This is a genomic window from Streptomyces sp. NBC_01267, assembly GCF_036241575.1.
Lineage (GTDB): Bacteria > Actinomycetota > Actinomycetes > Streptomycetales > Streptomycetaceae > Streptomyces.
The window spans coordinates 7,772,530-7,830,200 of sequence record NZ_CP108455.1 but is presented as its reverse complement, the minus strand read 5'-3'; the positions used below and the strand labels follow the sequence as shown (position 1 = coordinate 7,830,200).

The 57,671-nt window shown below is 69.8% G+C and carries 27 protein-coding genes and 2 pseudogenes (2 of these 29 only partly in view); 5 read left to right on the top strand and 24 right to left on the bottom strand.

From position 1 onward, the window contains the following. On the top strand, positions 1-159 hold the final stretch of the coding sequence (locus OG709_RS34775; protein ID WP_329168983.1) for a phosphotransferase family protein. It extends 753 nt beyond the left edge of the window; only the last 159 of its 912 coding nucleotides appear in the window; its start codon lies beyond the left edge, outside the window; the stop codon is at positions 157-159. A 228-nt stretch (positions 160-387) separates the two neighbouring features. Here the strand turns inward: OG709_RS34775 and OG709_RS34770 are convergent, their stop codons facing one another. Continuing rightward, complete coding sequence (locus OG709_RS34770) at positions 388-4,611, bottom strand: S8 family serine peptidase (protein ID WP_329168982.1); 4,224 nt, start codon at positions 4,609-4,611, stop codon at positions 388-390. Positions 4,612-4,708: 97 nt separating this feature from the next. On the opposite strand from OG709_RS34770, the gene OG709_RS34765 reads away from it, so the two are divergent. Beyond that, on the top strand, positions 4,709-5,671 hold the full coding sequence (locus OG709_RS34765) for a helix-turn-helix domain-containing protein (protein WP_250301382.1): 963 nt from the start codon (positions 4,709-4,711) through the stop codon (positions 5,669-5,671). Positions 5,672-5,806: 135 nt separating this feature from the next. On the opposite strand, the pseudogene OG709_RS34760 reads toward OG709_RS34765, so the two are convergent. The 6 genes and pseudogenes from OG709_RS34760 to OG709_RS34735 all read right to left on the bottom strand — a co-directional run. Then, positions 5,807-6,175 (bottom strand): annotated as a pseudogene (locus tag OG709_RS34760) (transposase family protein); the annotation flags it as partial. Between the two features lie 237 nt (positions 6,176-6,412). After that, on the bottom strand, positions 6,413-6,835 hold the full coding sequence (locus tag OG709_RS34755) for a hypothetical protein (protein ID WP_250301383.1): 423 nt from the start codon (positions 6,833-6,835) through the stop codon (positions 6,413-6,415). Between the two features lie 196 nt (positions 6,836-7,031). Continuing rightward, the gene (locus tag OG709_RS34750) at positions 7,032-8,231 is read right to left on the bottom strand and encodes an ATP-grasp domain-containing protein (RefSeq protein ID WP_326693428.1); all 1,200 of its coding nucleotides are present in this window, start codon (positions 8,229-8,231) and stop codon (positions 7,032-7,034) included. Between the two features lie 592 nt (positions 8,232-8,823). Next, a complete protein-coding gene (gene folE / locus OG709_RS34745) occupies positions 8,824-9,354 on the bottom strand; it encodes a GTP cyclohydrolase I (RefSeq protein WP_250301385.1) in 531 nt (176 codons plus the stop codon). Positions 9,355-9,527: 173 nt separating this feature from the next. Continuing rightward, a complete protein-coding gene (locus OG709_RS34740) occupies positions 9,528-12,542 on the bottom strand; it encodes an AMP-binding protein (protein WP_329168980.1) in 3,015 nt (1,004 codons plus the stop codon). Beyond that, on the bottom strand, positions 12,542-12,754 hold the full coding sequence (locus OG709_RS34735) for a hypothetical protein (protein ID WP_250301387.1): 213 nt from the start codon (positions 12,752-12,754) through the stop codon (positions 12,542-12,544). Before OG709_RS34735 ends, OG709_RS34740 begins: the two co-directional genes overlap by 1 nt. Before the next feature lie 1,039 nt (positions 12,755-13,793). Here OG709_RS34735 and OG709_RS34730 point away from each other — a divergent pair. Then, positions 13,794-14,693: a GNAT family N-acetyltransferase gene (locus OG709_RS34730; protein WP_284348118.1), complete on the top strand. Its 900-nt coding sequence runs from the start codon at positions 13,794-13,796 to the stop codon at positions 14,691-14,693. 279 nt (positions 14,694-14,972) lie between these two features. On the opposite strand, the gene OG709_RS34725 is transcribed toward OG709_RS34730, so the two are convergent. From OG709_RS34725 to OG709_RS34665, 12 genes and pseudogenes are all read right to left on the bottom strand, one after another. Further along, on the bottom strand, positions 14,973-16,202 hold the full coding sequence (locus OG709_RS34725; RefSeq protein WP_266645266.1) for an MDR family MFS transporter: 1,230 nt from the start codon (positions 16,200-16,202) through the stop codon (positions 14,973-14,975). A gap of 182 nt (positions 16,203-16,384) precedes the next feature. Then, positions 16,385-16,531 carry a hypothetical protein gene (locus OG709_RS34720; RefSeq protein WP_329168977.1) on the bottom strand — a complete coding sequence of 49 codons (147 nt, stop codon included), beginning with the start codon at positions 16,529-16,531 and terminating at the stop codon, positions 16,385-16,387. 559 nt (positions 16,532-17,090) lie between these two features. Beyond that, positions 17,091-17,543, bottom strand: coding sequence for an SDR family oxidoreductase (locus tag OG709_RS34710; RefSeq protein ID WP_250301389.1), 453 nt, complete (start codon positions 17,541-17,543; stop codon positions 17,091-17,093). Between the two features lie 124 nt (positions 17,544-17,667). Beyond that, complete coding sequence (locus OG709_RS34705; RefSeq protein WP_250301390.1) at positions 17,668-17,901, bottom strand: MbtH family protein; 234 nt, start codon at positions 17,899-17,901, stop codon at positions 17,668-17,670. Positions 17,902-17,924: 23 nt separating this feature from the next. Then, positions 17,925-18,896: a TauD/TfdA family dioxygenase gene (locus OG709_RS34700; RefSeq protein WP_329168975.1), complete on the bottom strand. Its 972-nt coding sequence runs from the start codon at positions 18,894-18,896 to the stop codon at positions 17,925-17,927. Beyond that, positions 18,893-20,092, bottom strand: coding sequence for a non-ribosomal peptide synthetase (locus tag OG709_RS34695; RefSeq protein WP_329168973.1), 1,200 nt, complete (start codon positions 20,090-20,092; stop codon positions 18,893-18,895). Before OG709_RS34695 ends, OG709_RS34700 begins: the two co-directional genes overlap by 4 nt. A 46-nt stretch (positions 20,093-20,138) precedes the next feature. Next, positions 20,139-22,970, bottom strand: a pseudogene (locus OG709_RS36145) (amino acid adenylation domain-containing protein); the annotation flags it as partial. Positions 22,971-23,198: 228 nt separating this feature from the next. Next, on the bottom strand, positions 23,199-23,831 hold the full coding sequence (locus OG709_RS34685) for a hypothetical protein (protein WP_329168971.1): 633 nt from the start codon (positions 23,829-23,831) through the stop codon (positions 23,199-23,201). Positions 23,832-24,364: 533 nt separating this feature from the next. After that, complete coding sequence (locus tag OG709_RS34680; protein ID WP_326693436.1) at positions 24,365-24,739, bottom strand: nuclear transport factor 2 family protein; 375 nt, start codon at positions 24,737-24,739, stop codon at positions 24,365-24,367. Positions 24,740-24,855: 116 nt separating this feature from the next. Further along, a complete protein-coding gene (car, locus tag OG709_RS34675; protein WP_329168969.1) occupies positions 24,856-28,263 on the bottom strand; it encodes a carboxylic acid reductase in 3,408 nt (1,135 codons plus the stop codon). Positions 28,264-28,459: 196 nt separating this feature from the next. Next, on the bottom strand, positions 28,460-29,656 hold the full coding sequence (locus OG709_RS34670; RefSeq protein ID WP_329168968.1) for a cytochrome P450: 1,197 nt from the start codon (positions 29,654-29,656) through the stop codon (positions 28,460-28,462). A 67-nt stretch (positions 29,657-29,723) separates the two neighbouring features. Further along, positions 29,724-30,509, bottom strand: coding sequence for an SDR family oxidoreductase (locus OG709_RS34665; RefSeq protein WP_250301405.1), 786 nt, complete (start codon positions 30,507-30,509; stop codon positions 29,724-29,726). Positions 30,510-30,933: 424 nt separating this feature from the next. Here OG709_RS34665 and OG709_RS34660 point away from each other — a divergent pair, with 424 nt between their 5' ends. Beyond that, complete coding sequence (locus OG709_RS34660) at positions 30,934-32,022, top strand: NADH:flavin oxidoreductase (protein WP_266645284.1); 1,089 nt, start codon at positions 30,934-30,936, stop codon at positions 32,020-32,022. Between the two features lie 90 nt (positions 32,023-32,112). Here OG709_RS34660 and OG709_RS34655 read toward each other — a convergent pair whose 3' ends face one another. From OG709_RS34655 to OG709_RS34635, 5 genes are all read right to left on the bottom strand, one after another. After that, positions 32,113-33,039: a LysR family transcriptional regulator gene (locus OG709_RS34655; protein WP_250301407.1), complete on the bottom strand. Its 927-nt coding sequence runs from the start codon at positions 33,037-33,039 to the stop codon at positions 32,113-32,115. Between the two features lie 175 nt (positions 33,040-33,214). Further along, on the bottom strand, positions 33,215-53,329 hold the full coding sequence (locus OG709_RS34650; protein WP_329168965.1) for an SDR family NAD(P)-dependent oxidoreductase: 20,115 nt from the start codon (positions 53,327-53,329) through the stop codon (positions 33,215-33,217). Next, positions 53,326-55,371: an asparagine synthase (glutamine-hydrolyzing) gene (gene asnB / locus OG709_RS34645; protein ID WP_250301409.1), complete on the bottom strand. Its 2,046-nt coding sequence runs from the start codon at positions 55,369-55,371 to the stop codon at positions 53,326-53,328. Before asnB ends, OG709_RS34650 begins: the two co-directional genes overlap by 4 nt. Positions 55,372-55,386: 15 nt before the next feature. Further along, complete coding sequence (locus OG709_RS34640; RefSeq protein WP_250301410.1) at positions 55,387-55,662, bottom strand: acyl carrier protein; 276 nt, start codon at positions 55,660-55,662, stop codon at positions 55,387-55,389. Positions 55,663-55,665: 3 nt separating this feature from the next. Further along, entirely contained in the window at positions 55,666-56,541 is an 876-nt protein-coding gene (locus OG709_RS34635; protein ID WP_329168964.1) for an ACP S-malonyltransferase, read from the bottom strand. Between the two features lie 395 nt (positions 56,542-56,936). Here OG709_RS34635 and OG709_RS34630 point away from each other — a divergent pair, with 395 nt between their 5' ends. Next, positions 56,937-57,671 carry the beginning of a BTAD domain-containing putative transcriptional regulator gene (locus OG709_RS34630; protein WP_329168962.1) on the top strand. Its footprint extends 2,529 nt past the window's final position, so 735 of the gene's 3,264 nt are visible here — the first part of the coding sequence; it begins with the start codon at positions 56,937-56,939; its stop codon lies off the right edge, out of view.

Genomic DNA, 57,671 nt, shown 5'->3' with positions numbered 1-57,671 from the left:
CGGCTGTACTGGTGGGTGCGGGACGCGCTGGCGTTCTCGGAAGAAGTGCAGTCGGTGGGGCGGCCATGGCGGGAAGCCGGGAGGAAAGAGCTGACGACGCGCGTCGTGGAAGAGCGGCTGGACGCCTACGTCACCGCCCTGATGGACGCGCTCGGCTGAGCCGAGGTGGTCCGGGGCGTAGGGCACGGCGGCGAACCGCCAACGCCCGTGCCCTACCCCGATTCGCACCGCGGCATCGCCCGCTGTGACCACTCCCCACGATGGAGCCGGGAAGTGCGGGTGAGGCCCGGAGCGGCTGAGCGAAAGGATCGCTGATCTGCTGGTCGTGTCAACGCATGGACAGGGCGCCCCGACAGAGAAACCGTCCGGGCGCCCTGTCCGTAGCGATCAGTGGCGCAGGTTGAGACGGTGCACGCCGCCGTCGACGGTGCCGACGTAGAGTGTGCGGCCTTCGGGGCCTGCGGCCAGTTTGGTGGTGTCGGTGTTCTGCAGGCCGGTGGAGATGTTGTGCCAGCTCAGACCGTGGTCGGTGCTGCGCAGTACGCCACGGCCGCCTTGCAGGAGGCCGCTGGCCCCGGAACTGGTGGTGGCCGCGTAGAGCGTGTCCTTGACCCGCAGCAGATCGGAGACATGGATCGCGAGAGCGCCGGTGTCCGCGGTGCGGAAGGTCCGGCCGCCGTCGGTGCTGACGCGGACGTTCTCGCCACCGATGACGAGACGCCGTCCGTCGAGTTCGATCGCGGTCACCGGGCCTTCGGCGACCTTGGTGACCGTTACCCCGCCGTCGTCGGACCGGTAGAGACCGGCGGTGTTCCCGAGCCACAGGCGCAGCGGGTTCGCGGGGTCGCCCACGATGGTGTCGAAGGAACGCTCGTGGTAGAGGTTCTTCCACGTCGCGCCACCGTCGCTGGTGGCGAACAGCCCAGGTCCCTGGAGGCTTTGGAAGCTGACCACGACCCGGTCCGGATCGGCGGGGTGAACCAGGAGCGCCGTCGGCACCTCCGCCGAACTTCCCCTCTTCTCCCAGGTGGCACCGCCATCGCCGCTGCGCTCGACGGTGAACGCGCCGTACCCGGTGCGCCGTACCTTCCAGACCACCTTCGGGTCCTTGGCCGGCACGGAGAGCTGCGGGACGCCGACGCCCCTCTTGCCCTCGCCGCCCGACCGGCCCCATTCCGGGCTCGCGACGGGAAGGGCGGTGCGGTAGACCGCGCTCTCGGTGGCGGCGAGCAGCTGGCCGTCACTGACCGCGAGATCGTTGACGGTCAGTCCCTGGACGCCGATCCGTCGGTATCCGGTGCCGTCCGCGGCACCCCGGTAGAGACCGTCCTGCTCGCTGGAGACGGTGACGGAGCCGTCGGCCCAGCGGTCGTAGTCCATCGGCAGCGCCGCGCGCGACGGCACGGCGACCTCGGTCCACGTCTGCCCGTGGTCGCGGCTGAGACGGCCCTTGCCGGACACCGTGCTCAGGTACAGGTCGCCACCCGAGGCGGTCAGGTCGAGGCCGCCTTCAGCCATGGACAGCAAGGTGGTCCAGGTCTTCCCGCTGTCACGGGAGCCGACAACTCCCCTGCCCGGGACGTACACCGCCACGACCGAGGCGTCGGCGGCCATCCCGCCGACGGTTCCGCCGGACTCGTCGAGGAGCAGGCGTGCGTCGCCGGGGGTGCCCGAGCCGATGCCGGAGCGTACCCAGACGCCGTGACTGGTCGTCAGGTAGAGGGTGTCACCGGTGACGGCGGCGGCGGTGACGGTGCCGGTGACACCGGTCGGATACGTCGTCCAGTGGTCGCCCGCGTCCGTGCTGACCAGCAGTGCGTCCGAGGTGACCGCGACCAGGGTGCGGGTCCGTTCATCGGCGGCGAGCGCCGCGACGCGGGTGTCCGGGACGTCGAGTGTGCGCCAGGTGCGGCCGTTGTCATCGGTACGCAGGAGAGTGCCCCGGCGGCTGCCGTCGTGGACGCTGTTCACGGCGTACCACCAGCGGTCGGGATTTCCCGCGTCCACCACGAGCGGCCCCGTGCCGTCCGCGACCGGCAGCCGTCCCAACTGGCGCCAGGAGACGCCGTTGTCGGTGGTCAGCCAGGGAGCCGCCTTCTGGTACTGGGTGAGGACGGCCTGCTTCGGCCGGCTCCGCGAGAGGGCGACGGAACCAGCCTCACTGTTGGGGCCGACCGGCTGCCAGCGATCCCTGCGGCTGTCGACCGGGGTGACCTCGAAGGCGCCGGCGCCGGTGAGCCGCTGTCCGGTGCCGTCGGTGCCACGTACCGAGACCCGGTAGGCGCCGGCCACGCTGCCGGTCACCTCTGCCCGGTAGTAGCCGTTGGCGGGATCGAGGGTGGAAGCGTACTCGACGGCTTTGCCGCGCGGCGGGGTGACGGTGACGACCGGCGGTGCGGCCAGGTGGGTCGGCGGGGCGATGCGCACGGTCGAGTGACCGTCGCTCGGGTCGGGCGCGGCCTGGACGGCCAGATGCCGGACGGCGAGCAGATAGGGCACCCCGATCACCGGTCCCTGGTCGGGGGTCGCCGTGAGACGGCCGCTGATCCCGGTGTCGGCGGCCGGCCGGGCGACGCGCAGCGAGACCGTGACGGTCGCGGTCCTCCCGGGCGGTACGGTGACCCGCTTCGGCGAGACCGTGGCCGGTCCGTCGGTCCGCAGCGAGGTCGTGACCGGGCGCTTGCCGGAGTTCCGCAGCGTCACCTCAGCGATGCCGCCGACGTGACGCCGGGACAGATCGGCGAGCCCGAACGACACCGACGCCGGTGAGGCGCTGACCGTGGCCGAGGCGGCCGAGGCCACATCGAGCCGGCCCGATCCCTGTGTCGTGGGCCCGGTGCCGCTCAGCGGCTTCGCGGTTCCGATCAGCTCGGACCTGATCTCGGCGGGCGCCTGGTCGGGGTGCAGCTGGCGCAGCAGGGCCGCGGCGCCGGCGACGTGCGGGGCCGCCATCGACGTGCCCGACATGCGGTACTGGCCGGGCCCGTACAGCGACTTGGGAATGGTGGAGCGGATCTCCACGCCCGGCGCGACCAGGTCGGGTTTCAGGCCGAAGTCCGGTGCGGGGCCGCGTGAGGAGAACGAGGCGATCTGGTCGGTGGTGTCGGTGCCCCGTAGCGTCACCGACACCTTCCCGGCAGCGAGCCGGGTGCTCAGCTCCGTGTACTGGGTCGGGTCGATGCCCATGACCACCAGGTGGTCCATCCGCAGCGAGTCGCCGGAGGCGTCGATCCGCGCGGGCGATGCCGGAGCCTGGGCCACTCCCCGCTCGGGGTTCACCTCCGGCGGCCGGACCTCGCCCGGCGCTCCGGCGGCGAACACCGGGCCGTCGCTGGAGGGCAGCCCGGCCAGCACGGCGATCGCACCGCGCTTCTCCGCCTCCTGCGCCCACTCCACGGCGCTCGCCGTCAGGTACTGGGCATCGGCCGCGACGAGCATCTGCGCCCGTACGATCTTTCCACGTACGTCGCCGACCCGCTTCCAGTCCTCGGCGGTGCCCTCGCCGACATCGACGAGCGGCGCCGTGACGGGCTGCTCCGGCGGGTTCGCCGACAGGATCCCGCGGTAGCTCTGGATCAGCTCGGGTTTCCTGCCCGCCAGATAGGCGCTGGGCAGCCGGACATTGCTTGTCGACGCGCCGACCGAGACCACACCGTCGGCCGTGCCGGGGCTGCTGACCGTACCCGCGCCCGGTCCGTCGTTGCCGGCCGCGGCCACCACGACCACACCGGCTCGTACGGCCGCGGTCGCGGCACGGCCCAGCGGGTCGGTTCCGTCGCCGGGACCGCCGAGGCTCATGTTGATGACATCGGCGCGGTGCGGGTTGGCCGGATCGGAGGCCGCCTCGATTCCCGCGATGATGTCCGAGGTGTAGCCGGAGCCGTCGGCATCCATCACCTTGTAGGCCAGCAGATTCGCGTCGGGCGCCACGCCGGTGACGCCGCCCTTCTCGGCTGCCTTGCCGGCGATGATGCCGGCGACATGGGTTCCGTGGCCGTTGTCGTCCATCGGATCCTCGTCGTTGTTGACGAAGTCGTGCCCGCCAACGACCTTGTGCCCCTTGCCGAGTCCGCCGCCCAGGTCGGGGTGGCTGTAGTCCACGCCGCTGTCCAGGACCGCGACGGTGATCCCCTTGCCGGTGACGCGGATTCCGGCCGGGTCCTTGCGCTGCCAGACGCCGGGGGCTCCGATCAGCGGCACGCTCACGTCCGTCTTCGTCAGTACCCGGGTGTCGGGGCGGACGGCGGTGACGCCCGGCAGCGACGACAGCCGCCCCACCTCGGACGCGGGCACCGTCATTGCCACGGCGTCGACGAGCAGACCCAGTTTGCGGGTGGCCGAAGGGTGCAGCCCGGCGCTCTTCGCCGAGCCGAGGAACGTCTCCTGCCGCGCGTCGAGTGCGCGGAGGGCTGGACCGACGCCACGGGCGGCCTCGGCGGAGAGCAGCGATCCACCGGGTGCGGCGGTGACCGCGGGTTTCCCGGAGAGTTCGACGAGCACTCGTTGCGACGGGTCGGGCGTGGACGCGTCGGCGGCAGCCGGTATCGCCGCCAGCGTACTGGCGAGAACCACGGCGGCGAGGGCGGCATGACGCGATCTTCGTGACTTCATTGCCATGCGTAAAGGTCTTAGCGGTGAGGGCACTTGCCGCACAACTGATCTTCGTGGCCCATTGCTGTCGCTGGCACAACTGGGCCACCATCCGTCCATGACTCCCGAGACACCGCAACTCACGGCGGCAGGCATCGATCCGTTCGACGAGAGCGTCTACCGCGCCGTCCTGACCCGGCGGACGGCGGCGCCCGCCGAACTCACCGCGGATCTCGGCTGTTCGGCCGAGCGCGTCGTCAGGGCGCTGGACCGGCTCCGCGACCACGGGCTGGTCGGCCGGCTCGCCGGTTCCCGCCGCCGGTACGCCGCGATCGAGCCGGGCGCCGCTGTCGAGGCGCTGGTGCGGGCCAGAAGCAATGAGCTGGAGCGGGTCCGTTCGGCGGCCGACGAACTGTCCCGGCTCTTCGCCGCCGCGCGCACCGGCGCGACGTATGAGGACGAGGTGGAGATCACCACCGGCAGTGAGGCGCTCGGCCGCTGGTTCGTCCGCCTTCAACAGGAGGCCCACGAGGACGTGATGACGTTGGACCGGCCGCCGTACGCCCTGACCACCTCCAACCCGGTGGAGGCGTCGGCGCTCGGCCGCGGCGTACGGTACCGCGCGGTCTACGCTCCCGAGGCCTTGGAATGGCCGGGCGTCCTCGACGACATCCGCGAGCTGGTCCGGCACGGCGAACAGGCCCGCGTCATGCCCGGCCTGGGCATCAAACTCGCCATCGCCGACCGCAAGCTCGCCCTGATGCCGCTCTCCCTCGACCTCAACGGCGTCCGTGCTGCGGTGATCCGCCCGTCCACGCTGCTCGATGCCCTCACCAGCTACTGGGAAATGTGCTGGAAGCAGGCCCTGCCGCTCAACGCCCCCGCCGAGGATCCCCTCGGCGAGGAGGACCGACTCGTCCTCACCCTCCTGGTCAGCGGCCTCAAGGACGAGGCGATAGCCCGCCAGCTCGGCTGGTCCGTCCGCACCATGCGCCGCCGCATCAGCCGCCTGCACGACCTCCTCGGAGCCGCCAACCGCTTCCAGGCCGGAGTGATCGCGGCCCGCCGCGGCTGGTTGTGAGGCAGCACGCCGACAGCAGGTGGGGCGGCAATGAGTGTTGTGCGCTTTCTACGCGCGTTCCATGTGCCGGGCTCGTAGGCCGGCTTCGGGGACCTCGGGCGGGCTGATCTTGTTTCCCTTCCCTGGGCGGGGTCACCGCCTGGCCGGGGTCGCCGCCTGGGCGGGATGATCGCGGCGGAGCCCGAGGTAGCCGTCGTCCAGGAGGACTTCCGCGTCGCGGAAGTGCCGGAAACAGGTGCCGATACCTTCGTTGGCCTTCATCGTGTTCTGTTTCTTCTTGCCAGAGGCGAACTCACGGCGCTCGCCGCGGCAGCCGGGGCGCCGACGCACCTGGACCTCGGTGGCGTCCAACCGCAGCTCGATGCCCTCGGCCTGGGCGTACGCGAAACGCTTCCTGGCCCCGCCGCGAGCTTCGTGACGACGCCCCTCGACCACGGCCTGCCACTCTCCTGCCAACTCCTCAACCAGAGAGGCGAGATGCCTCCGGGAGACCCCGGTGAACACCTGATGTACGCGACTCTATGCCCGGATTGCCGTCGCTCGATGGGGTGTTGTTGCGGCATCGCTGCCGGTCAAGCGTTCGTGGCAGCGGTGCCACCATGCAGAACAACTGCCCGCAACTTCCCGCAACTTCCCGCAAAGAGGAACGATCGGACTCCGAAGGACGACATCGCAAAACAGGTGCTGCACCGCGCGGCCGTGGGCAGTGGGCGTGCCGGCTGTCCACGGCCGCCCTGCTGCTCAGCGGACGTGCACCGTCACCACGTCAGAGGCGTGCAAGCGCACGGGATTCTTGTCGTGCGTGCTGGTCAAGCCGTACAGCACCGCACGGAATCGCAGGTTGCCGCGGCGCGCGGAGGTGCCATGTGCAGTGACCCGCGCATCGCCCTCGACCGCGGCGCTGCAGGTCTCCTGGTGCCACCCCTCGCCGAAGCCGTTCTCCTCCAGGCACAGCTGATGCAAGTAGCCGGCGCTGTCGTCACCGCCGTGCGCCTTGACCGTGATGGTCTTGCCGACCTGGGCAGTGTGCGGCGCCGTGATCTCCACAGTGCCCTTGGCGAACGCCGGCGCCGCGGCCAGAGTCACTGAGGCCAGACCCAGCGCACCGATCACAGCCACCCGGCCGCCCCGCGCCTTCAACCCGGTCTTCTTCGTCCTGGTCATGGACTTCCCTTCCATGGATCTCTCCCACATGGTGAGACCCAACCCCTTCGCGAAGGCACCCGGTGCGCCTTGCTGACTACCCAGATGAGCTGGCCACCCCGCCCGTTGCACCCCGCTCGCTCCGTTACGAATCCACGACAAAAGGGAACCCACCAGCACGGCAACGTCAATGCCTGCGTACTGGACCTCGCATGGCTTACGCGCCCCAGGTGGTCCGCACCTCGGCGAGCGCCGTCTCTGCCGCCGCCACCGCCTCCTCCGCCGTGTCCGCGCAGGTGATGACATGGCCGATCCGGTCCAGATTGGAAGTCTTGGGCGTGTAGCGGCGTCCGACGACCCCGCGGAACTCCAGATCCTGGACACCGGGGACCTTCGTCGCCTCGTCGACCCCGCTGATCTCCTGGAGAACCCCCTCTCCCGGCAGACACCACATGCGAATTGACGCAGCGCGGCCGATCGGGGTGCGGGGTGCGGGGAGAGGCTCACCGAGCAGTCGCCGCACGTATGACTCGGCGAAGGAGAAGCCGGTGGTCAGCTCGATGAGGCGGGGAATGCGGTCGCCGGGGATACGCGCATTGACTTCGATGACCACCGGGCCGTTGGGGCCGTACCGCATCTCCATGTGGGCCGGGCCCCAGTTCAGACCGAGCTCTGCGGCAGCCCGTCCGGCAGCGTCCAGTACCACAGCCGCGAGATCGTCCTTCACCCTCGCCGGGAAGTCATGGCCCAGCTCGATGAAGCCGGGGCCCGGCACCAGGTGTTTCCCGGTGAGACCGATGACGGCGCCGTCCATGAACTCGACGCTGAACTCCGGCCCGTCCACGAAGTCCTCGATGAGGAGCCCCGCCACCCGGGGAGTGTCCCGGGTGGCCTCCTCTGCAAAGGCCGCCTTCGCGTGGGCCCGGACCTCGTCGTCACTGCGGCGGACCGCCACGAGGGCGCTGCCGGTGAGGTTGGTGGGCTTCGCCACCACCGGATAGCCCACCTCCCGCGCGGCGGCCACGGCCTCTTCCGGGTTGGTGGCGTACCGCCAATCGGGGCTCAGGTCCGCAGGCAGGGCACACCGTAGCGCGTGCTTGTCCCGGCAGGCCCGGGCCACCGACGGGGACGGCCCCGGCAGGCCCAGCCGCTCGGCCACGGCTGCGACGACGGCGCCCGAGTAATCGTCGGTGGTGCCGACCGCCCGCACATCGGGGAGGTCCGCGAGGACGGCGGTGACGGCGCTGGGATCCGTCGTGTCGCACGTGACGATGCGCAGGCCCAACTCCCGTGCGAACGCGTACGGGATCGCGTCGCGGCACACCAGGACAACCTCGTGGCCCGACTCCAGGGCGATCCGGGCACAGTCGGCGCCCGCCCCTGTATAGGAGGATTCGACGAAAACCAGCGTGCTCATGAATGGCCTTTCTCTTCGGTCTCGACTCTCGGTCCGGCCGCTGCAAGCCCGGCTGCGTTGTTCACTGCCTGACCGGCACCGCCCTCACCACTCCTGCGCGGTCGCCCCAGGGGCCCGGCACCCCGGGGAGAAGGCCCCCGCACTGCTTGGCCGGGTCTCGCCTCTGCCACACCGCGGGGTGTGGCAGAGGCGAGACCCGGCCGCCTGCGGGTCGGTCATGGTCTGCGGATGTGTGCGTGGACCACCGGAGGCACACACCGGCACGGAGTGTGCGGCCCTGTATACCCCCAGGTTCAGGAGAGCTGCGATACGGACCCGCGACAGCCCGTTCAGGTTCCGGAAGCGGCGCGGGGAAGACCTGGCCGACCAGCGCCCGGCCGCGCCGGGCGCTTCCGTATGACGGCCGGCACCTGGCACCGGCCGTCAGCTGATCGTCCAGGTCTTCCCCGCGGGCTACGTCACACGACGCCTGCCTGTTGGCCGGTCAACCGCCGACTCGGTCCCCAGGACCGGCCGGGCGGCAGACCGGCCGCCCGAGCGAAGGACGAACCTGTCGGCGCTGAGCACCAACGGGCGCCTACGCTCACCTGGTTCAGGAAACGCCGTACCGGGCCAGGACCTCGGGGTCGCCCGCGGCCCAGCTCGTGTCGGTCACCACGGTGTGGTCGGAGGGGCCCCGGCTGCACATGCACATGTGCCGGCCCGTCGACTTCACCAGCACGGCACGGGCGTCACCGGACCCCATTATCTCCTGCGCGATGTCCCGTACCAGATGCTCCTGGATCTGGAAACGGCGCGCGTACGCCGTCACCAGCCGAGGAAACTTGCCCAGCCCCAGGATGCGGCTGCCGGGCACGTACGCGATGTCGATCTTCCCGTAGAACGGCAGGAAGTGGTGGGCGCAGATGGAGAAGTAGTTGATGTCGTGGACGCGGACGACGCCCTGGTGCTCGTCGTCCACGAGGCAGGTCGTCTTGAGGATGGTGGACGGGTCGGTCTCGTATCCACTCAGTAATTCCTTGTAGCCACGAATGATGCGGTCCTCGCACTCGGGAGCGCGGAACCAGTCGAGAGCTCGTTTGTCCTCGGTGACGTTCTCCTGGAGCCAATCGGCGATGGTCATGGCGGATGCCTTTCTGTTCTGACGTGCGGCTCGGACGGGGACGATCGGTTCGAGAGCTCAGGTGACGGGCTTCACCTCCGGAAGGGGCGAGATGATCTCAGCGGGAGGGACGGAGGCCCCGCCGAGCGGGCAGGCCGGTGACGTTGTCCGCGTGGGCGTCAGTTCCCGGCCGGTCAGTGGGCTGTGGGGTGCTCCGGGGCCGGGTCGGCCGCCAGTCTGGTGAGCTCCGCGCGCAGTGCGGCGGCCAGCTCCCGGACTCGGTCGTGGTCGAAGTACTCGGTGGCGTGATGGAGATGGAAGTGGATCTCCGGACCGGTGACGACCGGATAGACCTCCAGCGGCCACATCCACAGTCGTTCGCCCCAGTCCAGCGCATTCGCGCGTACACCTGGCAGGTTCACCGCAGTTGAGTAGTCCGACTGCGGCGCGAAGATGACGGGGAACGTTCGGGGATGATGCGGGTCGAGGTCCGGGCGGTAGCGGCGCAGCAGCCAGAGAAAGGACGGCTGGGACTGCTGGAGCGCCGTGCCGATCTCGTCACCGACGGCACGGGCCGCCGCCGCCGGCGCTTCGGGCAGTGCTCCGTAGGGCAGCACGGTCGAGTCGGTGAAACATCCCAGGGTGCTGTTCAGGCACGGGTCGGGTCGCTTGGCGTTCGACAGCAGCAACTGCCCCTCCTGCTGGCCCGTCCATTCCTGGAGCGCCCGGATCAGAGCGGCGGCGATGGCGGAAGGCAGCGTGGTTCCGGCAGCGGCGCATGCCGCCCGCAGTGCCTGGGACTCCTCGCGGTCCAGGCTCCACGAGACGGTGCGCAGGGCGTGGTTCAGCTGGTTGTTCCCGGCTCCGGACCGCCAGGGGAGCCGCATCGCGGTCAGCTGCTGCAGGCGGTCGTACCAGTAACCGGATCGGTCCGGCCACTGGGATCGCTGCTCTGCCTCCCAGGCTGCGTAGGCCGAGAACTGCAGTGTCTCGCCCGGCTCTTCGCCCGCGTAGGCCGCGGAGATCTGCCGCAGATACTGCTCCTTCGTCCAACCGTCGGAGGCCAGGACGTGGTTGACGAGCACCAGTGCTGTCTCGTCGGGCCCGAGAGGGTAGATGCGTACGCGCATGAGGGGTTCGGTGCCGAAGGCAAAGGGCTGCACGGCGAGCCGTTCGGCGTCGGTCCGGCACCAGATGCGCGGATCGGCGTCCTTCGGGGGACGTACCACCTCGACTGCCGGGTGCGGCGTGACCGAGGACTGGCGTACCTGGGAGCCGGAGCCGGAGAAGGCCAGCCACTGGCCGTCGGCGCTGCGCAGTACGGTGTCGGCGGCCTCTGCCAGACGTGCGGTGTCCACCTGCCCGGTGAGTCGCGCCGCCCACAGGAACTGGAACCGCACGGGTTCGCTGTCGCATCCGATCCACTCCCAGAACCGCTCCTGTGCGCCGGTGAGCAACTGGGGGCCGACAGCCGGCACGGAGCCGAGCCGGGTCCTGGACCGGTGCGGAACCCCCTGGCCGCCAATGCGCGCGGCGATCCGGTACGGCGTCTGGAGGTCCAAGATGTCACGGAGTTCCAGGGTGGTACCGAACTCGTCCTCGATTCTGGTCAGCGCCTGGACGGCTTCGATGGACTGGCCGCCCGCGTCGGTGAAGGAGGAGTGTGCGCCGAGGCCCGGCGCGAGTGGCATGACCTCGCGCCAGATGCCCAGGAGGGTGCGCACCGACGGGTCCTGATCCGCCGTGTCGTCAGTAGTTCCTTCGCCGACGACCAGGGCGGGCAGGGCGTTCCGTTGCAGCTTTCCGGAGTGGGTCCTGGGTAGCTCCGCCACGGCTTTCCAGGCGCCGGGCCGAGGGCCTTCCAGATCTGTGGGCAGCTCGTGGGCGATGTCCTGCACCGGTCGGTCCGTCACCACATACGCGGCGAGGACGGCTGGACCGGCCGGAGGAGTCGCCACCTTGACCCCGGCGTCCCGCACGCCCGGTACCCGCCGGATCGCATCCTCGATGAGGCCGAGGTCGACGCGGATGCCGCGGAACTTGTACTCGCCGTCGATCCTGCCCTCGACGACCAGCCTGCCGTCGGGCAGTTGGTAACCGAGGTCACGGGTCCGGAAGATGCGCAGCGGATCCTCCTCCGCGAAGGGGTTCCGGACGAACCGCTCCCCGTTCAGGTCCGGCATGTTCCAGTAGCCGTTGGAGGCGTGCGGAGTACGGATCAACACCTCCCCCACCTCGTACGGGTCACACCTGCGGTCGCCGTCGGCCACCAGGACCTCGCACTCCGGGAGGGGCGGTCCCACAGCTACCTTGCCTTCGGAAACGACCTCTTTGATGAGGGTCAGATCAATGCGCTGGGCGCACTTGGCGAGCGTCGTCTCGGAGGGGCCGTAGAGGTTGTAGAGGGTGGCGCCGGTCCCGAAGCGGTCTGCCCAAGCATGCAGGTCGCCTTCGTACAGAGGCTCACCCGCCAGGAGGAGGGCGCGCAGCGAGGGCAGTTCGGTGCGCGAGTTCCCGGAGCACCATAGCCGGGCGAGCGTGGGAACGGCGTGCACCAGGGTCACCCCGGTACGGGCCAGCCAGTCCACCGCGGCTGATGAGCGTACGAGTCCGCTCCGGTCCGGGGGCACCGCGAGGCGGGCGCCCGCGACAAGTGGCACCAGCACCTCGCGCAGGACGGGGTCGAACGTCGGTGCGGTCAGCTGGGCGCAGATGTCGCCCTGTCCCGCCTGCAGTTCCTGGATCTCCCAGGCGACAAAGTGGTCCAGCCCGTGCAGGGTGCCCTGGATCCACTTGGAACGGCCGGTGCTGCCGGAGGTGGGCAGCAGGTAGGCGGTCCCGTCCGTGAGCCGGGTCGCACCGGCTTCCGCGCGGCCCACCACGGCCGGGCCTCCGGGCGCTGAGCAATGCACCGTCAGGCATGGTCGGGGGGCGTGCTGTGCCCATTCGGAAGCGGTCTGTGGCAGGAAGATTCCGCCCGAGCGCCAGATGCCGAGCATGACGGCAATCCATTGCCAGCCCTCGCAGTCACGCACCGCGACGACATCCCCCTGCCGCAGACCGGAGTCCGAGAGCTGCTCGGCAACGCGGCGGGTGAGTGCGCTGAACTCCCCCCGGGAAACGGTGTGTTCACCGAACTCGATGAGCGGGGTGCTGTCGTCGTACCAGTCATCGATCCCCGCGACCAGCGCGCTGACCCGGCCGCCCATCAGAGACCTCCCGCCATGCAGCCTTCCGGCGCGGTACGCGTGTACCCACCGCCGGTGACCTGCCTGCTTGCCTCGCCCTGCGCCGGCAGCCCGGTACCCGGCAGTCCTGCACCGTCGACGACGGTGCGGATGTCGCCGACGTTCCGTCCGGATCCGAGGGGGCGCGCCCCCTGTCCGCCCGAGAGCCGGACGGCGAGCGACCGGTCCCCCACTCCTGGCTCCGGAAGGGAACCGTCGCACCTGCCGAACGGGCGTTCCATTAAGAGCGGGAAGGCAAATGACTCAGGGTCAAGCCATCCATCAATATCTGCCGAAGCGGAATAGTTCAAAGTCGGTTCGTCACGCCGTGCACCGAATAATTTCCTCAGGCACATACATTCTCTCAACTCGACCGAGTGCGGACCTGTGTGATCTCGATGAGATCTCTTCCAAGCTCGCACAGAGAATGCGGTAAGTCCAACATGACGAACGCCACTCCACTTCACCCTTGCCCCCCTGGCGCGATCGCGCTACGCGCGCGTCCTTCTATTGTCACTGGTCACCGCATCCGGCTCCCCGCGCCCATGATTCGCCCGCCCACGGAAAGGACGACCTACGCCAACAGGCCACCTGGCGAGATATTCCAGCCACCCCGACTCATTCCTTTCGATGGCTCGAATTAATCGGCGGACTGCACGGTCTCGATTCTCAACCGGTCAGCACAGTCGCAACGAGCGCGCATTTCGCCGACTGAACTGGGGCACAGGCGGAATCACACCTGTCGGCGTCGGCGCGCGCCCGGCCGCAACCGGACCGGCCGGCGAACGAGCGCAGCACCGGCACGCGTGGCCTGTACCGACCCCCGCCCGAACGGAAGTTCGTCCGCGCAGTGCGTGCCCGTTCTGTGTGTGCATGGACAGCCCCATGGGAATTGCGGGCACTTACCGGGCACCGATTACTCGATTGAGACCTGCACGGCATCTCTGCAAATCAGATATTCCTTCGTGGTAAAGTCCACGGCCGACCCGTGGAAGACGGAACGTGAACATCGGCGGAACGGGTTCCGAAATCACGACGGCACTCAAGCGGGCAGCAGATTCCAGAGCATTCACGGCCCGGCGGTTCTTCAGCCGCACACCGGGCACTCCTTACTGGTTCCACTTGCCGTCCGCCCGTGTCATCACAGTGATATCCGGCCAGGACGGGGCATCCCTGAGCCATCCGATCCTACGAGTGACCGGAATCAACCAGCCGACAACGCAAGGAGAAACCATGTCCACAGAAGCCCGCGTCGTTCTGACGGTGGATCTCGCAGTACTGGCCCCCGGCGCCGACGGGTGGGACGTACTGCTGGTCGAACGAGGTACGGAACCCTACCGGGGAGTCTGGGCGTTGCCCGGTGGCAAGGTCGACCGCGACGAGTCGCCCGAGGCCGCCGCGTGCCGGGAACTCGCCGAGGAGGCCGGGCTGACGCTGGAGCGGTACGACCTGACGCCGCTGTCCTGGTACGCGGCTCCGGACCGCGACCCGCGTGGCCGGTATGTGAGTCTCGCCTACGCCTGCCTGTTGCCGGAGCGCCCCGCCGTCCGGGGCGGCAGTGACGCGGCGGAGGCACGCTGGTGGCCGCTTGCTCCTTCCGGGCTGCCTCAGCTCGCGTTCGACCACGGTACGGTCCTCAGCGCCGTACGCCGCATCACCCCGCGCGGCTGCCCCGGCCCTGTGGCACTACGCAGGCCCGTACCGACCGACATCTCCGCGATTGCCGGCCTGCACAACTGCGCGCCCGACGCGGTCGGCGCCCACGCCGGTCCCTGCGACAAAGACCTGGAAGACTTCTCCGCCCGCTACCTTCACGACGGGAGCGATGTCGTCATCGGCTCCCTCGGTGGCTTTCTCCTCGCCACCGGAGCCCTGCGCCCCGCTGCGGGCGACGACACCGGGAAAATCGAGTGGATGCGGGTCCATCCCCGGTGGCGGGGCCGGGGCTTCGGCGGTCTGGCACTGGAGTACCTGGAGCAACGCGGCACCGAACTCGGCTACCGCCGTCTGGTCCTGGAAACCACCGAGGACCAGCACGCCGCTCTCGCCCTCTGCCGGCGCAACGGCTACCACCAGACCGGCACGGCCACCGAGGCGAGCCTCTCGACACTGCTCTTCGAGAAGCAGTTGTAGCGGCCCCTGGAGCACTGGTGTCCGTGCCCACGGCGGCCGGTGCTCCAGGGGGCCGAGGGATAAACGTCGGGTGGGTGCGAGACGCAGTCGCAGATGACCCGTGACCCGGGCGGGCCGTAGCAGGCCCGCTCGTGGCCGGCCCTCGGCTTCCCCGGGGACATGTGCCTCGGCACCGGACATCGGGACGTTCCGGGGATGGGCAGTGACGAGCAGGATCTCCGTGGCGGGAGACGGCCGCCCCGCCGCCGGGAAGTACGGGAGCGGGAAAGGCCAGTTGAGTCAGGGGCTTTCCGTCAGGGGATCCAGCGCCCCTTCTTTCCGGGGCAGTTGGTCGTCGGCCGGGATACGGCGCAGGAGAAGCCAGTATCCGGCGCCTGCCAGGGTGCCGACGACGGCGCAGGCCGCCCACAGCATGTCGGGCCCGTAGCCGTCGATCACCACCCCGCCGAGCAGTGGCGCCACCAGCGAGGCAGTCGCCCAGGACAGCGTGTAGACACCTTGGTAGCGGCCCTTGGCGTGGGCAGGGGAGAGCTTGGTGACCAGGTCCATGTTCACTGGCGCGTGCAGGACCTCGGCCAGCGTCCACACCACAAGGGCCAGCGAGTACCCGACAGCGGAACTCGCGAACGCGTTCAGCCCGAATCCGTAACCGCACAACAGTGAGGCCAGCACCAGCAGTCGCATCCGGTCGGGGCGGGCCAGTAGCCGGGTGACCGGGATCTGCAACACCACGATCAGTAGCCCGTTTCCGCTGATGACCCACCCGTACTGGGCGGCGGACAGTCCGTCACGGTTCATGGCGATGGGCAGCGCGGTGGCCGACTGCTGGGTAATGGTGATCACCAGGAAGGTCAGGCCCGCAACGGCCATGAAACGCCCGTCGCGCAGTACGCTGCCGAGCCCGGTGCCTCCCCGCGTCCCCTCGCCTTCCGCGGCCGGTCCGGGCTTGGTTTCCGGCAGCTTCCGGAAAACAATCAGGGCGCAGGCCAGTGTTGCCGCCGCCTCGCCGAGGAAGAGCCACAGGTATCCGTGCGCGACGATGAGTCCGGCGGACGCCGAGGCCACCGCGAAACCGATGTTGATCGCCCAGTAGTTCAGCGAGAAGGCCCGACTGCGGTCCTCCGCGGGCACCATGTCGGCAATCATCGCCTGGACAACGGGTCTGGAGGCACCGGAGGCAGCGCCGAGCAGGCACGACAGCCCGGCGATCATCAGCGGCTGGGAGGCCAGGCCCAGGGCGACGGTCAGGGTGGCCGTGGCAAGTTGCGCCAGCAGCAGCGTCGGACGCCGCCCCACCCGGTCGGCGAGGACTCCGGCGACCACCGAGGAGACAGCGCCCCCGGTCCCGTACAGCGCGACGACCAGCCCCGCATAACTCGCCGAGTACCCCTTGACCGCGGTGAGGTACAGGGCCAGGAAGGTGGCCACGAACGAGCCGAGGCGGTTGACCAACGTGCTCGTCCACAGCCACCAGAAGGCGCGTGGCAGACCCGAGAGCGCGCTCTTCACCGAATGACGGCGGGGACAGGCGGCCTGATGGACAAATGCAGGAACACAAGCATCCTTTCCTGGGAACGGACAGGACAGGGCGATGTCGCTGGAGCGGCTGCCGCCGTGCGCATTGTGGACCATCCTGCTCGCTCGGCGGTCGGCCAAAACCGGAACCGGATGTCCGGTGTGTCACCCCGGCATCACGCCCCCGGTTCGGGCGCCGCGGTCGGGTAACTGATCTGCTGCCAGGATTCGTTGGGGATGCTGAGGACGGCCTGTTTGATGGAGGGGTTCATCCCGGTCGTGACCGAGGAGTAGGCGCCGGACCGGCGGCAGGCGGCGATCACCCCGGCGTTGTAGAGCTGCGAATCCGCACGCGGGATCCGGGTGGGGGCCGGTGCAGCCGGCCTCGACGGCGGTGCACAGCGTGGAGTTGAAGAGCATGCCCGTGAGTGAACGCACGCGGGAACGTACCCAGCGTCGACGGGGCTCGGATACCGCCGAACACGGCAGGCATCGCACCGTGGCGCAACATGCCCAGGTCGTCGATACTGTCCGCGCCCGCAACCATGCCGCCCACGACGCTGGTGACCTTGGCGTCCGCCGCGGCCCCCGCACCGTTCCTCGCCCCGGTCAGCTTCACCTTCTCGGCCACCAGCCGGGACAGCCCGCACCGCTCGGCCAGCCGCAGCACCGGGACCAGCCCCGCCTGCGCGATCAGATTCGAGTCATCGAACGCAGCGGAGACCGAGCCTGAAGAACTCCCGTCATCGCAGGTCCCAGGGCACTTTCTCGTTTCGCGACTCGATCGCCGTCCCCGCCGTCCGCGTGACGATGGCCCGCGCCTGCCCGGCCGCGGAGCGGGTCGCCGCGCTCACGGAGCGCCCATAGCCGCCAGCGTCCGCACTACCTCGGGGGGCGTCGGGAGCGCGGCAATGTCGTCGGCGAGGTTCCGGGCTGATACGGGACGGTCGCGGTGCCGTCGTAGATGAAATCGGTGGTCACGAACACCGGAGTCGCGCCGACGCTTGCGCATGCCCGGCTGATGTAGCGCGGGCCGAGTGCATTGACGGCATAAGCCTCCGCCGGCACTTCGTCGCAGCGGTCTGCGGGCATCAGCGCCGCCGTGTTGATGACCGCGTCCGGCCTGGTTCTCTCGATGGCCGCATTCACCTGTTCGGGACGGGTGATGTCGAGGTCCGAATGCCCGAGGGCGGTGAGCTGTTGAACGTGCGGATGCGTCGCCGCTGTCTCTTGCACCGCGGTGCCCAACAAACCGTCAGCGCCGAGCAGCATTATTCGCATCGGACGACGCCGCCCGTTGTTGGCTTGCGCGTCATTTTCTGGGTAGTCCAGCACTACCTCTCCCGGAACTGGCTATGAGTAGTCAGAGACAAACCGCGTCTGTGGTGCGCCAGTTGAGGCTATGCCCCTGGCGCGGGCCGTGAAACCCGAGCTTCGGGAGACCCCGGAGTCGCCTGAGTCACACGTGGCGATCCCCGTCCGAGGCCCCATCCAGCGCCGCCGCCACGCTCCGCGGACGCATGTCCGTCCACGTCTGCTCGATGTGCTCCAGACATTCGCTGCGGCTGTCCGGGCCGTACTCAGCGCGCCACCCGGCGGGAATCGCCAGGCCGTTGGGCCACAGCGAGCACTGGTCCTCGTCGTTGCGCAGCACCAGGAAGGTGCCGTCCTCGTCGTCGAAGGGGTTGCTCATAGCGTTCTCCACAGGTTGCCGGGTCAGGTCATCGCAACGAGGATTCGGCGCTCGCCGGTGAAGGGCTCGCGGCCGTGTGCCATCCGCATGTTGCCGACGAGCGTGATGTCGCCCTGCCGCCAGGGCAGCGCGAGGGAGGCGCGGTCGTAAGCGGCACGCACCGCCGCCAGGTCGGCGTCCGGGATCGGACTCCCGTCGCCCAGCAGGGCGTTGCGTGGCAGGCCGTCCTCGCCGTAGGTCTCCAGGAGCACGTCGCGCAGCTCCGGCTCCAGGCTGGACAGGCGGAACAGGTGCGCCTGGTTGAACCACACCTCGGCCCCGGTGCCCGGGTCGACGGCGGTGGCCGGGCGGTGGTACCGGGTGTGCAGGACGTCGCCGTCCCAGTGGAACTCCTGGCCGCGGGCGCGGCAGTGCTGTTCGACGTCGGAGCGGTCCTCGGTCTGGAACGCCTCCTGCCAGCTCAGCCCCATCTCGGCGCGGAAGGTGCGGGTGTAGACGACGCCCTTGGCGAACCGCTCCCTGACCTCGGCCGGGATCAGGTCGAGGACGGCGGCGCTGTCGGCGATCGGCGTGGCCCCGCCGGTCCCCGGGGCGGTGTGGCAGTAGAAGCTCACCATGGAAGGCCAACTGGCCGCGTACGAGCTTTCGTTGTGCATCGGAATGAACTGGTCGGCCGGGTACTCGGTCGAGGTGTAGATGTTCCCCTTGACCGCACTGCGCGGGGTGGACCGCTCGGTGTAACGCAGCAGCTCGCCGCCGACGACCTCGACGACGTCGTGGAAACCGTCGATGCCGTCGCCCTCGGCGGACAGGCCATGCAGCAGGATCAGCCCGTCGGCGGCGAGGCGCGCCCGCAGCTGCGGGCCGTGGGAGCGCACCCAGTCGGGGCCCGCGCCGCCGAGCGGCCCCAGGTCGTACTCCGCGCCGGTGGTGAGCCCGCCGCGGGGCCGAGGGGTGATCCCGCCGAGCGCGGTGAGCGTTGCAGACCTGGTCACTTGGGCGCTCCTTCCGTGAGGGGCGAGGCGGCGGAGGCAGCCTCCGGATCGGCCGCGAGGATGCGGCGCACCGTGCGCTCCCGCAGGACGGTGGTGAGGTCGAGGCGGATCCCGGCCTTGCGGGCCGCGGCAACCAGCTTCAACGCGGTGATGCTGCTGCCGCCGGACGCCACGAAGTCGGCGTCGGCACCGACCTCCGGGACGGACAGGGCCTGCGCCAGCAGCTCGCACAGCAGCGTCTCGGCCGGGCTCCGGCCGCCCGACTCGGCTTCCGGCGGCGGGGGTTCGGGCAGCGCCGCCCGGTCGAGCTTCCCGTTCGGGGTGAGCGGCAGTTCGGTTACGGCGACGAACGCGGCCGGCACCATGTGCGGCGGCAGCGCCCCGGCCGCGTGCCGCGCCAGCGCGGCGGCATCGGGCTGAGCACCGGGCCCCGGGACGACGTAGGCGACGAGCCGGCGGGCTTCCGCCTCGCCGACGGCGGCTACCGCGCAGTCCCGCACGTCCGGTCGGCCGCGGAGCACGGCCTCGATCTCGCCGGGCTCGATCCGGTAGCCGGAGACCTTCACCTGCTCGTCCGCGCGCCCGAGGTACTCCAGGTTGCCGTCCGGACGCTCGCGCACCAGGTCGCCGGTGCGGTACATCCGCGACCCGTCGGCGGCGAACGTGTCCGTGACGAACCGTTCGTCGGTCAGCTCCGGACGCCCGAGGTAACCACGCGCCACCTGGGCGCCCCCGATGTGCAGTTCGCCGACCGCGCCAGCGACCACTCGCTTGCCCTCCGCGTCCAACAGGTACAGTCGCGTGCCCGGGAACGCCCGACCGATGGGGACGGCCCCCGGGTCCACGGCGTCGCCGGGGCGGAGGACGTAGGCGCAGCAGCCGACGGTCGCCTCGGTGGGCCCGTACTCGTTGACGACCGTGACGCCGGGGCACGTGGCGCGCCAGTCCCCGAGTGCCGAGCCGGTCAGCGCCTCGCCGCCGAGCACCAGCTGCCCGGTGGGCAGGCAGGAGTCCGGGAGCAGCCGCAGCAGGGGAAGGTGCGACGGGGTGGCCTTGAGGAAGGTGGGGCGCGCCGCGGCGGCGGGCGGAGGCTGCCCGCACCTGCGCGGCGAAGGCGGTCGGAACCGTCTCCGTGTCCGTCCCGGGCGTGTACTGCGGCCCGGACTCGCCCAGCAGGCGGAGACGCTCGGATGCATCGCTCAGCGGCAGGTCGCTGATGCGGAGGCCGGGGTCGTCCGCCGCCGCGCCGAGCAGCGTCAGGTAGTGGCCGACCAGCACGTCCATGCGGGCCCGATTGAAGAGGTCGGGGCAGTATGTGAGCACGCCCCGCATGTCCTTGCGACCCGACACGATGTCGAGGGACAGGTCGAACCGGCTGGTCACGCCGCCGAAGCCAAGCGAGGTGCAGTCCGTACCGTGCAGGGAGAGCTTTTCGTCGGGAGCGTCAAGGAGCTGGAAGGTGACCTGCACGAGAGGGTTGTGGCTGAGGTCCCGTTCAGGTGCGAGCGTCTCGACCAGCGTCTCGAAGGGCAGGTCCTGATGGGCGAAGGCGCCGAGCGAGGCCTCGCGCACCCGGTCGAGCAGCTCGCGGAACGACAGCTCCGGCCGGCAACCGACTCGTACAGGGAGGGTGTTGACGAAGAAGCCGACCAGGGGCTCGGTCTCGGCGCGGGTACGGTTCGCGGTCGGCACGCCCACCACCACGTCGTCCTGGCCGCCGTACCGCGCCAGCAGCACCTGGAAGGCACCGAGCAGCGTCATGAACAGGGTGACGCCCTGCTCCCGGCCGAGCGCTTCCAGCCGTGCGACCAGCGGTGCGGGCAGCGGGAACTCTACGGTTTCGCCCCGATGGGACTGGACGGCGGGACGCGGATAGTCTGCAGGCAGGCGCAGCACCAAGGGCGCGCCATCCAATGCCTGCTGCCAAAAGGCGATCTGCTTCTCCTGCACCGGGCCGGTCATCCAGGCCCGCTGCCAGACGGCGAAGTCGGCGTACTGGATATCCAGCCGTGGCAGTGCGGCGGGGGCGCCGGTGACGCATTCCCGGTAGAGGCGCCCGAGTTCGTCCACCAGGACGTCAACCGACCAGCCGTCGGAGACGATGTGGTGCATGGTGACCACCAGTGCGTGATCCTCGTCCGCCAGTCGGGCTGCCACCACACGCATCAGCGCGCCGTCCGCCAGCCGGAACGGGGTGCGCGCCTCTGCAGCCACCAGGTTCCGCACACCCCCCTCGGTTCGCTCGGCCAGATCGATCCGCACGATCTCCGCCACGCGCCGCGCGCCGGGCGCGTCTGGGGCCGAGACGACCTGGTAGGGCACACCATCTCGCTCGACGAAGGCCGTCCGCAGCGTCTCGTGCCGCGCGACCAGCATCCGCAGCGCCCGCTGCAGCGCATCCAGGTCGAGTGGGCCGCGGACCCGGTAGGCGTCGCACATATTGTAGAAGACGCCGCCGGGCATCAACTGGTCAAGGAACCACAGGCGTTGCTGCGCGAACGACAGCGGCAGCGGCCCGCTCCGGTCCACCGGCTCAAGGGCCGGAGCCCCGTGGCCGACGCCCTTGGCCTGTTCGGCGCGGACGCGGACGGCCAGCTCCTCGACCGTCGCGGCGTCGAACAGTGCCCGCAGCGGTACCTCGACACCGAGGAGCTTGCGGATCCGGGCAATCACCTGGATCGACAGCAGCGAGTGCCCGCCCAGCTCGAAGAAGTCGTCGTGCACACCGACCCGGTCGACGCCGAGCACGGTGCACCAGACCTGTGCCACGACCTCTTCCACCATGTCACGCGGCGCCACGAAGCGGACGTCCAGTCCCGGCCTGCCCACCTCGGGCAGCGGCAGGCGCCTGCGGTCCAGCTTTCCGTTCGGCGTCAGTGGCAGCGCGTCCAGGACCACCACCGCCGACGGCACCATGTACGAGGGCAGTCGCCCTTGCGTGAAGCGGCGAATGCCGGCGGGGTCGGCCCCGCCCCCGACCGTGGGCGTGACATAGGCGATCAACCGCGCGTGCTCGTCGTCGATGACGGCGGCTTCCTTGACGGTGGGGTGGTGGGTGAGGGCGGCTTCGATCTCGCCGGGTTCGATGCGGAAGCCGCGGAGCTTGATCTGGTCGTCGGTGCGGCCGAGGTATTCGAGGGTGCCGTCGGGGCGCCAGCGGGCACGGTCGCCGGTGCGGTAGAGGCGGCTGCCGGGGGTGCTGCTGTAGGGGTCAGCGATGAAGCGCTGGGCGGTGAGACCGGGTCGGTTGACGTAGCCGCGGGCGAGTCCCAGGCCGCCGAGGTAGATCTCCCCGGCGACACCGACGGGCACCGGCTGAAGGTGTGCGTCGAGAACACGGACCCGCACATGCGGCAAGGGAGCGCCGATGACGGGGACGTCAACGGGCGCGGAGAGGTCGTGACAGGTCGCGTCGACGGTCGCTTCGGTAGGGCCGTAGAGGTTGAAGCAGCGGACACGCCGCTGGCCGCGCAGCGCCTGCCACAGCGACGGCGAGACCGCCTCACCGCCCACCATGACCATGGAAGGCGCCCACTGCTCCTCCAACAGACCTGCGGAAATGAGGAGTTCGAGCTGCGACGAAGTCGTGTCGATGACGTCGATCCGGTGCTTCTCGACGAACCGGACCAAGGCCGAGGGGTCGCGGCGCACATCCTCGGACGCGATGAACAGCTCGTGACCCGCCAGCATCCAGCTCAGCTGCTCCATGGACGCGTCGAACGTGAACGGCGCGGTGAGCGCCGCTCGCAGCTTCCTGTCGCCGGGCGGCACACTGTCGGCCCCGGCGAGATACGGGTCGTGGCCGAGGAAGGTGGCCTGCAGGGTGCTTGTGAGGTGGTTCAGGGAGCGGTGCTGGACGACGACGCCCTTCGGCGTGCCCGTCGAGCCGGACGTGTAAATGATGTACGCGGCCTGGTCGGGGCGGATGTGCGGGGCGGGCGCCGGGCCGTCGGTCGCGGGCTGCCGCGGATCGAGGTGGACGCGGCCGGGGCCTGCGGGCAGGTCCCGGGTAATGACGATGGGGGTTGCGACGTCGTCCAGGACATAGGCGGTGCGGTCGGCGGGCCACTCCACCGCTGAAACTACGAAGCCCCCAGTTGACCATGCAAAGCATTTGCAGTAATTATTCTCACAGCTGCTACGCGGCGAGAAGCAGTTTCAGCCAACGCACAACTATAGAATTATGCCGATATATCTCCCTGGTACAGATCCGGGTCCGTGATCGGGCAGGTCGACGGGGCGGGTGAAACGGCTGGAATTCATGCCTGGCTGCGCAGGCTCACCCAGCGGGTGCGGGGCCGGTCAGCAGAGTCCGAGAAGGGTCGGTGCGGACAGATCCGTCTTGATCTTCGCCAGGGCTTCGCGCAGCACGATGTTCTCCTCTGCCATGCTCTGGACGACCTGCGGAGTGAATTTCTGCGCCCTGACCCGTGCCCGGAACGCGTCCACAAGCCCTTTGTGATCGCCGTAGACGTCGACTCCTCCATCCGGCCGGTGATGCACTGCGGGCCAGGACGCCACCGTGCCGAAGTTCTCCGCGGTCGATGCCGTCGACAACAGGAAGAACGCCGTCAGCTCCTGCGATCCCCCGCCCTCCAGATACAGCAGCCGACTTCGGGCGTTGTAGCCACGGGCAAGGCGCCTATACGAGATCTTCTCGTAGGCGCCTCGCCGTCGGGCTCGGCTTATCGCCTGCGACCGGGATCCCTCCAACGGGTCGATGTAGCCGCGATCTCCCGCAGCACCGCCCTCGGTATTCGATACCACCGTCCCTCCTTGGCACCCTTCAAACGCCGCCGCCAACCAGGCCCGCGGAAAACGGCTCCCGGCGGAACGCGGAATCTCCACGTCAAGGACGCTGCCCCACTCCTGAAGGCGCAGCCCCGTGCCGCGCAGACCGATGTCCCGCCACTGATCGAAGGGCGCACGCAGCACCCACTTCACCTGGCGACCACGTGAACCCGTTGGCCGAATCCCATCGCGCCGGTCTCCCCCAGCCCCCCTGTCCAGAACGGACACCAGAGTTCGACACCAGGGCCGCCCCGGACACCGGGTTCTGGACGCCGTACTTCCCCCGCGCCCGCCCAGGTGGAGAAGGTGTTGAGCGGCACGATCCATGTCTAAGCCGGCCGTCCCACAGGTGCGGCGCGGCATGATCGGTGACTGCGAGTCCCATTGCACGCTGCGGCACGCGGTCGGCCTCGCCGTCGCCGCCGACATGCTGCTGACCGGGAGGAGACCCGCGCCCACCTCGCCCTCCTGGGTACCGACGACGTCGGAGAAGGCGCCGCGGCGTGGCGCGAGCGTCGCCCGCCGATCTGGAGCTCGAAGGCCGGCGACCACACGGATCCCGCGTGAACCGGCCGGTGAACAGCCCGGAGAACCGCGGTGGTGGGGGCAGCCTGCTCTTCTCTGATCGTGGGTTGAAGACCGACGTCACCTCGGTGGTCCGGGCTCCAGAGGGAAGGTCAGGGTGTCCCGGCGGTCGGGACCGCGTAGATGCACTCCTCGATCCGGTCGATGAGGCCGCCGCTCTCGAACCGGAAGTAGACCGCGGCGTGGACCTTGCTGCCCGACCCGTCGGCCATACTCAGGTGGAGCACCTGCTGCTGGAAGACCTCGTTCGTACTCCGGAACTGGCGGATCACGTCGTACCGCAGCGCGTCGACGTCAGCGGCAAAGGCCTGGAACCGCTGCAGCGTCGCGTCGATCGCCCGCTCCCCCTGACCGTCGTTCTGCCACACGGTGGCCCTGCTGGTGCACATCGCCCGGCATCCGGCGAAGTCGTACACCTCCAGGCCGCGCAGAAACGACATCGCCTTCTCGCTGATGTTCTGTCCCATGTCGACTTCCATCTCGCTGTCTCTCGTCGAATGTGCGGCTGGCGAAAAGGCGTTCCGGGCTGTTCAGCGACGGGGGCGGCCCGGCGTGGGCCGCAGCCCGGCGGCCGGGACGGCCCTCAGAGCAGGTCGAGCCGGCGCAGGTCATCGACGTACTTGCCCACGAGGGCCGCAGACAGATGGGGGATGTCCTCGCCTGGGCCGACCTTCGCGGCGCGCACCGCAGCGCGGAACCGGTCTGCGGGTATCGCCGGACCAGGGACGCCCTGTTCGGGTTGCGCGAAGGCGTGCAGCAGGGGCAGCAGCGAGTGCTGACGCTGCCTCTCCGGCAGGGCGCGGAGCGCGGACGTGATGCGGGCGAGCCATTCGCCGTAGTCGTCGATCCGCCGGATCGGGTGGCCTGCCTCCGTCAGCCAGTTGACGAAGGTGTCCAGCGAGATGCAGTCGTCGTGCGGGTTCCGCACGTTGAAGGTCCGGTAGCCCTCGGTGGCCCCCACGCCCAGCGCGGTGACGGCCTCTGCGGTGAAGTCGACCGGCAGACCGTCGTAGTGCGCGCGGTCACCGGTCCGGTAGAACGAGGCCGGAGCGATGCCGGTGGCGAGGACGCTCAGCAGCAGGCGGGTGAACAGATCGGGGACGTTCAGCTGCCCCTGGTACCTGCTGTGCGCGAGGATCATGTCCGAGCGGAAGGTGACGACCGGCAGGCCGCACAGGTCGTGCGCCTCCCGGAGCAGGACCTCCCCGGCCCATTTGCTGGTGGCGTACCCGTTGGCGTAGCTCTGGTCGATCCGCCGCACCGGACTGGTGCTGCGGATGTCGTCGTCCTCCCCGGGGGCCGGTGCCCCGGCCCCGGCTCCGGCTCCTACGGCGACGGTGGACACGTAGGTGACGGGCTTGATCCGCGTGGTGAGCGCCAGCCGGATCAGTTCTGCCGTGCCGACGACGTTGGGTCCGAACAGTTGCCGGTAGGGCAGTACGTGGTTGACCAGGGCAGCCGGGTGGACGATCAGGTCCACGGTGTCGGCCAGGCCGTTCCACGTGTCCTCGTCCAGGCCCAGGTACGGCTCGCCGATGTCACCGGCGAGTACCTCCAGGGGCCCTTCGGCCAGATCCCGGTACCGCCGGAGCAGTTCGGCGTCCCCGCTGTCGAAGGCCTCCTCAAGCCGCTGCGCCGCCGCAGCCGCGTTGCTCGCGCGTACCAGGCAGATCAGCTTGGAGCCGGGGGGTGCCAGCCGCTCCAGCCATTCCAGGCAGAGGAACCGGCCGAGGTAGCCGTTGGCTCCGGTCAGCAGGACGGTGCGCACGGCGCCGCGGGGGCGGGGAAGAGCCGGTGCGGCGGCGAGCGTCGGCGCGTCGATGAACTTGTCCAGGGTGAGGTCACCGGCGCGGACTTCGGTGCTGCTCTCGCCGTGTACGGAAGCGAATGTGGACCGCTCCGCCCCGGGCACGCGTTCCGCCTCTATGTATCTCGCCAGCCGGGACAGATCATTGGCCGGGCTGATGACCACCCCGACCGGAACCTCGATGTGGAAGATCTCCTTCATGAGCTGGGAGAAGGACAGCGCGGAGAGGGAGTCCCCGCCCAGGTCCGTGAAGCGCGCGTCGGCGCCGAGCGCGGAGTTCGAACAGCCCAGCAGCGCCTGGGCGGCCCGGGTGACCGTCTCCAGCACCGGCCGGTCCGGCCCTGTTCGGCGCAGGTCGCGCAGCTGCCTGTCCTGCCCCTCGGTGATTTCGGTGTACAGCCGGTCGAGAGCCTCCCCGTAGCGCTCCTTGAGCCTGGGGCGCAGCAGTTTGTGGCTCTCGGAGAGCAGACCGTTCTCCGGGCTGAAGGGTTCGGCCTCGATCAGGAAGTCACGCGGGATCTCGTACGAGTTGAGCTCGGCCTCCCTGGCCATCTGCTGGAGCGCCTCGCTGAGCAGCGCCTTGAGTGGGTCCGGCTCCTCGCCGCCGCCGGCCGGCGCGTCGGGCGCGGGCACCACCACCGCGAGCAGGTAGGCGCGTTCGCTGTTGCCGTGCACGTAGATCTGCCGGATGAGGGGGCTGCCGGCGAAGACGGTCTCCAGGCGGGAGACGGCCACGAATTCGCCCTGGGACAGCTTCAGGGTGTCCTTGGTGCGGTCGACGTAGACCAGCCGGTCGGGTCCGACCTCGGCCATGACATCGCCGGTCCGGTAGTAGCCGTCCTGGTCGAAGATCTCGGCGGTGACCTCGGGCCGCTTGTAGTACCCGGGAATGATGCTCTCCGTCCTGAGCAGCAGTTCCCCGCGCGGATGCGGTAGGTCGGTGCGGAAATAGCCCAGTTCGGGGACGTCGGCCAGCTTGTAGTCGATCACCGGCGGGCGTTGCACCACCGTGTCGAGCAGTACTCCGCCGGCCTCTGTGGACCCGTATCCGGTGTACAGGTGGAGGTTCAGGCAGGACTCGACGAAGGCCGCCACCTCTGCGGACAGCGGGGCGGTCCCGCAGAACGCCTTGGCGACGCGCCCGCCCAGGAAGTTCTCGCGCAGGTCCGTCCTGACCGCCGTCTCGACGTCACCCGGTTCGCCGGCTCTGCGGCCCAGTTCGCTCCGGTACTGCTGGAAGAGCATGTCGCACAGGCGCGGGACCATGGTCAGTTCGGTGGGCCGGATCAGCGCGATGTCCTCGAACAGGGTGGACAGGTCGCTCCTGGCGGTGAAGTAGCCGACACCGCCCCGGACGAGCGAGCCCATCAGGGCGTAGCGGCCCGCGAGATGGCTCTGCGGCATGTAGAGGATGCTGACCGGGGGCCCGTCCGCCGAACCGTAGTCGAACCCGTACCACGCGGTGCCGACCAGCCGCTGGGTGTACATGGCCCCTTTCGGGGTCCCGGTGCTGCCGGATGTGTAGATGAGCAGGGCCAGCGGATCGTCTCCCGCGTCGGCGGTGAACAGGGGCGCGGGCGGCAGTTCGGCTCCGCGTTCGATCAGCGTGGCCAGTGAGTCGACGGCCACCGACCGCCCGGCTTCGGCCAGGCGGCGCCGGGCGGACTCGAAGGCGGTGCGCTGGTCGGCGACTTCGGGACGGTAGTCGAACACGATCATGTGCTGGATCGAGATTCCCTCGGTCACGGCTTCGACCGCGGTGTCCAGACGCTCGATGCTGGTGGCGAGGGCGCGGGGCTCGGTCTCCGCGATGATCGGCGTCAGCTGGGACAGTGGCGCACTGGACTGCAGGGGCACGGACACGACGCCGGAGTGGATGCAGGCGAGGTCGAGCGTCGCGTAGTCGGTGCTGGCGAAGCCGAGGATGCAGATCCGGTCGCCCGCGCTCAACGCATACTGCGGATCGTGGTGCCAGGTGCCGGCGACCGCGCGGACACGTGCCCACAGTTCGCGGTAGCTGATGGTGTCGAACCTCGGGAGGAGCCGCGCTGTCGAAGCTTCCGCTGCGCGTTCGCCGAGGGCCGGCCGGTCCCCGTAGCCCTCCAGTACCGCGGCCATGACCTCGGCGAGTCCCTTGTCCGGGTCATGCACCGCCGCAGTGACCGCCTCCAGTGGTTCGGTCATGATCAGGCCTCCCGTAGCGTCCCGGTGATGTCGGCGCGTCCTGGATATGGACGTCGCCGGGCACTTGTCTGCGTGCGTCGGCCGGCCATGGAGTCCGTACGTCGCTCCTCACAGCGGCCCGCGGTGCGGCACGCCCGGTGTGCCGCCCGGCCGTGACCGTGTTCGTGGAACGCTCACCCGTGGGCGCGTGCGGACCTCACCAGCTGACCGGCAGCGCGTCCACCCCGCGGATCAGGCGGTTGGTACGCCAGGAGATCTGGTCGACCGGCACGGCGAGGCGCAGACCCGGCAGGCGGCGGAGCAGCGATTCGAGCACGACTCGCAGCTCCGTTCTGGCCAGTTGGGCGCCGAGGCAGTGGTGTACGCCGTGCCCGAAGGTGACGTGCGGAACGTTCCCCCGGTGGAAGTCGATCTCTGCCGGGTGGTCGAACACCGCGGGGTCCCGGTTGGCGATCCCCAACTCGGCGACCACCGCGTCGCCTGCTCGAATGGTCTGCCCGCCCAGTTCCACGTCCTCGACGGCGATGCGGGTGAAGCCGGCGGACGCGCTGATCGGGATGATCCGGGAGAGTTCCTCGACCGCGTCGGGCACCAGACCGGGGTCAGCGACGAGCTTCTGCCAGAGATCAGGCCTGGTCAGCAGGGTGTAGACGAAGTTGCCGAGCTGGTTGGCCGTGGCTTCCTGGCCTGCGGACAGCAAGCTGACGCCGAGGCTGACCAGTTCCTCGTCGAGGAGCCGGTCCGCCTCGTCCTCCACATGGACGAGTTCGCCGAGCAAGTCGTCGGTGGGGGTGGTGCGGCGGAGTGCGACCAGGCCGGCGAGGTAGTCGTTGAGGTGTTCGCGGGCCTGCGTGGACTGCACCGGATCGGACAGCATCAGCAAGCCGTCCACCCAGGCGTTGAACCGGTCGCGGTCGGCGACGGGCACGCCGAGCAGTTCGCAGATGACTGTGATCGGCAGCGGCCAGGTCAGTGTCCGGGTCAGGTCGGCGGGCCCACCTGCGGCGATCATGGTGTCGAGCAGGCCGTCGACGATCTGCTGGACGCGCGGGCGGAGCGCCTCGACACGGCGAACGGTGAACGAATTGGCCACCCGGCGCCGCAGCCGGCTGTGCTCCGGCGGGTCCATGCTCAGCATGGAGGTGCTGGGCAGCCCGGTGGCGACCGTGCGGGGGATGTCCTCGCCCACGGCGGCAGCGCGGCTGAACCGGGGATCGGCCAGTACCGCCTTGACGTCCGCGTGCCGGGTGACCAGCCAGGCGTCGCCGCCGTAGGGCAGAGTCACGCGCAGCACCGGCTGTTCGCCGCAGATCTCGGCCAGTTTCGGGTCCACTTCGAGCCGGTCGACGGGACCGAACGGGTAGGCCCGCACCCCTTCCCCTGTGGCGGTCATCGTGTCGGTCCTTTCAGTCCTGGCAGACGGATACCTGCGCATACGTGGGTTCGCCGACGGAGGAGGTTCAGGTCAGGGCCGCGCTGCGCCCGCCGTCGATGACGAGAGTGCTGCCGGTGATCCACGCGGCGCGTTCCGAGACCAGGAAACCGACCGCTCCCGCGATGTCGTCCGACTGGCCGATGCGTCCGAGCGGGATTTCGTCGGCCCACTCCGCGGAATCATTGCCGAGGTAGTCCACGATCTTTTCGCGTGCCTCGTCCGCCCCTGGTGTCATGACGTTCCCGAGTGACACAGCGACGACGCGGATTCCTTGCGGCGCCAGCTCGGCCGCAAGTCCCTTGTTGTAAGTCTCCAGTGCGGATTTTGCGGCTGCGTAGTGCAGGATCATCGGGTAGGACGCGATGGTGGCAATGGAGGAGACGTGTACGACAACTCCGCCTCCGCTCTCGCGCATGGACGGCACAAGTGCAGAATTGAGGCGGACCGCGGCCAGGAAGTTGATGTCCACGGTGTACTGCCAGTCGTTCTCGATGTCCAGCGCACTCTGAAAGGCCCGGCAGCCACCCGCGTTGTTGACGATGATGTCCACTCCGCCGAGATTCTCCAGAGCGATGTCCGCGAACTCCCGCACGCCGTCAGGCGTACTGAGGTCGGCTCTGACGAACTTGGCTGCGGACGGGGTCTGCTCGGTCGCGTTGCGGGCGGAGGTCACGACGGTGGCGCCGGCGTCGAGCAGGTTCTGCACGATCGCGGCGCCGATACCGCGGCTGCCGCCGGTCACCACGGCCCGCTTTCCTTCCAACTCGTCGGCGAACTTCTCCGTCTTTTCGGTAAGGCGACCTCGGCTCACTCCGGGTTCCGCCCCCTTCCTGCCTCAACAGGCCTGTCCGCGCAACGGATCGGTAAGGAACATCAGCTCTCCGGATACTTCTCGGAACAGGAGCTTCACTCCGGCCGACCGCGGTGACGCGGAATCACGAGGACCACTATCAACGGCCTTCTCCCATACGGTCAAGCTGAAAATTTCGATGCACCGGATCGCATCATGCGATGCAATTCGGAATGACCTGTGCGAGCTGGACATCGCTATGGGCAAGGTCGATAATCATGCGCTACCGGTGTGCCGCAGCAACAATTTCCGCACAACCGGGGAATACCTCGTCAAGGGCGGACCCACGCTGCCCGATGGATCAGCGCGGGGCAGTGGGACGCGTGGGGGAATCAGGTGCACACGGGACGTCCGTGTAAGCAGTGCCGACACATCTGGAGGAACAATGGCCAGCCTGGACGAGCCGTTCACCGTGGGAGATCTCACGGTCCCCAACCGGATCGTGATGGCCCCGATGACCAGGATGCAGTCCCCCGACGGCGTGCCGGGCCCGGACGTGGCGGAGTACTACGCCCGCCGGGCGGCCCACCAGGTCGGACTGATCATCACGGAGGGCACCTACATCAACCGGGCGGCCGCCGGCGCGTACGAGAACGTGCCCCACTTCTACGGCGAGCAACCCCTGGCCGGCTGGGCCCATGTGGTGCGGCGGGTGCACCAGGCCGGTGGCAGGATCATTCCTCAGCTGTGGCACACGGGGGTCGTGCGCTTCGGGACAGAGCCACCCGCGGAAGGCCCGTCCGGGCTCGGACTGGACGGCGCCCCGGCCGGGCATGCCATGACCCAGCGGGACATCGACGACACGGTGGCCGCCTTCGCGGAGGCCGCCGCAGCCGCAGAGCGGCTCGGGTTCGACGGCGTGGAGCTGCACGGCGCGCACGGCTACCTGATCGACGACTTCCTGTGGAGCGCCACCAACCGGCGTACCGACCGCTACGGCGGAGACCCGGCCTCCCGCGCCCGTTTCGGCGCCGAGATCGTGCAGGCGATCCGCGCGGCCGTCAGCTCGGGGTTCCCGGTCCTCTTCCGGCTCTCCCAGTGGAAGGTCAACCAGTACGGGGCCCGCATCGCGGAGAGCCCGGACGAACTGGCGCAGTTGCTGGCGCCGCTGACCGAGGCCGGTGTCGACGCGTTCCACGCCTCCACCCGCCGCTACTGGCTGCCCGAGTTCGACGGCAGCCCGCTCAATCTGGCCGGCTGGGTGCGCAAGCTCAGTGGCAAGGCCACGGTGACGGTCGGCTCCGTCGGCCTGGACCAGCAGTACGGTGTGGGCGACTTCGCCCAGGGCTTCACCGAGCAGGCCGGCCTGACCGGCATCGAGGAGCTGGTGGCCCGCCTGAAGCGCGACGAGTTCGACCTCGTCGCCGTGGGCAGGACGCTGCTGGCCAACCCGGACTGGGCGGCGAAGGCGCTGCGCGGTGAGCTGGGCCGGACCGTCCCCTACGACCCGGCCGTGCTCAAGACCCTGGCCTGACGGCCACCCGTCCGCTCCCCCTGTGCGGGGGGTCGCCAGGAGGGAGCCGGCAGTTCATGAACTGCCGGCCGCATCCGCGGAACGCCCGTATCACGCAATCGAATGCACTTCGCCGCTGATCGAAACCGCGGAGCCCAGCACTTCCAGGAAAGCTCTGCCCCGGCTGCTGAGGTTCAGATCGGGCATCATCGCCACGCCGAGGGACGAAGGAGGCACTTCTCCCGCGATCTCGACCGGTCGGACTTTCCCGCCGTCCAAAGTCCTGGCATGGGCCGCGCGTTGATACATCAACGCGAACCCGGAACCCGCGGCCACCAGTCCGCGCATCGTCTCCGGACTCGTCGTCGTGATCACTTGCGGCATACGGACGCCCGCAGTGGCGAACATCGTCTCGAAATGGTGGAGAACAGCTGGAACGTTCAGGGTGACGAGCGGTCGAGCGGCCAGCTCGTCCAGACCGATCGAGCCGGTCATGCCGATCGGGTCGTCATCCGCCAGCAGGGCATGAACAGGGAGCTGGACCAGAGGGTGGAACCTGGCTCCGCCCGACAGGAAGTCGTACGTCACAGCCAATTCGCACCGGCCGTCCCGCAGCAGCTCCAACAGCCGTTCCGATGCCTCATGAACGTTCAACTGCAGGGCCGTGTACCGCTCGGCGGCGATCCGGCAGACCAGGGGCAGCAGGAAGGGGGCGATCGAGAAGAAGATGCCGACGTCCAGCCGGCCGGCCGTGTGGCCTGCCAGGGCGTCGCCCTGGGCCTTGAGGTTTCTGGCCTGCCCCAGCAGCGCGCGCGCCTCCCTCAGCAGGTGACGGCCGCTCGGGGTCAGGGTGACACCGCGGGCGTGATGACGGAGAAGCAGTTGCACACCGAGTTGGCGTTCCAGCCTCATCACAGCGGAGGAGACCGTCGACTGCGAGGCGCACAGCTTCTCTGCCGCCTCCGATATGTTGCCGAGCTCGGCGGATACCACGAAGTACCGCAATTGCGTCAGGCTGAAGCCCAGTCGATCGCTCATCGCGCCCACCCGGAGAGCTTCTGATGCGTGGCCCGTTCCGGCCGGGTACGCGATTTCGCCTGGGCGTCGGGACGCACGCACGGGCCGGCCGAATGATTCATGATGCCTCTTCTGCGTTTCGTGGTGGTCAGGGCGTGGGGAGCCGGATTCCTGCCGAGCGGGTCGCATCTCGTTGTCAGAACTGCTGCCGGGAGGCGCAGTGTTCGCGGAGCCACCCGTGAACGGCGAGTGCGGTCGGCTCCGCGTACTCCTCAAGCATGGAGAAGTGGTCCCCCGCCACCTCCGTCCGTCGGTGATCCAGCGGCCAGCCGGCGCGCGCGTCGTCGCCGAGCAGTTCGAGCAGGGTCTTGTCCTCCGCGGCGCTCACCAGGAGGGTCGGGGTGGTCACGGGCAGCGGGCGCCAGCCTTCGAGCAACTGCGCGTACCACGCCATCGCCGTGAGCTGATCGTCGAGGACGGGCAGTTGGGGGAACCGGTCGATCAGCCGTCGCGTGAGCACCGACATTCCCTGGATCATGGCGGTTCCGGCCGACTGGAGGGTATCGAGCAGCACCAGAGCGGCGGGCGGAGCACCGGCCTTCTCCAGGTGTCGTACCAGCTCGTGGGCGGGCCACCCTCCGGAGGAGTAGGCGGCGAGCGCGAACGGCCGGCCATCGAACCGTCGGAGCAGCGTCCCGGCCAGCCGGTCCGCAGCCGCTTCCAGGCTCACCGGAAGCGGCTCACCGGCGCCGTAACCGGGGACGGAGACCGTCCACACCTCGCGGCGGCCACGGAGTGCGGCTGCGAACTTCACGTACTGGTGGGCCCCGGTGGGGGCGATGAGGGAAGGCAGGCAGACCAGGGCCGGTTCCTGATCGCCGTCCGACAGCCGCAGGGTTTCCGGCTCCGTCCCCGCTCCGGTCACGGAGGACAGCCGGAGCCGGGCGGCGATCGACAGCAGGTCACCGGCCTGCTCCGGGGTGCCCGTCCGCACCGCCGCGCGGAAGAGCGCGGCGATGGGCTGTGCCGGCGCCGTGGCGGGATGCGCGGACGGCTCCGGCGGCCGGAACGCGGTGCCGGGGGCGGGTGTTCCCGCTGCCGCGGGTTTCAGGCGTGCCAGGAGGGCGTCCACCCGGGGGCCGCCGGCCGCCATGAAGTGGTCGGTGAGTTCCTCGACGGACTCGGCGTCGAAGAGCAGGGTGGACGGAACCTCTCCGAGGTCCTCACGCAGCGCGGTGGTGAGCTGGAGGACGAGGATGGAGTCCATCCCGTAGTCGCTGAGCGGCGCGGAGAGCGCGATCCTGTCCGGCGGAATACCGAGGGTCTGCGCGGCCTGGTCCCTGAGGTATCCGGCCATGGCGCCGGCCCGGTTCTCCGCGTCGGCGCCGGACGCACCGGCTGTCCCGCCGCCGGCCGGGGGCCGTGCCGGGGCGGGGCGGGGGCGCGGGGGTGCGGTGGCCTCCGCCGGGGGCTCCGGGAGCGCTCGCGGAGCAGCGGTTTCGCGGTACGACGGCGGGGCCACTGCCTGCCGGACGATCCCGTCGCTCTCCGCGGCGATGATCTGCTGCCCGAGCTCAAGTGTCCGGGGCAGCACGGGGACGACGGAGGAGAAGCCTTCGCTGACCAGCACCTCCCGCCAGTTCGCGGGCGACAGCGCGGGCGAACCGGGTACCCGCAGCGCGTGGTCCTCGAAGAGCCACCAGCCCTCCAGGAGTCCGAACGTGAGGTGGCTGGAGACGTCGAACGCCGCCAGTTCGTTCAGCAGGAGCCACCCCCCGTCGCGCAGCGCCGCCTTCGCGTTGCGGATGGTGTTCCGGGTGTCGCGCGTCGCGTGCAGCACGTTGGCGGCGATGACCAGGTCGTAGCTCCCGCTCTCCACCCCCTGCCCGGCGAGCGGCTGTTCCGCGTCGAAGCGGGCGTAGGCGAGGTACGGAACCTCCGGTCCGTACTCGGTCCTGGCGTGGTTCAGGAACGCCTTCGAGAGGTCGGTGTACGTGTAGGTCTCGATGTGGTCCTGGAACGGGCGCAGCGTGGCGAACATCCCGGCGCTCGTGCCGCCGGTACCCGCGCCGATCTCCAGGATGCGCAGGCGCGCGGACGGGTCCAGGCGCAGCCGCTCCGCGACGATGGCGGCTGCGGTGTCCGTCATGGCGCGGTTGTACATGTCGGCCACGCGGTTGTTGCGGTACGTGCCTTCGACGAGCGCGACGGAACCGCGCGGGAACAGGATGTCGGTGGGCCTGGTCCTGCCGGTGAGGATGTCCGGCAGCTTCCTGAGTGTGGCATCGAGCAGAGCGAGTTCTGCTGCCTTGTCCGGATCCGTGGACCACTGGGCGCGGCGCTCGTCCCACTCTCTGTCGAGGACGTCCAGCGGCGGGGCCGACGGCGGCACGATGCGGAGCGCGTGGTCGAGCCAGATGTCGTACCGCTCCAGGATTCCGGCACGCCGGCGCAGCCGGGCGATGTCGCCGTGGGTCGGCGGAGTGCCGGGGTCGCGCAGGGCGCCGAGCGCTGCCAGGTGTCCGTGGACCATGCGCGCGAGGAGCGGATCGCGTTCGCTCCGGCGCCATGCTGCGATCGCGCGCATCGCCTCCCATGCGGACGGCTCCCTGGTGGCTGCCACGACGGCGGCGGGCGTGATGCGGGACCGCGCCCTTCCGTGGACCGTGAGCCGCGTCGCCACGTCGATGCCCGCGATGGCTTCGGGCTTCTGCACCTTGATGAAGCTCAGTTGAGGCTGCGGCCCGCTGAGCAGCGTGTCGAGTGCCTCCATCGCCTCGGGCGGCTCGATCGAGAGGAGGCCCCAGCGTGCCATGCGTTCCCGGTGGAGTGCGGTCGAGGCGCTGCCGACGCTCCCCCACCACCCCCAGTTCATCACCTTCACCGGGCAGTCCCGGTGCCGGGCGAGGAATGGGGCGTAGGCGTCGCTGAAGGTGCATCCGGCTGCGTAGTTGCTCTGCCCCGCAGCGGTCGTGAACGACTGGACGGACGAGAAGAAGAGGACGAAGTCCAGGGTCTCGTCCGCGAAGACCTCTGCCATGGCCACGCTGACGTCGATCTTGGCGGTCAGGCAGGAGCGCAGCGTCGCTTCGTCCATGCGCGCCAGGCTCTGGTCCCGCAGGACGAGCGCCGCCTGGACGACGCCGTGGATCCGCGGATGGTGCCGCCCGACCTCCTCGTAGGCGGCACGCAGCGACGCGGGGTCCGCAGCGTCGGCGGAGAGGTAGCGCACACTGCCGCGTCCGGTGCAGGTGCTGAGTTTCGCTTCGATCGACGCGTCCTGCGGGCGCCGCCCGATCCAGATCACGTGGGCGCCGTAGCGCTGGACGACATGCCGGGTCCATACGGTGCCGAGCCCGCCGGCACCTCCGATCACGACATAGACGCCGCCTTCCCGGTACGCGTCCCGCTGTACGGTCCCGGGCCGGCACGGAGCCCAGCGCCGGACCAGCCACTGGCCCGCGCGGCGCACCAGGGTGTCGCTCTCCGGGCGGTCCGGGAGTGCCGCCAGGTCCTCGGGCAGGTCGGCGGTGTCGAGGTCCGTGCGGCGGACCGACCAGTTCGCGTACTCCTGCCCGAGCGACCCGAAGAGGCCGTGCAGCCCGGCGTGGGCAGGTGCCGTCGGCTCGGTGTCGTAGGTGGCCAGGGCGCTGCGCGTCACCAGGGTCACGGTGAGCGGACGTGCGTCGTGTCCGGTGCGGACGAGGGCCTTGATCATGCGGAAGGCCGCGATGACGCCGTCCTCCTGGGCCGCGGTGAAGCCGGCGGCGTCGGTCGGCAGGAGCGCCCCCTGGTCCTCCGGCGCCGCACCGGGCGCGATCCAGAGAAGGTGGCCGACCGGCGTCAGGTCCCGGAGCCGGGACGTGATCTCGTCCGTCGACGCACCCGGCGCGAGGTCCCACATCGTGGCCCGCGGGTACTGGCGGGCGAGTGCGGACCGCTGCCCGCTGCTCCCTCCCACCACGAGGACCTGCTCCGTGGGCGGCAGGGCGGCGGCGCCGGAGGTGCGCTCGGACACGGGCTCCCAGACCGGTGCGAACAGTGCGGGTGCCGTTTCCTTCGCCCGGCGCGAGGTGTAGCCGGTCATCCGGACACAGACCTCCCCGTCGCCGTCGACGAGATCCACGTCGAGCCGGCTCAGCGCGGTCGCCGGCTCCGCGCCGTCCGCGACACGGACGACGGCCCACATCGAGGCCGTGCAGGGGGCGAAGAGTTCGAACCGGTCGAGCGCGAACGGCACCACGGTCTCCACGGAGGCCCCGCCGTCGGCGAGTTGCAGCGCGATCGAGGACTGGATGGCCGAATCCAGCAGCGCCGGGGGCAGGACGTACCCGGCCTCTGCGGGGTCGGTCTCCGCCGGCAGGTCGAGCCGTGCCAGGACGGTGCCGGTACCGACGTGTGCCTCGCGGACAGCGCGGAGAGAAGGCCCGTGGACGATGCCCATCGCCGCGAGCGCCGCACGGACGCGTTCCGCGGATACGGCTGTCACGCACCTCGCACGGAGCGACGCAAGGTCGACGCGGTCGGGACGGGTCGTGCCGGAGGGCGCGATGCGCCCGGTGGAGAACACGACCGGAGCGGTGTCCCGACCGGTCTTCGAGGCGATCTCGAAGGTGAGTTCTTCGCCCTCCGCCGGCCGTACCAGGACATCGACGCTCAGGGGCGCGCCGTCGAAGGCGACCGGCCGTACCCAGGTCATGTCGCGTATCAGCAGGGGCGTTTTCGCCCCGGTGCCCCACACGCGCGCCGCCGCCTCCCGTGCCATTTCGAGGTGGGCGGCGCCCGGCAGGACCCGCTGCCCGCGCACCGTGTGATCGCGGAGGACGGCTTCGTCGCCCTTGAACACCGTCGAGGCCCGCAGTGTGCCGGGAGCGCCCTCCACCACCGACGACCGGTGGATCAGCGGATGGTCCGGGACCGGCCGGCTCAGGGTGGTGACAGGCAGAGGTGACAAGGGCGGCGGCCCGGCCCAGTGGCTCTCTCCGGCGAACGGGTAGGTCGGCAGCGGGACCCGGAGATGGGCCTCTCCTGCGAACGCTGCCCCGTAGTCCAGGTCGACCCCCTGTGCGAAGTACCCGGCGAGGGCGGTGAGGTTCGCGCGGTACGTGGCGGTATCCGTGTCGGAACCCGTCGGGTGTGCGCAGCGGTGCAGGCATGCCTCGCCATGGCTCTTCTCCGTGCCCGCACCCGTGGCGCCCTTGCGCGCCGGCACCGCACGGCCGGTGAACGCCCTTGCTCCGTCGAGCCCTTCGCCGAGGATCCGGAGCAGCTCCGTGCGGTCCGCCGCCACGCAGGCGAACCTGTGGGCGAACCGGTCCCTGCCGACGGCGAGCGTGTAGGCGAGGTCGCCCAGGTCCGGGAGGTCCGCGCGACGGCAGTGCTCCGCCAGCCGGGCCATCTGCTGAACCAGCTGTTCACGTGAGTGCGCGGAGAGGACCACGAGATACGCGGGACGTGGTGTACGAGCGCGGCCACGGGCAGTGGGAGGCGCCTCCTCGATGACGAGGTGCGCGTTGGTGCCGCTCGCGCCGAAGGAGCTGACCGCGCCGCGGCGCGGTCCGCCGTCGGCCGGTGCCTCCCAACGGTGGCTGCGCGTACTCAGGTAGAAGGGGCTGTCTTCGAGACCGACGGCGGGGTTCGGCTTCTCGAAGTGGAGTGAGGCCGGGATCTGCTGGTGCCGCATCGAGAGGAGGATCTTGAACACCCCCGCGACTCCTGCGGCGAACTGGGTGTGCCCGAGGTTCGTCTTGACCGAACCCAGCGCGCAGTAGCCGGTCTTCTCCGTCCCGGCCCGGAACGCGCGGCTGAGCGCCGAGAATTCGATGGGATCGCCGAGCGGGGTGCCCGTGCCGTGCGCCTCCACGAGGCGGATGGACTCGACGTCGATGCCGAAGGACTCGTAGGTGTCGCGGAGCAGACGCTCCTGCGAGACGGAACTGGGCGCCGTGATGCCGTTGGTCGCCCCGTCGTGGTTACTGCCGGTGGCACGGATCACGCCGTGGATGTGGTCCCCGTCGGCGACGGCGTCGTCGAGCCGCTTGAGGACCAGGACACCGACGCCCTCGCCCGGTACGAAGCCGTCGGCGCGGTGGTCGAAGGTGTGGCAGCGCCCCGTGGCGGAGAGCATTCCGGCGCCGCCGGCCAACTCGTAGAGGCGGGGCGTCGACTGGACGAAGACACCGCCCGCCAGCGCCATCTCCGTCTCGCCCGACCAGAGTCCCCGGCACGCCAGGTCGATCGCGACGAGCGAGCTGGAGCAGGAGGTGTCGACCGCCAGCGCGGGACCCTTCAGATCGAGGAAGTAGGAGACGCGGGCCGGGATGAGGGACGCCATGTTCCCCCAGAACGCCTGGGCGGGCGCGTCGTCCCCGACGACCTCCTGGTAGTCGCCCTTGTAGCAGCCCACGTACACGCCACAGCGGGTCTCGCCCAGCTGCCGGCCGGCGTACCCCGCGTCCTCCAGCGCCTTCCACGCCTCCTCCAGGAGCAGGCGCTGCTGGGGATCCATGGCGGCGGCCTCGACGCCCGAGATGCCGAAGAACAGCGGGTCGAACCGGTCGATCCCGTGGAGGAATCCGCCCTGTGTGCAGCGCGCGGAGCCGTCGGCGCCGGTGTCCGCGAGATCCCAGCGGGTCGCTTCCGTGATGAGGTCGTCGCCGTTCGCGAGATGCGTCCAGAGGTCGTCCAGGCTGTCGGATCCGGGGAACCGTCCGCTCATCCCGACGATGGCGATCGGCGCGTGGGCCGCGGGCCGGTCCGCGCGAAGGGTGTCGGGCGTGGTCCGCGGACGTGTCTCGGTGGCGGCCGGCTCCGGGGCGGCGGCGTCGATGTCGGCGTACTCCGCGAGCAGGTGCGCGACGAGACGGTCGGCGGAGCTGTGGTCGAAGACGACTCCGGTCGACAGGTCGAGCCGGAGGGTCTCGTTCAGCAGATGGACGAGACGGACCGCGAGGATGGAGTCGAGCCCGTAGTCGGCGAACGCGAGCCCGCCGTCGACCTCGTCCGGCGGCATGACCAGTACGTCCGCGATCGTCGCGCGTACGGTGCGGGCGACCCGTTCCTCACGTGTGACATCGAGTGCGGCGTCGGACGTGAAGTCGTGCGCGGGGTCCGACGCGGCGTCGGGCGTGACGTGCGGCCCGGCCTCTTCGGACTGCGGCGCGGCATTTTCGGGCTGCGGTGCGGCGGTGGCCGGAGCCGCACCGGGCGCCGTCTCCCGGACCGGCTCCAGGTCCCCGATCCAGAAGCGGTCCCGCGCGAACGGGTACGTCGGCAGGGATATCCGGCGGGGCGACGCAGCTCGGTGCGTCCGCCGCCAGTCCAGCTCCACTCCGTCCACCCAGAGCGCGGCCAGCTTGTCGAGCTTCCCCTTCCGGACCCAGCGGTCGACCAGGAGTTCCCGGAGGTCGTCGTCGGCCGAGATCTCGGCGACGACGCCCAGGCCTTGCCCGGCGCTGCCCCGATGGAGACCAGGGGTACCCGCCCCGTCCCCGCTCTCCGCGTAACCGCGCAGTACCCGCAGGAGCTCGGGCAGTGAGGCGACGGTCACCGCCAGGCGCTCCTTCATCGCCTCACGTCCGACCTGGAGGGTGAAGGCGAGATCCGCCAGGCCGACCGCTCCCCGCGCCGTCTCCGCGCGTTCGAGTAACGCCGCCAGACGCGCGGCGGAGTGCCGCAACCGCTCCGGTGTCCGCGCGGAGAGGACGACGAGCTGCTCGCCCTCACCGGACGCCGGCCGGTCCGGGACGGGGTCCGGCACGTACTCCTCAAGGATCACATGGGCGTTCGAGCCGCCTGCCCCGAAGGAGGAGACCGCCGCGATCCGTGGTGTCTGCGACTCCCACGGTGCGAGCGTCCGCTGGACGAAGAACGGCGTCTCCTCGAACCTGATGCCGGGGTTCAACTCCTCCGCGTGCAGGCTCGGTACGAGCGTGCGGTGCCGGAGCTGCAGTACGGCCTTGGTCACCCCGGCGATCCCCGCGGCGGCCTCCAGATGTCCGATCACCGACTTCACGGAGCCGATCGCGCAGAACTGCCGCTCGTCCGTGGACCCTTCGAAGGCGAGCGAGAGACCCTGCACCTCGATCGGGTCGCCCAGTTCCGTGCCCGTGCCGTGCGCCTCGACGTAGCTCACCTCCCGCGCCGGAACCCCGGCCCGGGTCAGCGCGTCGCGGATCAGTTCCGCCTGGGCGGTCGGGCTCGGCACCGTATAGCCGTGGGACCGCCCGCCGTGGTTGATGCTCGTCCCGCGGACCACCGCGAGGACCTGGTCACCGTCCGCGAGAGCGCGCGCAAGGGGTTTCAGCAGTACGGCGCCCACACCCTCGCCGGGCACGAACCCGTCACCACCGCTGCCGAAGCTCCGCACCCGGGCCTGCGAGGACAGCATGGTGGAGCGGCACAACTCGACGTAGTCGGAAGGGTGCAGATACAGGTTCACCCCGCCCGCGACGGCCAGCTCGCAGGAGCCCCGGCGCAGGTGCTCGCAGGCTTCGTGGATCGCCGTGAGCGAGGAGGAGCACATCGTGTCGATCGTCAGGCTGGGGCCACGGAGGTCGAGGACGTACGAGGTACGGGCGCTGAGCGAGGCGAAGGAGAGCGAGGGCACGACCGTTTCACCGGTCGGCAGCCGGGCCGCGCCGTGCCGTGCGTGGCCGGACTTGGTCACACCGGCGAAGACACCCACGCGCCGCTGATGGCGTCGGGCCAGCTCCTCGCGGGTGTAACCCGCGTCTTCGATCACCTCCCAGGAGGCCTGGAGGAAGAGGCGTTCCTGCGGGTCCATCGCGTAGGCGTCACGCGGTGCGATCCGAAAGAAGTGCGGATCGAACGCGTCGAAGTCCCGCAGGAATCCTCCCCACTTGCTGTAGCTGCGCCCGGTGGCGACGGCTGTGGCGCGGTCCGGCTCGTAGAAGCCGTCCAGCGGCCACCGGTCGGGCGGGATCTCCGTGATGGCGTCGCGTCCCGCGGTGAGGTTCGCCCAGAACTCGTCGGTGTTCTCGGCCTGCGGATAGCGCCCGCTCATCCCGATGATCGCGATGGCGTCGTCCGGCGGGGGCGGGCCGGGAGCAGCGGCGGTCCGGGGTGTGTGGCGCGCCGCCGGTACCTGGACCGTGGCGCGCTCGCCGGGAGTGGGTGGGGTGGGTGCCCCGGCGAGTTTTCCGGCGACGGCGCGCAGCGTGGGGAATTCGTAGAAGAGGGTCGTCGGGACCTCGCCGTACACCGAGGACAGCTCCCTGTTGAGTTGCACGACCATGACCGAGTCGAGGGCCAGGTCATCGAGCGGCCGGTCGGCGTCGATGTCGTGGAGGGGGAGCTTCGTGACCCGGGCGAAGATTTCCACGACCGACCGGAGTGTCTCCCGGTCCGGCCGCCCGTCGGCCGTCTCCGATGCAGCCGTCTCCGATGCGGGTGGGGCAGCGGCGGGAGGGGCAGCGACGGGCGGGGGCACGGATGCGAGCTCGGCCGTCTCGCCGTGGTGCACCCAGATCTGGTCCTCGCCTGCCTCGCCCGACCGCCAGGCGTTCAGGAGGGCTTCGAGTCCTTCGTCCGACTCCATCGGCACGAGACCGCGGGTGCGCCGGAGGTACGCGCGGATCGCGTCGTCGACCGCCATTCCGCCGTCCTTCCAGAGCGGCCACGCGATGGCGACCGTACGCCCGGACCGCTCGCCCGCCGCGACGCGCGTGTTGCGGCGGGCGGCGTACTCGCCGAGAAAGCCGTTGGCCGTGGCGTAGTCGGACTGACCGGGATTTCCGGTGACTGCCGCTCCGGACGAGAAGACGAGGAAGGACTCGATGGGCATGTGCGCCGTGGCCCGGTCCAGGTGCACCACGCCGTCGACCTTCGGGGCGAGGACCTTGTCCCACTCCTCTGCCGTCTTGTTCGTGAGGTACGCGTCGTGGATCACGCCTGCGGCGTGCACGATCCCGTGGATCGGGCCGGACTCCTCACCGACGCGCGCGACGAGGTGGCGTACCTCCTCCCAGCGGGAGACGTCCGCGACGGCGTACCGGGCCACCGCACCGGCTTCCCGCAGCTCGGCGAGCAGTTGGGCGGTCCGGGCATCCGGTGCCGAGCGTCCGACGAGGACGAGCGTCGGGCGTACGGCGTCCCGTGCGATCCGGCGGGCGATGACGGCGCCGATGCCGCCGGCGCCTCCGGTGATCAGGTACACACCTCCCGAGCGCCAGGGCGTGCCCGTACTGTCGGCAGCCACGGGCACCCAGGTCCGCACCGCGCGCTCCGTGCCCCGGTGGAGAACGAGAGCGTCGTCCGCGTGTCCGGCGTTCTCCTGGACGATCGCCGCGATGCCGGCCGCGTCGCGCTCGCCGTCCAGAGCGAGGACCTGCCCGGCGATGTGCGGGGATTCGAGCGCCGTCGTGCGCAGAAGTCCCGCGAGCGCCGGCCCGGCCGCATCGTCACCGTCCGCCGGTGTCACGACCTGTACGAGGGTGGCGCCGTCGTGCGCCTGCCCGGCGAGCACCCGGACGATCTCGAAGACCTGACGTGAGAGGTCGGTGAAGCGGGTCTCCGGGCGCCGCTTGTCGGTCGTGACGGTGTGGCAGTGCACACTCGGCAGGCGGCGTTCCACGCTGTCCCGCACGGCCGCCGGCACCCCGCAGAGGATCACGACATGACGTGTGTACGGGGTCCGGCCGGCCAGGTCCCGCGACGCGGGCTTCGGCGTCCAGCGGGGCGCGAACAGCGTCGTACCGACCGAAGGGCGTTGCGCAGCAGCGCTGTTGGCCTTCTCAGCACTGCCGGGGAGCCAGTACCTGTCGCGTGCGAACGGGTACGTGGGCAGGTGCGCGCGCCTCGGCAGAGCCGAACCGGTAGCCCCGTACAGCCGCCGCCAGTCGACCTCCTCCCCTCCGCTCCAACGCGCGACCGCGTCGGCGAGGCCGTCCTGCGCCGGCCGGGCGCCGCGCTGCGGGCCGCTCGCCGGGCCGCTCGCCGGGCCGCTCGCCGGGCCGCTCGCCGGGCCGCTCGCCGGGCCGCTCGCCGGGCCGCTGATGAACTCCCTTAGTTTCTCGCCGAGTTCCCGGTGGGAGGAGACGACCCAGCCGACCCGTTCAGCCATGGCTTCGCGTCCGGTCTGGAGCGTCCACCCGATGGAACGGAGCGGGGCGGGACGGGGTGTGTCCTCCAGGTAGGCGAGCAGGTTCTGCGCCCGCTCGCGCAGTTGCTGCGCCGTACGCGCGGAGAGGGGTACGGCGACCGGGCTCCCGGGGTCGTCCGCGTCCTGTGCCGGACCCGTGTCCGCGCCCTGCTCCGGGTACTCCTCGATGACGACGTGGCAGTTGGCGCCGCCGAATCCGAAGCTGCTGACGCCCGCCCGCCGCGGCGCGAGGTCACCGTCACGGTCGCGGGGCCGCTCCCACGGTTCGTTGGCGCGCACGATGCGGAACGGGCTGCCGTCGAGCTGGATGTAGGGGTTGATCCGGTCACAGTGCAGGCTCTGCGGGAGGGTGCCGTGTTCCATCGCGAGGACCATCTTGAGCAGCCCGGCGATACCTGCGGCGGCTTCCAGATGACCGATGTTGGTCTTCACGGAGCCGAGACCGCAGGTGGCAGGGGTGTCGCTGCCCAACTTCCGGAACGCGGTCTGCAGCGCCCGCACCTCGACGGGGTCGCCCAGGGCCGTGCCGGTTCCGTGGGCCTCCACATAGCCGATCGTGCGGGGGTCGATGCCGCCCATCGCCCGCACCACGAGGTCCGCCTGCGCGGTACCGTTCGGCGCCGTGAGGGAGTTCGCCCGTCCGCCGTGGTTCTCCGCGGTCCCGACGATCACGGCGAGGATCGCGTCGCCGTCGCGCTCCGCGTCGGCGAGGGGCTTCAGTACGACGGCGCCGACGCCCTCGCCGCGTACGTATCCGTTCGCGTCGCCGGCGAAGGTCTTGCACCGTCCGTCCGGGCTCAGCATGCCGGCCCGCCCGGCGCTGACGAAGGTGTCGACACTGAGCAGGAGGTTCACCCCGCCCGCTATCGCGGCGTCGCACGCCCCGGAGCGGATGGCCTCCACGGCCCGGTGGACGGCGACGAGCGAGCTGGAGCAGGCCGTGTCGACGGGCTGGCTCGGGCCGTGGATGTCGAGTACGTACGAGATGCGGTTGGCGAGCATGGAGTGGGCGTTGCCCGTGGAGGTGAAAGCGTCCGGCGGGGCGCCGTGGGCGGCGAGCAGGGTCGCGTAGTCGGTCCCGGAGACACCGAAGAACAGCCCGGTGTCCGCCGGCAGGCCGGACGGGGCGTAGCCGCTGTGCTCGATCGCGTTCCAGACCGTCTGGAGCGCCAGCCGGTGCTGGGGGTCCATCAGCTCGGCCTCGCGCGGCAGGATGCGGAAGAAGGCGGCGTCGAACGCGTCGACGTCGTCGAGGACGCCCGCATGGTGCGGGAACTCGGCTGCTTCCGCGATTCGCGCGTAGGCCGCGTCGTACCGGTCGAGGGGGAAGGCCGTGACGTTGTCGGTCCCGGCGGCCAGGTTCGCCCAGTACGCGTCCAGGTCGGGTGAGCCGGGGAACCGGCCCGCGGCTCCGATGACGGCCACCGGCAGGGGCGAGTCCGCCGGCGCCGGGCGGTGTGCGCCGGCCGGCACGGTGTCAGGAGCCCCGGTCGTCGCTCCAGCGTTTCCAGTCGTCTCTCCGGGGGACCGGTTCCCAGGAACCGGGGCGGGCTCCCCGGCGGGGTCCGGCGGGAGGGAGCGTTCGTACGCCGCGCGCAGCGGGCCTTCGTGCTCTGCGAACAGGTGCCTGCCCAGCGAGTCGAACGTATTGCGATCGAAGAAGACCGCAGGGGTCAGATCGATACCGAACCGCTCGCGTACCTGCTTCGAGAGGGCGACGAGCGAGATCGAGTCGAAGCCGAAGGCGTCGAAGCCGGTACGGGCGTCGAGTTCGCTCCGCTCGAACTTGAGAATGCCGCCCGCCATCTCACGCAGCTCGTCCACGGCGAAGGAGATGACGCCGTCGCTGTCCTCCCCCGGTGTCCCCCGGTCCGCTGCTTCGGCTCCGTCCACCGCTCGTGCGCTCACATCCGGGTCCTTTCGCGGTCCTTCGTCGTCGCCGCACCACATGTCGGAGAGCACACCGACCACCTGGCCGTGCCGGTCCAGCAGGCCGACGGACCCGCCGAGGCCTTCTCCGTCGGCAGTCACGTCGAGGACGACGTACGCGACCGGGAGGCCCCCACCGCTCCCGTCGGTGAAGAGCCGGATCTCGTCGATCCGGTGGGGCGCGGTCCGTGCCCAGTCCGGTGAGCCCTGCCGCTTCGCTTCGGACTGGAGGCCCTGAGCGATGGCGGCGAGGACGTGCGGAGCGAGGGTGACATGCGGCTTCACATGGTCCCGCTGGAGTTCGGGGGTGCCGACCTTGAGCACCAATCGCCCGTCGCGCAGCCGGAATGCGCTCTCTGTGCCGCTGAATTCCGGCACGTATCCGATTCCGCCCTCCGCGAGTCCCGCGAGGAATTCCGCCGGGGCGAGCAGCTCTGCCCGGTCGGGCGCCAGCACATCGGCCGCGATTCCCGCGAAGTCGGCCGAGCGGAGGTGGCCGGACAGCGGCGTACGGTCGTCCTCGCCAGCAGGCACGTCGAACGACGCTACGGGCGTCCGGGTCCCCGCCGCGTCCTGAGCGAACACGAGTCCGGAGGCCCGCTTCCCGTCGGAGGCGTCGAAGACCGTCACCAGGCGGGCGGCGGTCGTCCAGCTGACCGGGCCCAGGAGGCGGAGCCGGCGCACGACCGACCCGTCGGCGAATCCGGAGACCTTCGTGGCGGCGATCGCCAGGTCGATGGCGAACGTCGGGACCACACCGCGCTTCTTGTCCTGCCGCTCCCCCGAGGTGCAGCCGTAGTCGAGGAGATCGTCCAGGTGCACGTCGAGCACGTACCGCAGCCCGTCTGCGTCCGACTCGTTCCGGCCGAGGAACGGGTGGAGCTTGTCGCGCAGCGCGAGCGGCGCGATCACGGACGGCGCGCCCTCCTCCGGGGTGACCCAGCAGCGCACGCGCTCGAAGGGGTACGCGGGGAGAGGGACCCGCCGGGGCGTGCGTGCTCCCCCGTCGGCGCCGCGCCAGTCGACGCTCCGGCCGCCCACCCAGGTGGTCGCGAGCTTCCGTACGCCCTCGGTCCGCGGGCCACCGGGCGCGAGCGCCGCACCGAGGTCCCGGTCCCCCGCCAGATAGCGGTCGACGGCGGCGACGGCTTCCCCCGTGGTCCTGGCGAGGAACGCCCAGCGGTGCGGGAGTTCGTTCTTGCCGACGCGGAGTGTGAACGCGATCGCCGCGGGGTCCGGCTCTGCTCCGGCGGCCAGGTAGTCGCGGAATCGGGTGAGCCATGTTTCCAGGACCGATTCGTTCATCGCGGAGAACACGAAGAGTTCCTCGCGCCCGTCCTGTGCGCCGTACGGATCGCGGTCGGGTTGCGGGTACTCCTCCAGGATGATGTGCGAGTTCATCCCGCCCGCGCCGATCGAAGTGATTCCCGCCCGGCGGGGATGGGTGATCCGGCGTCCCTCCACCGTGGTCACCGCGGGTTCCCATGAGGCGAGCTGCCGCTGAAGCCGGAACGGTGTACGGGAGAAGTCGATGTCCGGATTGGTCACCGAACTGTGCAGCGAGGGTGCGAGTTTCCCCTTCTGGAACTGGAGGACGACCTTGGCGATACCGATCATTCCGGCAGCGTGCAGCAGGTGTCCCAGGTTCGACTTGACGGAGCCGATCGCGCAGAACTCGGTGTCCTGCGTGTACTTCTGAAAGGCCGTGGTCAGGGCCTTCACTTCGATCGGGTCGCCCAGCGACGTCCCGGAGCCGTGTGCTTCCACGTAGCTGATGGTCCGCGGATCGACTCCCGCGTCGTCGATCGCCTTCTCGATCGCCCGCGCCTGCATACGGGGGCTGGGGACGGTGAACCCGTTGCGCACCCCCGCGTTGGCGAGGGCCGTTCCCTTGATGACGGCGTACACATGGTCGCCGTCGCGCTCGGCCTCGACGAGCGGCTTGAGGACGAGGGCGCCGACACCCTCCCCGAGAATGGTCCCGTCCGCGCCCAGGCCGAAGCTCCGGATCACATCGGAGGTCGCCGTCGTGAAGTGCTCCTGTGACGAGCTGATGAGGTTGTACGGGTGGAGGAGCAGGTTCACCCCGCCCGCGACCGCCATCCGGCATTCCCCGGCCCGGAGCATCTGCACGGCCTGGTGCACGCAGGTCGAGGAGCCGGAGCACATCGTGTCCACGAAGATCGAGGGACCGGTGAATCCGTAGAAGTACGAGAGCATGTTGGGCAGCGTCGCCGTGTAGCTGCCGCTTGCCGGGGAACCGCGCGTCAGACCGTTCTGGAATCCGTACAGGCCGTAGTGGTTGCTCATGGAACCGGCGAGTACGCCGACATCTCCGTCGTACTGCCGCTGGATCGTCTCGCGCGAGTATCCGGCGTCTTCGAGCGCCTCTACGCCCGTCTGCAGGAACAGGCGGACCTCGGGCGACATGTTCTCCGCATCGCGTTTGGAGATGCGGAAGTAGCGGGGGTCGAACGTCTCGATGTCCCGGAGGAAGGTTCCGGTGCGGATGGAGCTCTTGCCGAGGACGCTGCGGTCGCGGCTGTAGACCGCGTCGTGGTCCCAGCGCTCGCGGGGTACTTCACGGAACTCGTGACGGCCTTCGCCGAGCACGGCCCAGAGTTCGCCGAGGGTGTCGGCTCCGGGGTAGGTCCCGGAGATGCCGATGATCGCGATGTCGTGGTGGTCGTCGCGCGGCCCGGGTGCGGCGGACCGGTCATGGGCGGCGGGCGTGCTGCGGGTGTCAGGAGCCGACGGTGCGGGTGCGACGGGGGCAGGCGCGTCGTTCTTGCCGGCCGCGTCGTTCTTCCCGGCTGCGTCGTTCTTGCCGGCCGGAACGACTGCGGCCGGGACGGCTGCGGGCGGCGGGTCTCCGGCGCTGGTGATCGCGCGCAGCTTGTCACGGTGTTCCGCGACGAGGTGACCTGCGACACCCTCGATGGTCGTGTACTCGAAGAAGATCGTCTTGGACAGCGGGCCGAGGAACACTTCGAGCGACGCGGTCGTCTCCAGGATGGCGAGCGAGTCGATCCCGTAATCGACGAGGTTGACCGTCTCGTCCAGCGTCAGCGGGTCGCGGTGCAGCACCCCGCCCACGATGCGGCGCAGCAGAGCCGTCGTACGCTCGGTCAGGTCTTCCTCCGTGATGGAGGCGACGGGCTCCACGAGTGTGGTGTCCACGGGTACGGCACGGGGTGCTACCGGGGGCGGGGCGGCGGCCGTGAGCGTCGCGGCGGCGCCGTACGCCACCACGGTGTGGGCGGGGCCGTCGCGCAGTACGCCGCCGAGTACCCGGAGACCGTCCTCCGTCGGGAGGGGCTCCCAGCCCCGGTCCCGGAGCATCGCCTCCCGCGTCACGGCGTCCATGGACATCCCGCCGTCGGCCCACAGCGGCCAGCTGACGGCCGACGTCCTGCCGCTCCGCTCGCCGATGTCCACCAGCGCGCGGCGATGGTGGACGAAGGCGTCCAGGAAGGCGTTGGCCGCCGCGTAGTCGGACTGCCCGGAGCTGCCGAACACGCCCGCCACCGAGGAGAAGGCTACGAAGAAGTCGAGCGCGAGGCCTCGCGTGGCGGCGTCGAGGTTGAGTACGCCGTCGACCTTCGGCTCCAGCACCGCCAGGACGTCCGAGGGGTCCTTGGTGTAGAGGTACGCGTCGCGGAGGACGCCCGCCGCGTGGACGATGCCGTCGATCGCTCCGTGGTCCCGTGTGATGGTGCGTACCGCACGGTCCACGTCGTCCTTCGCACCCACGTCGACGGGGAGGTAGTGGGCCGCGACCCCCGCTTCCCGCAGCCCGCGCAGGGCCGTCCCGCTCGCGGCTCCGGGCGCCGACCGGCCGCTCAGGACGACGACGACGCCCGCACACCGCCCGAAGTACCGTGCGACATGCAGCCCCAGGCCGCCGAGACCGCCCGTGATCCAGTAGACCCCGCCCTCCTTCAGCGGCGGGATCTCCGCTCCTTCGCCCAGGCGCAATTCCACGGGCCGTGCCGCGTGACGGGTGCCGTCGGCCCCGTAACGGATCTCGCAGTCGGCCGACCGGTCGGCCGCCTCGGCCCGCAGGATGTCCGCGATCCGCTCCGGCGACACGGTGTCGAGTCCCGCGACGCGTACGACACGGCCCGTGACGCGGGGGTTCTCCAGGACGACGGTCCTGAACAGACCGGTGAGCGGCGCGTGGTAGTGCCGTGGCAACCGGTCGTCCGCCAGGACGACGAACCGGTATGGCCCCTGGGGCTTCGACCTCACCAGCTCCGCGGCGTGCCGGAAGGCCAGGTCCACCACGGCCTCGACACCGTCGGCGACACGACCGGGCGCGACATCGGGAAGGGGGGTGACGGTGAAGCCGGTCGTGTCTTCCACGACGGTGGCGTGTACGGCGGCTCGTCCGCCGAGGTACCCGCGCACGGACGGGAAGGCCGTTGCCCGGTCCTCCGGTACGTCGAGGGGCGTCCGCACCCAGGGAACGGCGGCGGTGACGATGTCCGCGCCGTTCCCGCGTCCGGACTTCGCCCCTTGCGTCCGCTGGACCAGCCCGCGCAGGCTGACACGCACCACGCCCGCGGAGCCGCAGAGATCGATGTCGAACACGTCGAGCGTGCTGTGTCCTTCGCGGCGCCGTACCCACGCCCATGTCTCCGACACACAGGCGCCGTAGACCGTGAGTTCCTCGAACGCGAAGGGCAGTGCCGGGCCGTCGGCCGGCTCACGCGATGTCTCCGCCAGGAGCACGAGCGAGGACTGGAGCGCGGCGTCGAGCACGCTCGGGGGCAGGACGTATCCGGCGTCCGCCGCCTCACCGGCAGCGGGCTTCCCGATACGGGCGATCAGCTCCCGTGTCCCCAGCCGGAGCTCCTCGATCCCGCGCATGGCCGGTCCGTACTCCAGCCCTCGGTCGCGGAACGCCGCGTACACGTCCACCGGGCTGCGCTCCCCGGGGCAGGCCGCCAGCAGCGCGGCGAGATCGACTCGGTCCGGCTCCCGCGACCCGTCGGCCTCGACAACTCCCGAGCTGTGGACGACGGCCGGGTCCGTGCCGGTGGAGACCTCGAAGGCGAGGGCGCCGCCGTCCTGCGGGGTGAGCCGGACACTGGCCTCGACCGGCGCGTCCCGTACGACGAGCGGACGCGGCCATGCGACGTTGCGGAGCCGGACGACCGCCGGCTCCGCCGCGTCGGGCCCCATCGCACGCACGGCCGCGGCACGGACCATCTCGACGTGAGCCGCCGCCGGCAGCACGCGGGCACCGCCCACCACGTGCGAGGCGAGAAACGGCTCCTCTCCGGTGAACGTCGAGCTGTACCGGTGACCGGCGGGACCAGAGGTATCAGAGTGAACGAGTGGGTGTGCGGCGGTAGTTGCGTGCACTGCCGACGGCGTCGTGCCTGCCTCGACGCCCTGCTGCGGAACGCTGAACCAGTGCCGTTCGCGGGCGAAGGGATACCCGGGCAGCCGCACCCGCCGTGGGCGTGGCCGGGGTGCGCCGTGACCGGGCTGATCCGCCCAGTCCAGCGCCCCGCCCTGTACCCAGCGTGTCCCTGCCGCCCTCAGCGCCGCGATCTCCTCCGTTGCGCCCCGTGCTGTCCCGCCCAGGTGGAGTTCGCCCTCCGCGCGGGCGCCGTCCATGAACTCCCTTAGCAACAGTTCGAGTTCGGCTCGGTCCGCGACAGCGAACACGACCCGGACGGGCATGGGCTCACGGCCGACCCGCAGGGTGTACGCGATGTCGGCGAGCGCCTGCGAGGGGTGCTCGCGCAGGTGGGTGAGCAGGTTGCCCGCGACTGCGCGCAGCCGGTCCGGCGTCTTCGCGGAGAGCGGCAGGAACTGCGGGCCCCGGACCGGCGCGTCCTGCGCCCCTGCACCGGCTTCACCGGCTTCACCGGCTTCACCGGCTTCACCGGCTTCACCGGTGAGATGTTCCTCAAGCACGACATGCGCGTTCGTGCCACCGAATCCGAACGAACTCACCCCGGCCCGCCGTGGCCGGATCCTTCCGTCCGTTCCCGGGGTCGGCGCGGGCCAGGGCTGGGTGTCGCGGATGACGTGGAACGGGCTGTCCTCGAGCTTGATGAGCCTGTTCTGATTCTGGAAGTTGACGTTCGCGGGCAGCATCCGGAGTGCCAGCGAGCTGATCACCTTGGCGATGCCGGCAACCCCGGCGGCACCTTCGAGATGTCCGATATTGGTTTTGACGGAGCCGATTCCGCAGCTCGCCGGTTGGGCGACGGTGCCCTGTGCCGCGTGCAGGTTCCGGAAGGCTCCCTTCAGAGCCATGATCTCGATCGGGTCGCCGACGGGTGTTCCGGGGCCGTGCGCTTCGATATAGGTAACGGATTCCGGCCGGATTCCGGCGCGGGTGTAAAGTCCCTCGATCAGATTCGCCTGTGCTGTCGGATTGGTGACGGTGAGGGAATTCGTCCGGCCACCGTGGTTCGTGGCGGCTCCCTTGATGACCGCGTGAATGGGATCGCCGTCCGCGACGGCCCGTGCGAGGGGCTTCAGGAGGAGCACTGCTCCGCCTTCACCGCGGACGTAGCCGTCGGCACTCTGGTCGAAGGCGCTCGCACGACCGGTGCGGGACAACATGCTCGCCTGGCTGAACGCGACGAAGTGCTTCGGCGACCAGATCAGGTTGACTCCGCCGGCCAGGGCGACACCGCACTCGCCGTTGCACAGCGCGCGTACCGCTTCGTGCACCGACACGAGCGAACTCGAACATGCCGTGTCATTGGTGATACTCGGGCCCTGCAAGTCGAAATAGTAGGAGATCCGGTTCGCAATGATCGAGTAGGCCGTTCCGGTGGGGAAATAGACGTCCGTCCTTGCTCCTTCACGTTCCATCATTTCCGCGTAGTCCGCATGGCAGACGCCCATGAAGACACCCGTTTCCGTACCGGCGAGAGCGCTCGCCGCATAGCCGGCGTTCTCGATCGCCCGCCAGGCGAGTTCGAGTGCCATGCGCTGCTGGGGGTCCATGGTCTCGGCCTCGCGCGGCGATATGTTGAAGAACTCGGCATCGAAGCAGTCGGCATGTTCGACGAAGCCTCCCCAGATGCTGTTCGTCTTCTGGGCCCCGCGCCTCGGATCGCCGAAATAGCGGTCCTTCGACCAGCGTTCCGGCGGAACTTCCGAGATGAGCGACCGGCCCGCGACGAGATGTCCGCCGAGCTCTTCCAGTGTTTCCGCGCCGGGGAACCGCAGAGCGAGCCCGATGATCGCGACATCATCCGTCGCGGGCGCCGGTTCGAACGTACTCATCGGGTTCCTCCTGCAGAGGGGACGTCGTGACCGGGCTGCTTCGATCCCCGTGCTTTCCGCTGATCAATGATGGTGTCCACCTTGAAGTCAGCCTGCTCTGCCGAGTGCTCGGGCATTCCCTGTCCGAGCACGAACTGCTGGTTGAGGACCGCGGTCGAGAGCAGGTAGACGAAGGCCTGGTCCTCCTTCGTACTGATCTCACCGGTAGGCGTGGCCATGATCTTCTTGACGAGCTTCCGGGCGAACACCGGATCGACGCATCCGATCTTCTCCAACTCCGCTTCTGAGAGGAGGAGTTCCAGGTAGTCGGGCCGCTGTTCCTTGAAGACGGCCGCTCCCGGCGCACGGTACGGCTGCTTCCGCCGAGTGAGACTCGATTCAGGCAGCTCACCCCAGAACGCTTTCTTGAGGATGGCCTTCTCGTCGAAACCGTCGTCGAAGCGCAGATTGACGGACGCCGCCGTGCGAACGACCGCGGGGTCGAGGAACGGGCACCGGTTCTCGACCCCGTGGGCGAGGCTCATGCGCTCCCCCTGGGTGGAGAGGAGATAGCCGGGCAGCAGCGTCTTGAATTCGAGCCACTGTGCCTTACGGACCGGGCTCAGCGCCGCGTAGCCGGGCGTCGCGTCCGTCAAGGCTATGAGGTCCGCGAACGGTTCATCACGTCGCCTCAGCAGACGTGCGGCGAAACGGCCGTTCTGGTAGCGGAGTTCGTGGGAGAAGAGACCAGGCAGCCGTTCTACGGCGAACTGCTCGAAGAGGCCCTTCAGCCGCGCCCGGTTCGCGGGGCCGAAGTGGCTCAGCTCCGGGTGGAGGCTGCCGAGCCTGCCCATCCGCTCGTCGTCCGACAGTTCGCTCCATGAAGCGCGCAGTAGCGTCTCGCGGAAGAGTGAGTACCCGAGGAACGCCTCATCGGCACCCTCACCGCTGAGAATCACTTTGATTCCGGCGTCCCGCGCGTGGCGGGACAGGAGAAACATGGGGACGAACGCGGCGCGGAACGAGGGCACTTCCGCGTGATACACGGCAGACGGAAAGTTCGCGGCGATATCGGCACTCGACACGGCAATGGACGAGTGACGGGTCCCGAGGTGCGAGGCAACGATCTGCTGACTGCTCGACTCGTCGAATACCGCGTCGTCGAACTCCACGGAGAACGTGCGGACCTCGTGCGAGGAGAGGTCGGTCGTCAGCTTGGTCACGATGGAGGAGTCGAGGCCGCCGCTCAGATAGACACCGACCTCGACGTCACTCCTCAGCCGCATCTCGACGCTCTCACGGAGGGCGTCACGGACCAGTGCGGCGGCTTCCCGTTCAGAACCGGTGAACGGCGGTACGTCGAGTTCGAGCTCCGCGTAGTCGTTCAGGACCGCCCGCCCGCCTCGGACGGTCAGGTAACTCCCCATCGGGAGCTGGCGGATGTGCTGGAAGGGGGTCCGGTCGGGCAACGGCGTCCATACCGCGAAGGTGGAGGCGAGTTCGCGGGGGTCGAGCTCGAAACGGAACCCCGGGAACGCACGGAACGCCTTCATCTCGGAGGCGAAGAGGAATTCTCCGTTCCTGCCCCCCTGGGCTCCGCAGCCCTCACGGTCGACGTAGAAGAGCGGCCTCTTGCCGTATCTGTCACGTGCCAGGAACAGGTCTCCCGACCTCACGTCCCGGATCGCGACCGCGAACGCGCCGTTGAATCGGGGCAGACACGCGGGCCCCCATTGGGCCCATGCCTGCAGGAATACCTCTGTGTCGGAGCGAGTACGGAACCGGCGGCCGAGCCCTCGCAGTTCCTCGCGCAGTTCGATGTGGTTGTACAACTCGCCGTTGAAGCAGATCCAGTAGCGTTCCGTCGGGTCGGCCATCGGCTGGGCGCCCATGGCGAGGTCGACCACAGACAGCCGTGCTGTGCCCATGGCGATGCCGTCGTCCAGGTAGTAGCCCGCCTCGTCCGGCCCACGGTGACGGATGAGCGACAGCATCGAGGTCATGACCTCCGGCGTGGCCCCGGCGTGGAGCGAGGGCGCGACGAAGCCTGCGATTCCGCACATGCGGGGTCTCCTTGCTCAGTGATCGTCGCGGTCTCGGTGGCCGTCGTGCTCAGCGAGCTTCTTCGCCACGAAGGCATCGATGGCCTCCAGCGAAGAGAAGATGTTCTTCAGGAATTCCTCGTCCGTCAGCTGAAGCGAGAAATCCCTTTCAAGAGCGCTCAGGAGCTGAATGTATCCGAAAGAATCCATCACCCCCGCCTTGAAAAGATCGGTCTCAGCGGTCAGTTCACCGTCGAACTCCACGAGGAACTGGTCCTCGATGAGCCTCTGTATGTGCTGCTTCCTGTCCATGTCTCACACCCCGCTCTTACTGAGGGCGTTCCGGGCGCCGGCCTTCGCAATGCTGTTCACCATACGGAGAAGGGAGTTGCCACCTATCTCCTCGTACTCAAGACCGGGATCGAGGGCAAGGAGGTACCGGACACTGTCGACCCATCGCACCGGCTCCACGAGCTGTCTGCTCAGCATCTCCGGTATCGCACCCCGCTCGTAAGGCCGCCCCGTCACATTGGAGATCACGGTCGTTCTGGGCTCCGCGAACGTGAACTCCCGGAGGAAACTTTCGAATTCGGAGCGGACAGGCTGCATATGGCGGGAGTGGAAGGCGGCGCTGACCCGCAGCGAGGCGAAGCGGATGCCCCGCGCCTTCAGGGAGGCGTGGGCGGCACGCAGTGCGCTGTCGCTGCCGGCGATCACGACCTGGGCGTCGGTGTTGTAGGCCGCCACGTCCACCCCCTCGACGCCGTCCTCCCGCAACACGTCCAGCAGGCGCGGAGCGGGGGTGTTCATGACCGCGCTCATCCCGCCGCCCGACGCCGCCGCCATGAGTTCGCCGCGCTTCTTGACGAGCCGCAGACCTGTCTCGAAGTCGAAGACCCCGGCCGCCAGGAGCGCGTTGTACTCCCCCAGACTGTGCCCGAGGCAGTAGTCGGCAAGCGCGCCCTCGCGGCGCTCACGCTCGAAAGTGGACAACGCGTTGACGGTGAACAGGGCCGGCTGTGTGCACTCCGTCCGCGAGAGCACGTCGTCCTGATTGTCACGGCAGCGGGATACGAGGTCGTACCCCAGGAGGTCGCAGGCGAATCGCGTCATGCCCGGATAGCGGCCGAAAACATCTGCACCCATCCCCCGGAACTGCGCTCCTTGCCCAGGGAAGAAAATCGCGAACACCGTGATGCCTCCATGGTCTGCGCCGGTGGTTGGCCCACGCCACGCGGCGATGTCGGTTCCGCACATGCTGTGTCACCCCCCTTGCGGTCCACTGGCCGGAATACTGATGACTCGACTCGATCTCTTGTCCGGATCCTTGCCTGTCGGCTGCCGTTCGCTTGCCGGTTCCATCGGCATACAAAGAGAAGCGCATTGCCAATTCCGTGATCGTTTATTGGCCATTCATCAGCCGAATCACCTGACAGAACACCCATTGTTCTAGGATCAATTCGCCGGAGAAGTCTCCAGCGTGAGAACGAATGGGGCCGAAGATGTCTGCACGTCAGGCTCAGAGCGCACCACTGCCTCAACCGTCGGCCGTCCACTCCGGACCGGCGCTGCAGGTCCTGGGGCCCATGTCGGCCCAGTACGGAGGGCACGACGTCCCACTCGGCCCGCCACGTCGCAGGGCGCTGCTCGCCCTCCTGCTGATCAGGCTGGGCCGGGTCGTCCCCACCACCGTGCTCGTCGAGGAGTTGTGGCGGGAAGAACCGCCCCGACGGGCCGTCGCCACCCTGCAGAGCCATATCTCCCACCTGCGCCGGGCACTGGCGCCCGCGGCCGGCCCCGACCGGTCGGCGGTCCTCCGTTACCGGGCCCCCGGGTACGTCCTCGATCTGCCTCCGGAGCAGGTGGACGTCCACCAGTTCGAGCAACTCTTCTCCGCAGGACGCCGTTTCCTCGCCCGCCAGGATCCCGTTGCCGCCCGCGACCGGCTCACCCGGGCGCTCGAACTGTGGCGCGGCTCCCCGTATGCGGAGTTTGTCACTCACCAGCCGCTCGCCGACGAGAGCACCCGGCTGGAACAGGTCCGGCTCACCGCACTGGAGGCCTCCGCTGAGGCCGGTCTCGTCCTGGGCAGGACCGCGGAGGTGGTCACGGAACTGGAACGCGAGGTGCGTCAACACCCCTCCCGGGAGCGCCTGGTGGGCCATCTGATGACCGCGCTGTTCCGGTCGGGCCGTCAGGCCGAGGCGCTGGAGGTGTACGAATGGACCCGCAGCTATCTGGTCGAGGAGTACGGCGTGGACACGACGGCCGAACTCCAGCGGCTGCACACCGCTCTGCTCCGTCAGGAACTCGGTGAGCAG

Excerpts from the sequence above, each read along its gene's own strand:
- OG709_RS34770 (WP_329168982.1), bottom strand. The coding sequence starts at position 4,611 with ATGAAGTCACGAAGATCGCGTCATGCCGCCCTCGCCGCCGTGGTTCTC.
- OG709_RS34765 (WP_250301382.1), top strand. The coding sequence starts at position 4,709 with ATGACTCCCGAGACACCGCAACTCACGGCGGCAGGCATCGATCCGTTC.
- OG709_RS34755 (WP_250301383.1), bottom strand. The coding sequence starts at position 6,835 with ATGACCAGGACGAAGAAGACCGGGTTGAAGGCGCGGGGCGGCCGGGTG.
- OG709_RS34750 (WP_326693428.1), bottom strand. The coding sequence starts at position 8,231 with ATGAGCACGCTGGTTTTCGTCGAATCCTCCTATACAGGGGCGGGCGCC.
- folE (WP_250301385.1), bottom strand. The coding sequence starts at position 9,354 with ATGACCATCGCCGATTGGCTCCAGGAGAACGTCACCGAGGACAAACGA.
- OG709_RS34740 (WP_329168980.1), bottom strand. The coding sequence starts at position 12,542 with ATGGGCGGCCGGGTCAGCGCGCTGGTCGCGGGGATCGATGACTGGTAC.
- OG709_RS34730 (WP_284348118.1), top strand. The coding sequence starts at position 13,794 with ATGTCCACAGAAGCCCGCGTCGTTCTGACGGTGGATCTCGCAGTACTG.
- OG709_RS34705 (WP_250301390.1), bottom strand. The coding sequence starts at position 17,901 with ATGAGCAACCCCTTCGACGACGAGGACGGCACCTTCCTGGTGCTGCGC.
- OG709_RS34695 (WP_329168973.1), bottom strand. The coding sequence starts at position 20,092 with ATGCATCCGAGCGTCTCCGCCTGCTGGGCGAGTCCGGGCCGCAGTACA.
- OG709_RS34680 (WP_326693436.1), bottom strand. The coding sequence starts at position 24,739 with ATGGGACAGAACATCAGCGAGAAGGCGATGTCGTTTCTGCGCGGCCTG.
- car (WP_329168969.1), bottom strand. The coding sequence starts at position 28,263 with ATGACCGAACCACTGGAGGCGGTCACTGCGGCGGTGCATGACCCGGAC.
- OG709_RS34670 (WP_329168968.1), bottom strand. The coding sequence starts at position 29,656 with ATGACCGCCACAGGGGAAGGGGTGCGGGCCTACCCGTTCGGTCCCGTC.
- OG709_RS34660 (WP_266645284.1), top strand. The coding sequence starts at position 30,934 with ATGGCCAGCCTGGACGAGCCGTTCACCGTGGGAGATCTCACGGTCCCC.
- OG709_RS34655 (WP_250301407.1), bottom strand. The coding sequence starts at position 33,039 with ATGAGCGATCGACTGGGCTTCAGCCTGACGCAATTGCGGTACTTCGTG.
- OG709_RS34650 (WP_329168965.1), bottom strand. The coding sequence starts at position 53,329 with ATGAGTACGTTCGAACCGGCGCCCGCGACGGATGATGTCGCGATCATC.
- asnB (WP_250301409.1), bottom strand. The coding sequence starts at position 55,371 with ATGTGCGGAATCGCAGGCTTCGTCGCGCCCTCGCTCCACGCCGGGGCC.
- OG709_RS34640 (WP_250301410.1), bottom strand. The coding sequence starts at position 55,662 with ATGGACAGGAAGCAGCACATACAGAGGCTCATCGAGGACCAGTTCCTC.